This is a genomic window from Achromobacter ruhlandii (assembly GCF_902859695.1).
Classification (GTDB): Bacteria; Pseudomonadota; Gammaproteobacteria; order Burkholderiales; family Burkholderiaceae_B; genus Achromobacter; species Achromobacter ruhlandii.
In genome coordinates, this window is sequence record NZ_CADIJL010000013.1 from 1 (window position 1) to 56,155 (window position 56,155).

Annotated in this window: 54 protein-coding genes (1 of these 54 cut by a window edge); 27 read left to right on the plus strand and 27 right to left on the minus strand. The window is 69.4% G+C overall.

Going from position 1 to position 56,155, the window contains the following annotated elements; translation table 11 throughout:
- Positions 1-3,323 (plus strand): autotransporter family protein (locus HV742_RS16960; protein WP_217482407.1); only part of this gene is annotated, 3,323 nt, incomplete at its 5' end.
- Positions 3,324-3,442: 119 nt separating this feature from the next.
- Here the strand turns inward: HV742_RS16960 and HV742_RS16965 are convergent.
- The 3 genes from HV742_RS16965 to HV742_RS16975 all read right to left on the minus strand — a co-directional run bounded on the left by HV742_RS16965 (position 3,443) and on the right by HV742_RS16975 (position 6,108).
- Positions 3,443-4,936: an SEL1-like repeat protein gene (locus tag HV742_RS16965; RefSeq protein WP_175145935.1), complete on the minus strand. Its 1,494-nt coding sequence runs from the start codon at positions 4,934-4,936 to the stop codon at positions 3,443-3,445.
- 76 nt (positions 4,937-5,012) lie between these two features.
- Complete coding sequence (locus tag HV742_RS16970) at positions 5,013-5,639, minus strand: DUF6985 domain-containing protein (protein ID WP_049073641.1); 627 nt, start codon at positions 5,637-5,639, stop codon at positions 5,013-5,015.
- A 109-nt stretch (positions 5,640-5,748) separates the two neighbouring features.
- The gene (locus tag HV742_RS16975; protein ID WP_175145936.1) at positions 5,749-6,108 is read right to left on the minus strand and encodes a Rap1a/Tai family immunity protein; all 360 of its coding nucleotides are present in this window, start codon (positions 6,106-6,108) and stop codon (positions 5,749-5,751) included.
- A gap of 228 nt (positions 6,109-6,336) precedes the next feature.
- On the opposite strand from HV742_RS16975, the gene HV742_RS16980 reads away from it, so the two are divergent.
- The 5 genes from HV742_RS16980 to HV742_RS17000 all read left to right on the plus strand — a co-directional run bounded on the left by HV742_RS16980 (position 6,337) and on the right by HV742_RS17000 (position 12,008).
- A complete protein-coding gene (locus HV742_RS16980) occupies positions 6,337-7,386 on the plus strand; it encodes a DNA-binding protein (protein ID WP_175145937.1) in 1,050 nt (349 codons plus the stop codon).
- Between the two features lie 74 nt (positions 7,387-7,460).
- Positions 7,461-8,567 (plus strand): AI-2E family transporter YdiK, encoded by a 1,107-nt coding sequence (gene ydiK, locus HV742_RS16985; protein ID WP_049073647.1) that lies wholly within the window; start codon positions 7,461-7,463, stop codon positions 8,565-8,567.
- Between the two features lie 201 nt (positions 8,568-8,768).
- Positions 8,769-9,494, plus strand: coding sequence for an RNA pseudouridine synthase (locus HV742_RS16990; protein ID WP_100504706.1), 726 nt, complete (start codon positions 8,769-8,771; stop codon positions 9,492-9,494).
- Positions 9,495-9,879: 385 nt separating this feature from the next.
- On the plus strand, positions 9,880-10,824 hold the full coding sequence (locus HV742_RS16995; protein WP_175146015.1) for a S66 peptidase family protein: 945 nt from the start codon (positions 9,880-9,882) through the stop codon (positions 10,822-10,824).
- A gap of 35 nt (positions 10,825-10,859) precedes the next feature.
- Positions 10,860-12,008, plus strand: coding sequence for a zinc-binding metallopeptidase family protein (locus HV742_RS17000; protein WP_175145938.1), 1,149 nt, complete (start codon positions 10,860-10,862; stop codon positions 12,006-12,008).
- On the opposite strand, the gene HV742_RS17005 is transcribed toward HV742_RS17000, so the two are convergent.
- From HV742_RS17005 to HV742_RS17060, 12 genes are all read right to left on the minus strand, one after another.
- Positions 12,005-12,871, minus strand: coding sequence for an SAM-dependent methyltransferase (locus HV742_RS17005; RefSeq protein WP_175145939.1), 867 nt, complete (start codon positions 12,869-12,871; stop codon positions 12,005-12,007). The two genes, HV742_RS17000 and HV742_RS17005, sit on opposite strands and share 4 nt — an antisense overlap.
- Before the next feature lie 42 nt (positions 12,872-12,913).
- Positions 12,914-14,215, minus strand: a complete 1,302-nt coding sequence (locus HV742_RS17010) for an APC family permease (protein WP_049077801.1) — start codon at positions 14,213-14,215, stop codon at positions 12,914-12,916.
- A 438-nt stretch (positions 14,216-14,653) separates the two neighbouring features.
- Positions 14,654-15,304, minus strand: a complete 651-nt coding sequence (locus HV742_RS17015; RefSeq protein WP_059270556.1) for a helix-turn-helix domain-containing protein — start codon at positions 15,302-15,304, stop codon at positions 14,654-14,656.
- Between the two features lie 77 nt (positions 15,305-15,381).
- Positions 15,382-16,836, minus strand: coding sequence for an N-acyl-D-amino-acid deacylase family protein (locus HV742_RS17020; RefSeq protein ID WP_049073656.1), 1,455 nt, complete (start codon positions 16,834-16,836; stop codon positions 15,382-15,384).
- Positions 16,837-16,848: 12 nt separating this feature from the next.
- Complete coding sequence (locus HV742_RS17025; protein WP_175145940.1) at positions 16,849-17,841, minus strand: ABC transporter ATP-binding protein; 993 nt, start codon at positions 17,839-17,841, stop codon at positions 16,849-16,851.
- Positions 17,838-18,851, minus strand: coding sequence for an ABC transporter ATP-binding protein (locus tag HV742_RS17030; RefSeq protein ID WP_068950875.1), 1,014 nt, complete (start codon positions 18,849-18,851; stop codon positions 17,838-17,840). The genes HV742_RS17025 and HV742_RS17030 overlap by 4 nt, the downstream gene beginning before the upstream one ends.
- 8 nt (positions 18,852-18,859) lie before the next feature.
- Positions 18,860-19,735 (minus strand): ABC transporter permease, encoded by an 876-nt coding sequence (locus HV742_RS17035; protein WP_049073663.1) that lies wholly within the window; start codon positions 19,733-19,735, stop codon positions 18,860-18,862.
- A gap of 13 nt (positions 19,736-19,748) precedes the next feature.
- On the minus strand, positions 19,749-20,684 hold the full coding sequence (locus HV742_RS17040; RefSeq protein ID WP_049073665.1) for an ABC transporter permease: 936 nt from the start codon (positions 20,682-20,684) through the stop codon (positions 19,749-19,751).
- A gap of 106 nt (positions 20,685-20,790) precedes the next feature.
- Positions 20,791-22,368: an ABC transporter substrate-binding protein gene (locus tag HV742_RS17045; RefSeq protein WP_175145941.1), complete on the minus strand. Its 1,578-nt coding sequence runs from the start codon at positions 22,366-22,368 to the stop codon at positions 20,791-20,793.
- 49 nt (positions 22,369-22,417) lie between these two features.
- A complete protein-coding gene (locus HV742_RS17050; RefSeq protein WP_049073668.1) occupies positions 22,418-23,863 on the minus strand; it encodes a M81 family metallopeptidase in 1,446 nt (481 codons plus the stop codon).
- Between the two features lie 50 nt (positions 23,864-23,913).
- The gene (locus tag HV742_RS17055; protein WP_175145942.1) at positions 23,914-24,321 is read right to left on the minus strand and encodes a RidA family protein; all 408 of its coding nucleotides are present in this window, start codon (positions 24,319-24,321) and stop codon (positions 23,914-23,916) included.
- Positions 24,322-24,332: 11 nt separating this feature from the next.
- Positions 24,333-25,478, minus strand: coding sequence for an NAD(P)/FAD-dependent oxidoreductase (locus tag HV742_RS17060; RefSeq protein ID WP_175145943.1), 1,146 nt, complete (start codon positions 25,476-25,478; stop codon positions 24,333-24,335).
- Positions 25,479-25,597: 119 nt separating this feature from the next.
- Between HV742_RS17060 and HV742_RS17065 the strand changes: the two genes are divergently transcribed.
- Positions 25,598-25,945, plus strand: coding sequence for a hypothetical protein (locus tag HV742_RS17065; RefSeq protein WP_175145944.1), 348 nt, complete (start codon positions 25,598-25,600; stop codon positions 25,943-25,945).
- Positions 25,946-26,058: 113 nt separating this feature from the next.
- On the opposite strand, the gene HV742_RS17070 is transcribed toward HV742_RS17065, so the two are convergent.
- Entirely contained in the window at positions 26,059-26,793 is a 735-nt protein-coding gene (locus HV742_RS17070) for a GntR family transcriptional regulator (protein WP_054418106.1), read from the minus strand.
- A gap of 218 nt (positions 26,794-27,011) precedes the next feature.
- Here HV742_RS17070 and HV742_RS17075 point away from each other — a divergent pair, with 218 nt between their 5' ends.
- From HV742_RS17075 to HV742_RS17120, 10 genes are all read left to right on the plus strand, one after another.
- Positions 27,012-27,863, plus strand: a complete 852-nt coding sequence (locus tag HV742_RS17075) for a fumarylacetoacetate hydrolase family protein (RefSeq protein ID WP_175145945.1) — start codon at positions 27,012-27,014, stop codon at positions 27,861-27,863.
- 16 nt (positions 27,864-27,879) lie between these two features.
- On the plus strand, positions 27,880-28,878 hold the full coding sequence (locus tag HV742_RS17080) for an ornithine cyclodeaminase family protein (protein WP_175145946.1): 999 nt from the start codon (positions 27,880-27,882) through the stop codon (positions 28,876-28,878).
- Positions 28,879-28,945: 67 nt separating this feature from the next.
- Positions 28,946-30,046, plus strand: a complete 1,101-nt coding sequence (locus HV742_RS17085) for a cupin domain-containing protein (RefSeq protein ID WP_054418112.1) — start codon at positions 28,946-28,948, stop codon at positions 30,044-30,046.
- Positions 30,047-30,074: 28 nt separating this feature from the next.
- Complete coding sequence (locus HV742_RS17090) at positions 30,075-30,566, plus strand: aromatic-ring-hydroxylating dioxygenase subunit beta (RefSeq protein WP_063568897.1); 492 nt, start codon at positions 30,075-30,077, stop codon at positions 30,564-30,566.
- Positions 30,567-30,588: 22 nt separating this feature from the next.
- Positions 30,589-31,857 (plus strand): aromatic ring-hydroxylating dioxygenase subunit alpha, encoded by a 1,269-nt coding sequence (locus tag HV742_RS17095; protein ID WP_049073685.1) that lies wholly within the window; start codon positions 30,589-30,591, stop codon positions 31,855-31,857.
- Between the two features lie 2 nt (positions 31,858-31,859).
- Entirely contained in the window at positions 31,860-32,180 is a 321-nt protein-coding gene (locus HV742_RS17100; protein WP_063568899.1) for a non-heme iron oxygenase ferredoxin subunit, read from the plus strand.
- A complete protein-coding gene (locus HV742_RS17105) occupies positions 32,177-33,403 on the plus strand; it encodes an NAD(P)/FAD-dependent oxidoreductase (RefSeq protein WP_175145947.1) in 1,227 nt (408 codons plus the stop codon). The genes HV742_RS17100 and HV742_RS17105 overlap by 4 nt, the downstream gene beginning before the upstream one ends.
- Before the next feature lie 18 nt (positions 33,404-33,421).
- Positions 33,422-33,829: a nuclear transport factor 2 family protein gene (locus tag HV742_RS17110; protein ID WP_254601153.1), complete on the plus strand. Its 408-nt coding sequence runs from the start codon at positions 33,422-33,424 to the stop codon at positions 33,827-33,829.
- 49 nt (positions 33,830-33,878) lie between these two features.
- The gene (gene hpaH, locus HV742_RS17115) at positions 33,879-34,679 is read left to right on the plus strand and encodes a 2-oxo-hept-4-ene-1,7-dioate hydratase (RefSeq protein ID WP_175146016.1); all 801 of its coding nucleotides are present in this window, start codon (positions 33,879-33,881) and stop codon (positions 34,677-34,679) included.
- Positions 34,680-34,780: 101 nt separating this feature from the next.
- On the plus strand, positions 34,781-35,761 hold the full coding sequence (locus HV742_RS17120) for a Bug family tripartite tricarboxylate transporter substrate binding protein (RefSeq protein WP_175145949.1): 981 nt from the start codon (positions 34,781-34,783) through the stop codon (positions 35,759-35,761).
- A 90-nt stretch (positions 35,762-35,851) separates the two neighbouring features.
- Here HV742_RS17120 and HV742_RS17125 read toward each other — a convergent pair whose 3' ends face one another.
- The 3 genes from HV742_RS17125 to HV742_RS17135 all read right to left on the minus strand — a co-directional run bounded on the left by HV742_RS17125 (position 35,852) and on the right by HV742_RS17135 (position 38,220).
- The gene (locus tag HV742_RS17125) at positions 35,852-36,325 is read right to left on the minus strand and encodes a DUF2269 family protein (RefSeq protein ID WP_175145950.1); all 474 of its coding nucleotides are present in this window, start codon (positions 36,323-36,325) and stop codon (positions 35,852-35,854) included.
- Positions 36,322-37,578: an SDR family oxidoreductase gene (locus tag HV742_RS17130; RefSeq protein ID WP_175145951.1), complete on the minus strand. Its 1,257-nt coding sequence runs from the start codon at positions 37,576-37,578 to the stop codon at positions 36,322-36,324. Before HV742_RS17130 ends, HV742_RS17125 begins: the two co-directional genes overlap by 4 nt.
- A gap of 111 nt (positions 37,579-37,689) precedes the next feature.
- Positions 37,690-38,220, minus strand: a complete 531-nt coding sequence (locus HV742_RS17135) for a GbsR/MarR family transcriptional regulator (protein WP_049073696.1) — start codon at positions 38,218-38,220, stop codon at positions 37,690-37,692.
- Positions 38,221-38,298: 78 nt separating this feature from the next.
- Here HV742_RS17135 and HV742_RS17140 point away from each other — a divergent pair, with 78 nt between their 5' ends.
- A complete protein-coding gene (locus HV742_RS17140) occupies positions 38,299-38,766 on the plus strand; it encodes a DUF6389 family protein (protein WP_175145952.1) in 468 nt (155 codons plus the stop codon).
- A gap of 126 nt (positions 38,767-38,892) precedes the next feature.
- Here HV742_RS17140 and HV742_RS17145 read toward each other — a convergent pair whose 3' ends face one another.
- The 7 genes from HV742_RS17145 to HV742_RS17175 all read right to left on the minus strand — a co-directional run bounded on the left by HV742_RS17145 (position 38,893) and on the right by HV742_RS17175 (position 47,598).
- The gene (locus tag HV742_RS17145) at positions 38,893-39,519 is read right to left on the minus strand and encodes a glutathione S-transferase family protein (RefSeq protein WP_049073700.1); all 627 of its coding nucleotides are present in this window, start codon (positions 39,517-39,519) and stop codon (positions 38,893-38,895) included.
- Between the two features lie 144 nt (positions 39,520-39,663).
- Positions 39,664-40,635, minus strand: coding sequence for a LysR family transcriptional regulator (locus tag HV742_RS17150; RefSeq protein ID WP_049073701.1), 972 nt, complete (start codon positions 40,633-40,635; stop codon positions 39,664-39,666).
- Positions 40,636-40,699: 64 nt separating this feature from the next.
- Positions 40,700-41,719, minus strand: a complete 1,020-nt coding sequence (locus HV742_RS17155; protein ID WP_063580628.1) for a histone deacetylase family protein — start codon at positions 41,717-41,719, stop codon at positions 40,700-40,702.
- Entirely contained in the window at positions 41,716-43,041 is a 1,326-nt protein-coding gene (locus HV742_RS17160) for an MFS transporter (protein ID WP_049073705.1), read from the minus strand. The genes HV742_RS17155 and HV742_RS17160 overlap by 4 nt, the downstream gene beginning before the upstream one ends.
- Positions 43,042-43,280: 239 nt before the next feature.
- Positions 43,281-44,246, minus strand: coding sequence for a hypothetical protein (locus HV742_RS17165; protein WP_175145953.1), 966 nt, complete (start codon positions 44,244-44,246; stop codon positions 43,281-43,283).
- A 168-nt stretch (positions 44,247-44,414) separates the two neighbouring features.
- Positions 44,415-46,124, minus strand: a complete 1,710-nt coding sequence (mqo, locus tag HV742_RS17170) for a malate dehydrogenase (quinone) (protein WP_049073710.1) — start codon at positions 46,122-46,124, stop codon at positions 44,415-44,417.
- A 397-nt stretch (positions 46,125-46,521) separates the two neighbouring features.
- Positions 46,522-47,598, minus strand: a complete 1,077-nt coding sequence (locus tag HV742_RS17175) for an MBL fold metallo-hydrolase (RefSeq protein WP_175146017.1) — start codon at positions 47,596-47,598, stop codon at positions 46,522-46,524.
- A 149-nt stretch (positions 47,599-47,747) separates the two neighbouring features.
- Between HV742_RS17175 and HV742_RS17180 the strand changes: the two genes are divergently transcribed.
- Positions 47,748-48,365 carry a TetR/AcrR family transcriptional regulator gene (locus tag HV742_RS17180; RefSeq protein ID WP_175145954.1) on the plus strand — a complete coding sequence of 206 codons (618 nt, stop codon included), beginning with the start codon at positions 47,748-47,750 and terminating at the stop codon, positions 48,363-48,365.
- Between the two features lies 1 nt (position 48,366).
- Here HV742_RS17180 and HV742_RS17185 read toward each other — a convergent pair whose 3' ends face one another.
- Positions 48,367-48,990, minus strand: a complete 624-nt coding sequence (locus HV742_RS17185) for a LysE family translocator (protein WP_054418144.1) — start codon at positions 48,988-48,990, stop codon at positions 48,367-48,369.
- 193 nt (positions 48,991-49,183) lie between these two features.
- On the opposite strand from HV742_RS17185, the gene HV742_RS17190 reads away from it, so the two are divergent.
- From HV742_RS17190 to HV742_RS17225, 8 genes are all read left to right on the plus strand, one after another.
- Positions 49,184-49,813 carry a glutathione S-transferase family protein gene (locus tag HV742_RS17190; RefSeq protein WP_049073715.1) on the plus strand — a complete coding sequence of 210 codons (630 nt, stop codon included), beginning with the start codon at positions 49,184-49,186 and terminating at the stop codon, positions 49,811-49,813.
- Positions 49,814-49,954: 141 nt separating this feature from the next.
- The gene (locus HV742_RS17195) at positions 49,955-51,181 is read left to right on the plus strand and encodes a hypothetical protein (RefSeq protein ID WP_175145955.1); all 1,227 of its coding nucleotides are present in this window, start codon (positions 49,955-49,957) and stop codon (positions 51,179-51,181) included.
- Between the two features lie 70 nt (positions 51,182-51,251).
- Positions 51,252-51,557, plus strand: coding sequence for a hypothetical protein (locus HV742_RS17200; protein WP_175145956.1), 306 nt, complete (start codon positions 51,252-51,254; stop codon positions 51,555-51,557).
- A 225-nt stretch (positions 51,558-51,782) separates the two neighbouring features.
- On the plus strand, positions 51,783-52,925 hold the full coding sequence (locus HV742_RS17205) for a hypothetical protein (RefSeq protein ID WP_175145957.1): 1,143 nt from the start codon (positions 51,783-51,785) through the stop codon (positions 52,923-52,925).
- 115 nt (positions 52,926-53,040) lie between these two features.
- Positions 53,041-53,466, plus strand: a complete 426-nt coding sequence (locus tag HV742_RS17210) for an Hsp20/alpha crystallin family protein (RefSeq protein WP_063583046.1) — start codon at positions 53,041-53,043, stop codon at positions 53,464-53,466.
- Between the two features lie 86 nt (positions 53,467-53,552).
- Positions 53,553-54,200, plus strand: a complete 648-nt coding sequence (locus tag HV742_RS17215; protein WP_049073724.1) for a BON domain-containing protein — start codon at positions 53,553-53,555, stop codon at positions 54,198-54,200.
- Positions 54,201-54,399: 199 nt separating this feature from the next.
- On the plus strand, positions 54,400-55,449 hold the full coding sequence (locus HV742_RS17220) for a CHAD domain-containing protein (protein ID WP_175145958.1): 1,050 nt from the start codon (positions 54,400-54,402) through the stop codon (positions 55,447-55,449).
- Positions 55,450-55,597: 148 nt separating this feature from the next.
- Positions 55,598-56,155, plus strand: the 5' portion of a protein-coding gene (locus HV742_RS17225) for a lipid-binding SYLF domain-containing protein (RefSeq protein WP_100508629.1). The gene runs 69 nt beyond the window's last position; 558 of the gene's 627 nt are visible here — the first part of the coding sequence; it begins with the start codon at positions 55,598-55,600; the stop codon falls past the right edge of the window.

Sequence of the window (56,155 nt, forward strand, 5' to 3'; positions counted from 1 at the left end):
AGGGCGGCGTCCTGCCGACCACGCCCGTCGATGGCGGCGGTGGCGGCGCCGGCGCGACGCCGTCGACTGCTGCCGGCGCGGGCGCCAATGGCGGCAACTCCGGCTCCGCCGCCGGCGGAATAGGGGGCTTCTTGTACGGTAACGACCTGACTTCGGGCGGGAGCGGCGGCGGCGGCGCCGCGTCCGTGGGCGGCCCGGGTGGTCGGGGAGGGAACAGCCGTACGCCGAACCTTGGTGGCAATCTGAATGGCAGTGCCAGCACGGTATTGTCCAGCAGTGTGTCTGGCGAGGCAGGCGAGGCAGGCGAGGAGCAAGGCTTCAACGCTGGCGGCGGCGGCGGCGGTGGCGGGCAGGGCGGGCTCGTCCTGACCGCGCCTGGCGCGACGCTGGACACAGCGGGCAATCAGGTGCGCGGGGGCAACGGCGCCGCCGGAACCCTCGCGGGCGGTGGCGGCGGCGGCGGTGGCGCCGGCCTCGTGCTGCTTTCGGGCGGCGCCATCCAAAACAACGGCGGCGACATCCTGGGCGGAGCGGGCGGCAATACTAACGTCGGGGTCGGCGCGAGCGGCGGCTCGGGCGGCGCGGGACTATTCCTGGTGGACGACGGAACCCTGTCCAACAATGCCGGCACCGTGCAGGGCGGCGCCGGCGGCACCGCCAACAACGGCGCGGGCAACCGCGGCGGCAACGGCGGCGCCGGCGTGCTCGCCAATCGCGGAACGATCATGAATTCCGCGACCATAAGGGGCGCATCGGCCGGCGCAGGCGCCAATGGCGGCATGGGCGGCGATGGCATCGTCGCCAACGGCACCACCATCGACAACGCGGCGGGCGGGCTCATCTCGGGCGGCGCGGGCGGCAACTCGTTCGGCGCCTCGGCCGCGGGCGGCGAGGGCGGGGCGGGGGTGCGTTTCATCAACACCGGCGGGTCGCTGGTGAACGCCGGCATGATCCAGGGCGGCAGCGCCGGATCGTCCTCCAGCTTTCTAGCCGCGAGCGGCGGCGCGGCGGTCGTGGCGCAAGGCGGCGTCCAGATCATCAACAGCGGCACGCTGGTCGGCGGCTCAGGCAGCTTCAGCGCGCGGGCCAATGCCGTGCAGCTCAGTGGCGGCGGCAACCGCCTGACGCTGACGGCCGGGTCCGCCATCGTCGGCAACGTCGTCACGACCAGCGGCGCCGGCGCCAACGGCGACGTGTTGGCGCTGGGCGGCGATACGACCGATGCCAGCACAACCTTCAATGTCGGCCAGCTCGGCGCGGTGGGCAGCGGCGCGCAGTATCAAGGCTTCGCCAGCCTGGAGAAGTCCGGCGCCAGCCTCTGGACGCTGACAGGCGCCGCCACCGGCCTCATGTCATGGACGCTGCTTGGCGGCACGCTGGCCATCGCGTCGGATGACGCGCTTGGCGACCCGGCCGGTTCCCTGGCCCTGGACGGCGGCACATTGCGCAACACCGCGCCGATCGTTGCCGCGCGCCCGCTGCAGGTGCGCGCCGGCGGCGGGACGCTGGAAACGCTGCAACCATTGACGCTGCAGGGCGCGCTGGGCGGCAACGGCGCGCTCGTCAAGACGGGCGCGGCCACGTTGACATTGAATGGCGTCAGTACCTACGCTGGCGCGCTTGATCTGCGGGCAGGCAAGCTGGTGGTGGGCGATGCGACCCATGCGGCGGCGGTCCTGCCGGCGGCCGTCACCGTGGCCAACGGCGCCAGCCTTGGCGGACAGGGGACGATTGGCGGCGTCATCGTCGCGTCCGGCGGCGTCATCGCGCCGGGCAACTCCATCGGCACCCTCAACGTGTCGGGCAATCTCACGCTTGCGCCCGGTTCGGTGTATCAGGTCGAGGTCGATCCCGGCTCGACGGCCAGCGACCGCATCGTCGTCGGCGGCACCGCCACGCTGGGCGGATCGGTCGTCCACATCGGGCCGGATGGAAATTTCAGCACGGCGCGCGACTACGTCATCGTGACCGCGGCCGGCGGCGTGACCGGCCGCTTCGGCAGTGTCGCCAGCAACTACGCCTTCCTCGATCCGCAATTGAGCTACGACGCCAATGCCGTCACGCTGCGGATGCCGCTCAAGCAGGTGCCTGGCGACCCCGGCTCGGGCAACGGCGAGAACGGCGGCAATGGTGGTAACGGAAACAACGGCGGCGGCACGCGCCCGATCCGCTTCGCCGACGCCGCGTTCACCCGCAACCAGCGCGCGGCGGCCAACGCCGTGCAAACCCTGCCGCAAGACAACCCGGTCTACGCCCGCGTGCTCAATCTGCCCTCGGGCGCGCCGCCGGCCGCCTTCGACGCCTTGTCGGGCGAAATGCATGCCAGCGCCACCGCCGTGCTGCGGGGCGTCGCCGACACCGTGGCCAGCCTTCCCGTGGATCATCTGCGCGCCAATCTGTATGCCGGCCAGACACCCGGCGCGTCCACCGCGCAGCGCGACAGCGCCGGCGCCACGAGGGACGGCGCTGCCTTGCCGCGCTCGGCGGCCCAACCGCTCTGGGCCCAGGCATTCGGCAATTGGCGCAGCCTGCGTGACGACGGCAACGCCGCCCGGGTACGCAATTCCGACGGCGGCCTGTTCGTTGGTGGCGACAGTGCGTTGCGCGGCGGCTGGCGCCTTGGCGGCGCCCTCGGCTATACCGGCAGCCATGCCTCGCTGCGCGACCGCGCCTCGACCGCCGACATCGACAGCTACAGCGCCACGATCTACGGCGGCAAGGCCTTCCAGGCGGGCGCGGGCCAGATCGAATGGACCGCGGGCCTGGCCTACACCTGGCACGCCATCGATACGCGCCGCGACACCGGCGCGGCCGGACTGAACCAGACCTTGAAGGCCAGCTATCACGCCGGCACCGCGCAGGTTTTCACCGAGCTGGGCTACCGGCTCGCCCTGAACGACCGCGTCGCGCTGCAGCCGTTCGCCGGCGTCGATTTCAGCGACCTGCGCACGCGCGGTTTCTCGGAATCCGGCGGTTCGGCGGCGCTGGACGGCGACAGCAAGCGCAACGCCGTCACCACGACCACGCTGGGCCTGCGTGGCGAGGCGCGCTTCGAATCCGCCGGCAGGCCTGGGCGCGTGCACGCCATGGCGGGCTGGCGCCACGCTTTCGGCGATCTCGATCCCAGCACTACCTTGACGTTCAACGGCAGCGCGCCTTTCACGGTGGCCGGCACGCCCCTGGCGCGCGACGCGGCCGTCATCGGCCTGGGGATCGACATGCGGGTGACGGCCTCGACCACCGTCGGGGTGGCCTATGACGGCCAGTTTGGCGACGGCAACCGCCAGAACGCAGGCAGCCTGAGTGTCGCCTGGCGCTTCTGACCGCCGCCGCAGGACGGCCGCCGATCATCGGCGTCGCGGTCGCGCGACGCCGACGGCTGGCGTTGATGCGTTGCCTGATGGACGGGGCGCCCGTTCCTTCGATTTTTCCGCCCCCGCGCTCAACGTTCCGCGATGCGCAGGATCGTCTCTTCATTGACGCCGCTGGCGCGCAGCTCACCCGCGAGCTGGCGCGCCTGGTCGCGCTGGACCGGCGTCATGTGCGCCAGGAGCGTGTCGCGGTATTCAGCGGTTGACGCGTCCGGCGAAGGAACGGCGTCGACCAATGCGAAAGCGACCGGCAGCTTGCGGGCGGTGCCACGTCCTTCGGCGTACATCACCCCAAGGCTGAACAGCGCCTCGCGATGCCCCTGCGCGGCGGCCTGGCGCATCAGGCGCATCGCCTGCGCTTCGTCCCGGGCCGTGCCGTCGCCGTTGGCATACATCACCGCCAGGTTGAACTGCGCCGACGCGTGGCCCTGGTCGGCCGCCTTGGCGTACCACTGCCGGGCCAGCGCGAGATCCTGCGGCACGCCGCGCCCGGCGTCGTATTGCTGTCCGAGATGCAGCTGCGCGGAGGCCAGGCCTTGCTCGGCGGCCTGGCGGAACCAATGCAGGGCCTGCGCCTGATCGCGCGCCACGCCGCGCCCCTGGAAATAGAGCAGGCCCAATGCGTCCTGCGCCGGCGGGTACCCCTGATCGGCGGCCTTGCGCAGCCATCGCGCGGCCTCGGCCGCGTCTTCCGGCACGCCTCGTCCGGCGAGATAGGCCCCGCCCAGCCGATCCTGCGCCGAGGCATTGCCCTGGTCGGCGGCCTTGCGCCACCACTGCGCGGCAAGCGCATCGTCGCGGGGCACGCCGCTGGCGGTGGCGTACATCGCCCCGAGATTGTTCTGCGCCTTCGCCAATCCCTGGTCGGCGGCCCGGCGAAACCACTGGACCGCCTCGCCGACATCCCGTCCCTTGGCTGCGCGCCCGTCCGCATACAGCGTGCCCAGATTGTTCTGCGCCTCGGCATGGCCCTGCGCGGCGGCCAGGGCGAACCAGTGCTCGGCCTGGGCGTCGTCGCGCGCGCCGGCGCGGTCATCGAAATAGTAGTCGCCCAGCAGGAACCGGGCTTCGGCCAGGCCCTGGTCGGCCGCCTTGCGCCACCATTGCAGCGCCTGCGCGTCGTTGCGGACCACACCCTGGCCGCGATGGTAGAGCTGGCCAAGCATGGCCTGCGCCTGGGCGTCGCCCTGCGCGGCGGCCTGGCCGCACCATTGCGCGGCCAGCGCGTAATCCTGCGGCACGCCGCGACCATTGGCATACATCACCGCCAGATTGAACTGGGCCCCGGCCACCGCCTGCTCGGCGGCTCGTCGCAGCCACTTCACCGCGAGCGCATCGTCCTGCTTGACGCCTTGCCCGTGCGCATACATCAGCCCCAGCCCATACTGGGCCTTGGCATGGCCGGCTTCGGCCAGCGCGCGCCAATGTTCGAGCGCGCCGGCGTAATTGCCGGCCTGGTATTGCGCGTATCCCTGCGCGAATGGGTCTTCGCGCGGGTCCTGTGCGCCGGCCAGGGCAGGCGGAAGGGTCAGTGCCAGTACTAGCAGTGCAACGTGAATTCGCATTGGCAATCCGTGATGGTGGCGCCGTGTGCGGGACGGGCGCCGGGAGCCCAAGAGAGAGAAGCGCCTGGCCGGGACCTCATTGCCCTGTCTGACGGGCGGCGGCATGGCGCGCGGCGATCCACGACAACCCGCCCACATCGGCGCCGCCCGTTTCGACGACTTCGGTGCCGGCCATCATCATTCCATAACCATGTTCGGCGTCCCAGGCACAGCCGAAATCCAGTCCGATGTAGGCCGCGCCAGCGACGGGGTGGAACGTGACGGTATTGAGCCGCAGCAACTTGTGCATGCTTCCTTCGTCCCATTGCCGCGGCAGCAGGAAGGCGTCATCGGGCAGTGCGATGCCTTCCTGTTCGGCCCGCAGGCGCGGCAAGTCGGCCAGCAGGGTGTCCCGCACGGTGCGATAGAACGCCGCGTCGTGAGCCAGCAGCCAAAGGGCCGCCTCGATCATCGGCGTTGCCGGCGCGTCGCAGGAACCATCGTCGTTCTCGAAGCACGCCAGCACCTCGCCCGGCGCCGCCAACCGGTCGTCGCGCGCATAGCCTTTCGACGGGGGCAGAGCGCTGGCGTCGCGAAAACGCGCTGTTTCCGGCAAGGGCAATGCCGTCATCCACACGCACCAGCCCTGGCGCGGCCCGTACAGCAACGGCAGCCCGGCTACGGCATGCGGCGCATAGTCCGCGGGAAGCTGCTCGGTATTCATCGCAACACTCCTTTGGCCGCCAGGGCGACCGGCATGGATTCAGGCACCGTGGTGTGCGGAATGCGCGCCCCGGATCGATTCAACGGCGGGCGAGCGGTGAGGGGAGCCGCTAGCGGCAGGCAAACGACCGGCGCAGCGCCTCGCTCACCAGCGGCGCGGCATTCTCGGCGAGACGGCTGGCGGGCAACTCGGACAGGTAGGTGTAGACGCGGTCCTTCAGTTCATGGGGCAGGACGCCGCTGCGGGTACACCAGAGCGTGCCCTGGGTCTGGTCGGCGACCCCCAGGATGTAGGCCTGCGCATACGAGGCCGAGAACTGTCGGCCGAGCGAGGCATCGCGCACTTCAGAAGGCATCCGCCCGGCAAGCGCCGTGGCCAGTTCGGCGCCAGTGAAGTGCCACGTCCTGGGTTCCTGGGCCTGTGCGATGGCGGACGCTGACAGCATGATGACCAACACGAGGCGCTTCATTGGCGGTTTTCCCCTTCATACGAACCGGTGACCGTGGTCGGGCGTGGTGGCCCATGACTGCCGTCGATGTTAGCACCTGCCTGTTTCGAGCCAGGAAAGACGAGCTTCGTCTTGAAAGATATGAAATCCTACATATGATGTATGATATAAAACGTTTACCGCAATTTAATCACGATAAGATTCCATTATCGTGAGTAATTCAACACTATCGAACCGGGAAATCCAGCCATGGCCGCGGGAATCAACGAACAGGATGTATGGCGCGCCGCCGATGCCTTGCTGCTGGAGGGCGCCCGGCCCACCATCGAGCGGGTGCGCCAGAAGATCGGACGCGGCTCGCCCAATACCGTCAGCCCGCACCTGGAAACCTGGTTCCGCGCCCTTGGCGCCCGCATCCAGGATCCCGGCGCGTTCGCCGCGCCCGCGGCGGTACCCGAGCCCATCGCCCAGGCCGCCGCCCATTTCTGGGAAACCGCCCTGGCCGCCGCCCGGGCCGACCAGGCCGACGCCCTCCGCGAACGCTGGGACGAACTGCGCCAGGAGGGCGATCGCCTGGCCGCGCAGGCCGAGCAGCTGCGGCAGCGCGAGGCCGTGCTTGCCAGCCGCGAACGCGACCTGGAAGAAGGCCTTAAGGTCGTGACCGGGCAATTGGCCGCCACCGAGTCCCGGCTGCGGGCGGCCGAAGGCCAGTTGCGCCAGCGCGACGACGCCTTGGCCTTGGGCCAGCAGCAACTGGCCGATGCCCGCGCCGCCTTGCTGGCCCAGGTGGCCGATGCCGAGCGCGGCCGCCAGGAGCAGGCCGAGGCCCTGGCCGCGGCGCACGCGCGCCATGCCGCCCACGAACGCCGCTGGCTCAACGAGCTGGACGCCGAACGCGGCAGCGCCAAGCGCCTGCAGGCGCGCCTGGACGAATTGCAGGCTGCCCAGCAACAGCAGGCCGAACAGTCGCGCCAGGCCCTGGCGCAGGCCGCCGAGCGCCTGCGCGCCGCCGAAACCGAGGCCGCCGCGCAGGCGCGCGCGATGCAGGCCGAGGCCCAGGCGGAGCAGGGGCGGCGCCAGGCCGAACTGGCCACGGCGCAAGAAGCGCTGCAGGCTTCCCGCCGCCGCGAGCAGGATCTGGCCCAGCGCCTGGCGGCCGCCGAAACGCGGCAGGCCGAATTGCTGGCGCAGCAGCAAGCCCGCGATGCACAGTTACTGGAACTGACCCGCCACCTGATCGCGGCGCGCGTCGACCCGCGCGCCGCCGCGGGCGAGGACACGCCCGGCAACGGCGCCTGAGGCGCGGCGGCGCGCCACGGCCGGCGAAGTTCGGATAAATTCGTACACGGCCAATCCGCCGCCTGGAGCCTCGCTTGAATCCGATCCCACGCCCGCCCGCGGACCTCGCCCGCAATCTGCTCGTCATCGTCATCCTGTCGGCGCTGATGATCGGCAGCCTGTACGTCCTCAAACCATTCCTGTTCGGCCTGATCTGGGCCACCACCATCGTGGTGGCGACCTGGCCCGTGATGCGGGCGGTGCAGCGTCGCTGCGGCGGCCGCCGCTGGCTGGCCACGGGGGCCATGCTGATTGTGCTGCTGGTGGTGATCGTGCTGCCGCTGTATCAGGCGATCTCGACGCTGGCGCTGCATGGCGGCGCCATCATGGCCGCCATCAAGGGCCTGCCGGACTATGCCCTGATGGCGCCGCCGGGCTGGGTGCGCGGCATTCCGCTGGGCGGCGAGCGCATCGCGCGGGAATGGCAGGCGCTGGCCGATGCCGGGGCCGGCGGCCTCTTGGCGCGGCTCGAGCCGTACGTCACCATGGCCGCCAAATGGCTGCTGAGCAATGCCGCCATTGTCGGGGTGTTCGTGATGCACATGCTGATCACGATCGTGATCGCCGGCATCCTCTACAGTCAGGGCGACGTGGCCGCCGATTTCGTGCAGCGCTTTGCCAATCGGCTGGCCGGGCACCGCGGCGTGGCGGCGATCCGCCTGGCGGGCCTGTCGATCCGCGCGGTGGCGCTGGGCATCGTGGTCACGGCGGTGGTGCAGTCGGCGCTGGGCGGCCTGGGCCTGTGGATCGCCGGCGTGCCGGCGGCCGGGGTCATCACCGCCCTGATGCTGATGCTGTGCCTGGCGCAGCTGGGGCCGTTCCTGCCGCTGCTCGGCGGGGTGATCTGGCTGTTCCAGAACGACATGAAGGTGACGGCGATCCTGCTGCTGGTGTGGGCGGTGCTGGTCACCATGCTGGATAACCTGCTGCGGCCGATGCTGATCAAGCGCGGCGTGAACCTGTCCATGCTGCTGATCCTGGCCGGGGTGCTGGGGGGCATGCTCGCCTTCGGCATCGTCGGCCTGTTCATCGGCCCGGTGATCCTGGCGGTGACGTCCACGCTGCTCAAGGCCTGGGTCGACGAAGTCCCGCCGCCCGCAATCGACGCGCCGGCCGCCGCCACGCAATCCACCGATCCGTGAACCGCCCACGCGATCGGTCGCGGGCCGCCGCAAGGCCGTCGGAAACGGCGTAACATCTCGCTCCAGGCCCCATGCCTGCGCCCCGGGCGCCGCGCGGGGCCGGTCTTTTTTCGCCTTTCACGCCGTATCCGAGATGACGATGTTCCCGCCGATTGCCCAGCCCCGCCATTTCCCCGTCCTGCGCGCGCCGGCGGTGCGGCCATGAGCGATAGCGTGCGCCTGGCCAAGCGGTTGGCCGCCGAACAATCCTGCTCCCGCGGCGACGCCGAACGCTACATCGAGGGGGGCTGGGTCGCCGTGGATGGCAAGGTCGTCGAAGAACCGGGCTTTCGCGTCGGGCCCGACCAGGCCGTGACCCTGCTGCCAGGCGCGCGCCTGGAGGAAATGCGGCCCGTGACCGTGCTGGTGCACAAGCCGGCGGGCCTGTCGGCCTCAGATCCGGCGCACTCGGCCCTGGCGCTGGTGGTGCCCGAGAACCTGATGCCGGGCGACCGTTCCGGCCAGCGCTACCTCAAGCGCATGTTCAACGGTCTGAAGCTGGCCACGCCGCTGGAGCGCGCGGCCAGCGGACTGGTGGTCTACACGCAGGAATACGCGGTCACGCGCAAGCTGGTGCAAGAGGGCCCGCACGTCGAACAGGAATACATCGCGCAGGTGCGCGGCACGCTGGATGCTGCCGGCCTGGCGCGGCTGCAACGCGGCCTGGCCTACGAAGGCCGGCCGGCCACGCCCATGAAGGTCAGCTGGCAGAACGAAACCCACCTGCGCTTTGCGCTCAAGACGCCCGCGCTGGGTTTCATCGAATACGCCTGCGATGCGGCTGGCCTGCAATTGCTGGCGTTGCGCCGCATCCGCATCGGCCGGCTGCCCATGGCCGGCCTGGCGGCGGGGCAGTGGCGCTACCGGCTCGACTACGAGCGCTTCTGAAGACTTAAAGTGAATTCTGGAATAACTTAAAGTGAATTCGGGGATGACAGGGCGCACTTAAAGTGAATTCTAGGAAAGGAAGTGAATTCTAGGAAAGGATAAGGGAACGCTGAGCGCTCCAAACCCTCGGAATCCTTTCTAAAGTGAATTCTCATTAATTAGCTATAAGTGTTTGATAAATAGCAATAACCAGAAATAGGGAATGGCAATGCCGCCTCGCAAGTCTGTTGCACCGATCGATCCCACGCGGCGCGGCCTGCTGCGAGCGGCGGGCGCATTGGGGCTGTCCAGCCTGGCGCTGGCGGGCTGCGCGGGCCGGGTGGCCGCGCCTCGCGATAGCCAGGAGGCCCCTGGCGGCAATGCCGCCGTGGCGCCGCGCCGCGACATGGCCGTTCCCGCCTTGCGCCCGGGCGGCCGCGTCGCCATCGTCGCGCCGGCCTCGGCCGCCGATGGCGCCGCCTTCGACGCGGCCGAATGGCTGCAGGCGCGCGGCTACGACCCACGCATCATGCCCGCCGCATTGACGCGCGCCGATGCGCCATTCGACTACCTGGCCGGCGACGACAGCGCGCGCCTGAACGATCTGCACGCAGCCTTCAGCGATCCCGCGATCGACGCGGTCTGGTGCCTGCAGGGTGGTTTCGGCTCCTGGCGGCTGGCCGACCGGCTCGATTTCAACCTGCTGCGCCAGCATCCCAAGCCGTTCATCGGCTACAGCGACATCACCGCGCTGCACCTGGCGATCCAGCGCCACGCGGGCTTCGTCACGTTCCACGGACCGATGCTGGCGCAGGACCTGCTGGCCGGCAAACAGGAGCCCACCGCCAGCCATGTGCTGGCCATGGTGGGCGGCCAGATCGGGCAGGGCGCGTGGATCGACGCGCCGCCCGACTCCAACCCGGTGGTGTTGGCCCCGGGCAGCGCCAGCGGCCGGCTGGTGGGCGGCAACCTGGCGCTGATCGCCGCCATGATCGGTTCGCGCCACGAAATCGCCACGCGCGACGCGATCCTGTTCATCGAGGACGTCAACGAGGCGCTGCCGCGCATCGACCGCCTGCTGTGGCAACTGCGCGCGGCGGGCAAATTCGACCGCATCAGGGGCGTGCTGGCGGGAAATTTCACCCGGCTGGGCCTGCCGATGGGCGATGCGCTGGGACAGAGCCAGCTGTTTGCGCTGCTGCAGGAGCAGTTCGGCGGACGCGGCATCCCCGTGCTGGCGGCCTGGCCCAGCGGCCACGGCGATCCCAACCTGACGCTGCCGCTGGGCGCGACGGTGACGCTGGACACGCAGCGGCGCGGCCTGCGGCTGGAGCAGGCGGTGGCGGTCTAGGCCCCGCGCGCCGCCGCCATCCGGGAACCCGACCCATGAACGATTTCTTCCAGGCCCTGGGCCGCCAGCTCAAATCCCCGCAGCGCGCGCGCGCCGCCCAACGCCATGCGCGCGCCAAGGCGTTCCAGTGCGTCTGCGGCCAGCGCATCTTCTTCAACAACACCGAATGCCTGAACTGCCGCCGCCAACTGGGCTTCGATCCCAGGCGTGGCCACGTCCTGGCGCTGGATCCGGGCAAGGCCGCGGACACCTGGCTCGAAGCCGGCCGCGCGCGCGGCCGGACGTTCAAGCGCTGCGCCAACTTCGCCAGCCCGGCGGCCTGCAACTGGCTGCTGCCGGCCGCGGCCGCCAACTCGCTGTGCCTGGCCTGCGGCCTGAACCGCACCATTCCGGACCTGTCGGTGGCCGAGAACGGCAGGCTGTGGTTCAAGGTCGAAGCCGCCAAGCGCCAGATGATCGCCCAGTTGCTGACCCTCGGCCTGCCGATTCGGCGTTCGCAGGCGCCCGGCGACGGCGGCCTGGCGTTCGACCTGCTGGCGCCGGCGGCCGACGGCACGCCGCCGCTGACCGGGCACAACCACGGCCTGATCACTCTGAACATCCGCGAGGCCGACGATGCCTATCGGGTGCAGGTGCGCGAAGCGATGCATGAACCCTATCGCACGCTGCTGGGGCATTTCCGCCACGAGATCGGCCATTTCTACTGGGACCAGCTGGTGGCGGGCGGCCCCTGGCTGGCGCCGTTCCGCGCCGTGTTCGGCGATGAGCGCGCCGACTACGCGCAGGCGCTGCGGCGCAACTACGAAGCGGGGCCGCCGGCCGACTGGGCGCAGCGCTTCATCAGCACCTATGCCTCCTGCCATTCCTGGGAGGACTGGGCCGAGACCTGGGCCCACTACCTGCACATGATGGACACGCTCGACACCGCCATCAGCTTCGGCGTCAGCCGCGTGGCCGTGGAACAGGCCTATGAGCCCTTCACCCGCGCGTCGCTGTACGACCCGGACGATCCCGAAGGGCAGGGCTTTCTCGACCTGGTCAACGCCTGGGTGGCGCTGACGGGCGTGCTCAACGAGCTGTCGCGCAGCATGGGCCAGCAGGATTTCTACCCATTCGTGTTGCCGGGCGCGGTGGTCGGCAAGCTGCAATTCGTGCACCGGGTCATCCGGGACGCGGCGCGCTAGAGTCGCCGCGCCGACCATTCCCCCTTGCCGGCGGCGCTGCCGCGGATGGTGGCGCCATTGACTTCGCCGGTGTAGCGCACGCCGTCGACCGTGAACGAAATGGTGCGGCCGTCCATGCGCGCCTGCGAGATCTCGCTGCCGCCCAGCTTGCCGGTCAGCATCTGGTAGTGCTGCTCCAGCCGCAGGGTGCGGCCGTCCAGGTCCCACCGCCCGCCGACCTTGGCCGGCACGATCCACAACAGGGCGTTGCAATAGGTCTGGCAGGCCTCGGTCACGGTCTCGGAGGCGTCCGGCTCCCAGTCGCCCATGCGGAAAGTGTTGGAGACGATGCGGGTGCCAGGCGCCAGTTCCAGGAGCCGGGGCCGCAGTTTTTCGTTGATGGTCGACAGCAGGAACATGGTGATCACGTCCGCCTGCGACAGGTCGGTCTCGAACAGGTCCGCCACCTCGAACGTGGCGCGGCTGGCCACGCCCGCCTTGGCCGCGTTGCCGCGCGACAGGGCCACCAGGTCGGGGTTGTATTCGATGCCCTTGGCTTGCAGGCCGCGCTGGGCGGCGGTGATGACGGTGCGGCCGTCGCCCGAACCCAGGTCCATCAGCCGGTCACGCGGCGTGACCTTGGCCATGTCGAGCATCTTGTCGACCAGGGCCTGTGGGGTCGGCACCCAGATGACGTCCTTGCCATCCTGGCCGACATCGGGCACGTATGCGTCGGTCTTGGCGCCGGTCTTGGCGGCGGCCTCGGGAGTGGCGCCGGCGGCGCGCGCCTCGGCCAGCAGCGACAGGGACAGGGCCAGCGCCAGCGCCGATCCCAGGGCGGCCCGGCGGCGGGCGAACGAAACGGACGATAGGACACGTTGCATGAGGAAGACTCCTTGAGGCGGACGAAAAAGAGGGCGCGGCGTTCAGCCCGGCGGCGTGGCCGGCGACGCCCCGGCCGGCTTGAGCAGGCGCAGCATCGGCACGCCGACCGCCAGCACCGCCAGGCCGATCAGGGCGCCGGCCCCGGCATACACCGCGCTCGAATACACCAGGCCGGCGCAGGCCAGCGCCAACAGCGCCGGGGTCAGGGGATACAGCGGCACCCGGAACGGCCGCGGCCGCGCCGGATCAAGGCGGCGCAGGCGCCATACCGAGGCCGCCACCAGCAGCATGAACAGCCAGAACACCGGCGCGGTGTAGGCCACCATGGCCTGCACGCTGTTATGGCTGAAGGCGCCCACCGCCAGCAGCGCCAGCGTGATCGCGCCTTGCGCCAGCAGGGCGCTGACCGGGGTCTCGTTGCGCGCGCTCCAGCCAGCCAGCGCCCGCAGCCGCGGCAGGTCGCGACCCAGCGCGTAGTAGACGCGCGCGCCGGTGATGATGGTGCCGTTGATGGTGCTCAGCGCCGTGGCGCAGATCACCAGGCTGAGCAGCGCGGCGGCATAGGGACCGGCGGCCAGTTGCATCACCGCCGCGCCCAGGGCCGGCGTGTCGCGCAGGCCCTGCAGCCCGAACAGTTCCAGCAGCGCCAGGTTGGTCAGCAGGTAGGCGCCGGTGACCACCGCCGTGCCGATCAGCAGCACCCGCGCCATGTTGCGGCCGGGATGGCGCAGTTCGCCGCTCAGGTAGGCGGCTTCGTTCCAGCCGCCGTAGGTCAGTAGCACGAACACCATGCCCATGCCCATCAGGCCGGCGGCGTTGCCATCCAGCGGCGCGGGCGCCGGCGCCAGCGGGGTCGAGGTGAACAGGGCGGCGGTCAGCACCGCCGCCAGCGCCGCCAGGGTCAGGATCGTGAACAGCCATTGCAGGCGCTTGGAGTGGCGGGTGCCGGCCACGTTCAGGGCGGTCAGGCCGGCCACCGACAACGCCGCGTGCGCGGTGGCGCCGTACTCGCCCAGCGGCAGCAACTGCTGCGCATAATCGCCATAGATGAAGGCCACCACCGCGATCGCGCCGGTCTGGATCACAGTGCAGCGGGCCCAGGCGAACAGCAGCCCCACGCGTGGCCCCCAGGCGCGCGACAGGTACAGATATTCCCCGCCGGCGCCAGGGTAGGCCGCGCCCAGCTCGGCGTAGCACAGCGCGCCCACCAGCATCACCAGCCCGCCGGCGCACCAGTACGCCAGATACATGGCCTCCGACGCGGCATGCTGCGCCACCAGCGGCGGAAAGCCGAAGATACCGATGCCGATCACCACTCCCACCAGCACCACCGTGGCATCCATCACCGACAGGCCCGGCGGGCCCAGGGCGCCGGTGCCCACGCCGCCCGGCGCGCCGGCGCTGCTGGGGCTGGCACGCAGGGGACGGCGGGGCAGAGACGACATGGAATTCTCCCGATAGGTCGGCGCCGCACGGACGTACGGCGCCCAGCCGCGATGGCGCCCGGCGCGAGGGCGTCGAGAAGCCCCGGCGCGCCGGGGCCGCGTCAACCCGCGCGGCTGGTTTCCAGGCCCGCGGCTCGCCGGATCCGCAGCGGATAGCGATGCCCGGTGCCGGGCGTCGCTATCTGACAATAAGCTGAATAATGAGTGACCCGGCGCGGGGAGGGAAAGTTTCTACGGGATTTCCCGTAGCCGGGAATCGCGGCGCGCGGCCAGGGGCGGGCCGCGCCGGATCGGCGGCAGTACAACGTGCGCGAGGCGGGGCGGCGGGCGCCGTCCTCAGGGCTTGCGCGGCGCCGGCTTGAGGCGCGACGGCACTTCGTCCAGGTCGCTGCAGACCGCCAGCACTTCGGCCGGCTTCTTGCTCAGCGACAGGTAGACATGGCCGATGCCGCTGTCGAAATAGGCCGATTCCAGGCGGTTCAGCACCACGCTGTCGCCGTTCTCGAACTGGATGCGCACCTTGCCCGACAGCACCAGCGCGAATTCCTGGCCCGGATGGCGGATGTAGTCCTCGAACTCGACCACCTTGCGCGAATCGATCAGCGCCAGCATGGGCATCATCTTCTTGCCCGGATACTCGCCCATCAGCAAGCGGTAGTGGTAGTTGTCGGTGGCGTAGTCGCGCGCGTCGCTGAGCTTGTTCTTGACGTAGGTGGGCGCCACCTCGGCCTGGGCCGCGTCGCCCAGCATGAACATGCGCGTCATGTCGATGCCCAGCGCGCGCGCCAGCGCGGCGAATTTCTCGTAGCTCAGTGCGATCTGGCCCAGCTCGGCCTTGGACAGCGTCGATACCGCGATGCCGCTGGCCTGCGATAGCGCCTGCAGCGTCATCTTGCGCGCCTTGCGCTCGGCGCGCAGGCGGGCGCCCATGACTTCCTTGCCCACGATGTCGGGTGGGGCGGTGCTGCGAGCGGGTGGAGGGGCCATGTAGCGGTCTGCGTCCAGGGTTGGCGAAGTAGGGCGGAACCCGCCCGTTCACGCCGGATTGTAAGGGTTGGCGCGGCTCAGGCGGCCGTGCGCGCCAGCACCCGGCCGGCGTGCCGGCCGGTGAAGGCCTGTTCGCGCCAGACCGGCGCGCCGTTGACGTACACGGAATGGATGCCGGCGGCGCGCTCGGTGGGACGTTCGAAGGTGGCGGTATCGGCCACCGTGGCCGGGTCGAACACCACCAGGTCGGCGAAGTAGCCCGCCTGCACCTGCCCGCGTCCGGCCAGGCCGAACCGCGCGGCGGTCAGGCCCGTCATCTTCCACACCGCCGTCTCCAGCGGGAACAGGCCCAGGTCGCGCGCATAGTGGCCCAGCACCCGCGGGAAGGTGCCCCACAGCCGCGGGTGCGGACGCTCGTCGTGCGGCAGGCCGTCCGAGCCGATCATGGTGGGGCCGAACGCCAGGATGCGCTGCACGTCGGGCTCGTCCATCATGAAGTAGATGGCCCCGGCCGGCTGCAGTTCGGGCACCACGTCGTACTTGGACTTGCCGCGCTCGGCCGCGACCTCGTCCAGGTCGCGCCCGCTCAGTTCGGGGAAGGGCTTGCACCAGGTGATGATGGTGCGCCCGGCCAGCAGCACGCGGTCCTGCTTGAGCATGGTGGAGCCGGCCACGTAGGGATAGGCATCCAGCGACACGTCCTGGCGCGCCATGGCCGCCTCGATCAGCGGCAGCGTCTCGCGCGAGCGGCCGAAATTGGGCTGGCCCATGACCTTGTGGTGCGAGATCACCACCGGCACGTCCAGCTCGCGGCCGATGCGGAAGGTTTCCTCCAGCGCCGCCACGATGTGTTCGCCTTCGTCGCGCATGTGGGTGGCGTAGATGCCGCCGTGCGTGCTCAGGGGGCGGCAGACCTCGATGATCTCTTCGGTGGTGGCGCGCGCCGCGGGCGGGTAGAAGGCGCCGGTCGAAATGCCGATGGCGCCGCTGGCCATGGCTTCCTCGGCCAGCGCGCGCATGGCGGCGATTTCGTCGTCGGTGGCTTCGCGCTGCAGGTCGGGCATGACCGCGGCGCGCAGCGTCGAATGGCCCACCATGCAGGCGGCGTTGACCGCCGCCGGCGTGGCGCGCAGGGCGTCCAGGTAGTCGGCGAAGCGCTTGAAATGGTATGACCCGCCTTCGTCCAGCAGGTCCAGCGGCGCCGGCGGGTTGGCGTGCGCCAGCGGCGCCAGGCTGATGCCGCAGTTGCCCGTGACCACGGTGGTCACGCCCTGCGAGATCTTGGGCGTCATGTCGCGGCGCCGCAGCAGGTAGTTGTCGTCGTGGGTATGCGAGTCGATGAATCCGGGCGCCACCACCAGGCCGGACACATCGATACGGTCGCGGGCGGCGGCGCCGGACAGGTCGCCGATGGCGGCGATGCGATCGCCGCGCACGCCGACGTCGGCGCGCCGGCCGGGGGCGTTGCTGCCGTCGATGACGAGGCCGCCGGCGAGCAGCAGGTCGAAAGGCTGGGAATCGGTTTGAGACATGGCAAGCTCCGGCTACGAGGCGAAATGACAGGCGACCGTCTGGCCGTCGCCGATGGGACGCGCAATGGGGGTTTCCTGGGCGCAGCGCGCCTGGGCCAGCGGACAACGGGTGCGGAAGGCGCAACCGGACGGCGGCGCCAGCGGGCTGGGAATCTCGCCCTTGAGCACCGCCACGGGCGCGCGCTCGCCACGCCGGGCCGAGGGCACCGCGGCCAGCAGGGCGCGGGTGTAGGGGTGGGCCGGCCGGTTGAACACCGCATCGCGCGAGCCGGCTTCGACGATCCGGCCCAGGTACATCACCGCCACCTGGTGGCTGATGTGCCGCACCACGCTCAGGTCGTGCGAGATGAACACATAGGTCAGGCCGAGATCGCGCTGCAGGTCCATCAGCAGGTTGATGACCTGCGCCTGCACCGACACGTCCAGCGCCGAGACCGGTTCGTCGCAGACGATCAGGCCCGGTTCCGGCGCCAGGGCGCGGGCGATGACGATGCGCTGGCGCTGGCCGCCGGAGAACTCGTGCGGGTAGCGGTCGGCGGCGTCCGGACGCAGGCTGACGCGGGCCAGCAACTGCGCCACCCGTTCGCGGATGGCCTCGCGGCCGTAGCCGAAGTTGCGCAGCGGCTCGCCGATGATGTCGCGCACCCGCATGCGCGGGTTCATCGACGAAAACGGGTCCTGGAAGATGAACTGCATGCGCCGCCGCATGGCGCGCAGCTGGCCGCTGTTCATCGCGGCCAGGTCGGCGCCTTCGAGCAGGATGCGGCCCGCGGTGGGATCGGTCAGGCGGATCAGGCACTTGCCGGTGGTCGACTTGCCGCAGCCGGACTCGCCCACCAGGCTCAGGGTCTGGCCGCGCGCCACCGACAGCGACACGCCGTCCACGGCGCGCAGCACCTTGCCGCCCTCCAGCGGGAAGTGCTTCTTCAGATCGGTCACTTGCAGCATGGGGGTAGCGGACGCCGTGGCGACGGCGGCGGGAAAGGGGGCGTCGTGCAGGTTCATCGCGGGTCTTGCTCCATCATGGCGGCCGGCGCGGCCTGGCGCGCCCAGCACCAGACGCGGTGGCGGTCGCCGCTGGCGACCTCGGGCGGCGTCTCGTCGGCGCAGCGCGGCAGGGCCTGGGGACAGCGCGCGGCAAAGGCGCAGCCGCGCGATTCGGGCGTCACCACCGGCACGATGCCGGGCAGCTCGGCCAGGCGGGCGCTGTGGTCCTGGCCGTCGACGAAGTCGGGCAGCGAACGGATCAGCGCCTGGGTATAGGGATGGGCGGCGCGGTCCAGCACGTCGTCGACGCTGCCTTCCTCGACCTTGCGGCCGGCGTACATGACGATGACGCGCTGGCACATCTGCGCCACCACGCCCAGGTCGTGGGTGATCAGCACGATGGCCGTGCCCAGCCGCGCCTGGATGTCGCGCAGCAGGTGCAGGATCTGCGCCTGGATGGTGACGTCCAGCGCGGTGGTCGGCTCGTCGGCGATCAGCACCTTGGGCTGGCAGGCCAGCGCCATGGCGATCATCGCGCGCTGGCGCATGCCGCCGGACAGTTGATAGGGGTATTCGCGCACGCGCCGCGCCGGATCGGAGATCTGCACCAGCTCCAGCAGCGCCTCGGCCTGCTTCATCGCCTCGCGCCGCGACAGGCCCTGATGCAGCATCAGCGGCTCGCTGATCTGGCGGCCGATCGTGAAGACCGGATTGAGCGAGGTCATCGGCTCCTGGAAGATCATTGACAGCTGGTTGCCGCGCACCGCCCGCATCGCTTTCTCGGGCAGGGCCAGCAGGTCGCGGCCGTCGAATTCGACGCTGCCGCGCGCCACGCGCCCGGGCGTGCGCAGCAGCCGCATGATGGACAGCGACGTGACGCTCTTGCCGCAGCCGGATTCGCCCACCAGGCCGAGGGTCTCGCCCGGCATCAGGTCGAACGACAGGCCGTCCACGGCCAGCACCGTGGTCTCGTCGCCGTCGAAACAGGTGGTCAGGTCATTCACTTGCAGGACAGGTTGGGATGGCATGCGCGCTCCTACAGCTTTTTCGCCAGGCGCGGATCGAGCATGTCGCGCAGCCCGTCGCCTACCAGATTAACGGCCAGCACGGCCACGCCCAGGAACAGGCCCGGATACAGGATGATGTGGAACGCCACCGCGACGAAGTTGCGGCCCTCGGCCATGATGTTGCCCCAGCTCGGGATCTGCGGCGGGATGCCCACGCCCAGGAAGCTCAGCACCGCCTCGGTCAGGATGGCCGAGGCCGCGATGAAGGTGGCCTGCACCATCAGCGGCGCGAACAGGTTGGGCAGGATGTGGCGCAGCAGGATGGCCGGCACGCGCGTGCCGGCGGCCACCGCCGCCTCGATATAGGGCTGCTCGCGGATGGTCAGCACCAGGGCGCGCACCAGCCGCACCACGCGCGGCACCTCCGGCACCACGATGGCCACGATCACGGTGCCCAGGCCGCCCTTGAGCGTGGCCATCAGCGCGATCGCCAGCAGCACGCCCGGAATCGCCATCAGGCCGTCCATGATGCGCATGATCACGGCATCCAGGCGGCGAAAGTAGCCGGCCAGCATGCCCAGCAGGACGCCGCCCGCGGTCGACACCAGCGCGACCACGACGCCGACCAGCAGCGAGACGCGCGCGCCCCACAGGGTGCGGGCATAGACATCGCGGCCCAGCGCGTCGGTGCCGAAAAAGTGTTCGGCCGACGGCGGCTTCATGCGCGCCATCGGGTTGATGTCCAGTGGATCGACCGCGGTCAGCCAGGGCGCCGCCAGCGCGATCAGCGCGAGCGCCAGCAGGATGGCGCAGCCGACGTACAGCATCGGGTGGCGGCGCAGCGAGCGGGCGGCGCGGCGCCAGCGCGGGCGCGCCGCGGCCAGGGGCAGGGTGGTGGTGGTCATGGATCGCCCCTCTTCAATAGCGGATGCGCGGGTCGAACAGGCGGTAGCTCAGGTCGACCAGCAGGTTGATCAGCACGTAGATGCCCGAGGCGACCAGCAGCACGCCCTGGATCACGGGGTAGTCGTGGCGCAGCACGGCGTCGATGGTCAGGCGGCCCAGGCCGGGAATGGCGAACACGGTTTCCGTGACCACCACGCCGCCGATCAGCAGCGCCACGCCGACGCCGATGGTGGTGACGATGGGGTTCGCCGCGTTCTTGAGCGCGTGCCAGACGATCGGGCCGGCCGCCAGACCCTTGGCGCGCGCGGTGCGGATGTAGTCTTCCGACAGCGCCTCCAGCATGGTGGCGCGGGTCATGCGGGTCAGCAGGGCCATGTACACCAGCCCCAGCGATAGACAGGGCAGCACCAGGTGCCGCAGGTAGGGCGCCAGGCCGTCGGCCAGCGGCTTGTAGCCTTGCACCGGCAGCCAGCCCAGCTTGATGGAAAAGCCGTACACCAGGCTGTAGCCGATCAGGAACACCGGCACCGAGAAGGCACAGACCGCGCCGATCATCACCAGCCGGTCCAGCAAGCGGCCGGCGTTCCAGGCCGCCAGCACGCCCAGCGGCACGGCGACCAGCACCGCGAACAGCATGGTGAAGATGGCGATCGACAGGGTCGGCCCCATGCGCTGGCCGATCAGTTGCGCCACCGGCATCTGGGTGGCGATCGAGGTGCCCAGGTCGCCGGTGGCCAGATGCCCGACCCAGATGCCGAACTGCGTCAGCAGCGGCTTGTCCAGGCCCAGGTTCTGGCGAATCTTCTCGACGTCCTCGGTGGTGGCGTTGTCGCCCGCGATCACCGCCGCCGGGTCGCCCGGCGACAGGTGGATCAACATGAACACCACGACCGCGACCACGGCCATGACGGGAATGACGGCCGCGATGCGGCGCAGGATGTATTTCACGCTGGGTTTCCCCCTAGCCTGGCGCGGCGCGCACGGGGCGCTGGGCGGCGGCCTGATTGTGCAGAGGCGGGGCGCGCGTGGCGATCACGCGCGGTCCCGCGCCGCGTTATGGTTTTTCCACGTTCCACATCACGGGGATGCCGGTCTTCATCAGCTCCGTGTGCGACAGCCCGCGGATCGCCGACACCGGCTTGAATTCGCCCCACATGACGTACGGCACCGTCTGGTAGGCGCGGGCCTGCAACTGCGCCGCGATGTCCTTGCGCCTGGCGGCGTCGGGTTCCTGGATCCACTGGGTGCGCAGCGCGTCCAGCTCCTTGTCGCAGGGCCAGCCCGGCAGGCTGTTGCCGCAGGCGGCCGACAGCCAGGGGTTGGTCAGCGGCGTGCTGGCGTCGTAGTAGCCGCCCCAGGTCACGAACAGGCTCCAGCCGCCTTGCTCGGGCGGATCCTTCTTCAGGCGGCGCGCCGCCAGCGAGGCCCAGTCCATGGATTGCAGGTCGACCTTGAGGCCGGCCTTCTTCATGTTCTGCGTCAGCACCATGACGGCGGGCGCGCTGATGTGGTCGGTGGGGTAGAGCACCACGATCTTCTCGCCCTGGTAGCCGGCCTCCTGCAGCAGTTGCTTGGCGCGCGCCAGGTCGGGCTTGGCGTAGGGCGCCGCGCCGGCGTCGGTGGCCAGCGGCGAGCCGCAGATGTACAGCGTGGCGCAGTAGTCGACGCGGTACTTCTCCGGATAGCCGATGGCCGCCAGCATTTCCTTCTGGCTGAACAGGTAGTACAGCGCCTGGCGCGCCTGCGGCTTGTCGAACGGCGGATGCAGCGCGTTGACGATGGCCATGCCCTGGGTGGCGACCGAGGTGTTCAGCTTGATGTCCGGGTTGCTTTCCAGCACCGGCAGGAAGTCCGGCGTGGTCTGCTCGATCATGTCGACCTCGCCGTTCATCAGCGCGGCCGTGGCGGTATTGCCGTCGGGAATGTAGATCCATTCGACCCGGTCGACCTTGGCGACCTTGCCGCCGGCCAGGCCGTCGGCCGGTTCGTTGCGCGGCACGTAGGCCGGGTTCTTGACGTACACCACCTTGTTGCCCGGCACCCACTCATCGCGCTTGAACAGGAACGGGCCGGAGCCGACCATTTCCGTGACGGGGGTGTTGGCGTCGGTCTGCGCCAGGCGCTTGGGCATGATGAACGGCGGCATGCCCGACGGCTTGGCGAGCGCGTCCAGCACCAGGCCGAACGGCTGTTTGAGCGTCAGCGAGAAGCTGTCGGGGCCGGTAGCGGCCAGTTCGGCGCCGGCGGCCATCAGCGCCTGGCCCATCGTGTCCTTCTTGGCCCAGCGCTGCAGCGAGGCGATGCAGTCCTCGGCGGTCACCGGGGTGCCGTCGTTGAACTTCAGCCCCGGGCGCAGCTTGAAGGTCCAGGCCTTGCCGTCGGGCGAGGCGGTCCAGCTTTCCACCATCTGCGGCTTGGGCTGGCCCTGGCTGTCCTGCGCGAACAGCGTGTCGAACACCATGTAGCCGTGGTTGCGGGTGATATAGGCGGTGTTGAACAGCGGGTCCAGCGTCTTCAGGTCCGCGTGCGGCACCATCCGCAGCGTCTTGGCCTGGGCCTGGGCCGGCTGGCCCGCGGCCAGCCCGCAGGCCAGCAGGGCGGCGGCGCCCAGCAGGCTGAATCTTTTCATCATGGTCATCCCCTTGTGTTGTCCGGTTGCCTGCGTGGGCAATGGTTGGATATCAGCCCTTGAAGGGCCATTTCGGCAACTTGCGTTTGGTGAACGGCAGCGCGTTGTAGTCCTGCGTGATGGCGCCGGGCGTCTCGACGTAGATGACGTGGCGGCCGAGCTTGGAGTACGAGGCGTAGAAGTGCTGCGACGATTTCGGGATGACCAGCTTCATCGCGCCCAGATCGACGCCGAACTGCGTGAACAGGTCGGTGTCCATGGCCTGGGTGCGGTTGGTGGTCATGACGATGGTCACGCCCTGGCTGCGCACCACGGCCACGTCGCCGAGCAACGCGGGCGTGCCGGCCAGCCCGGTCATGATGGCGTCGCGCTTGAGCGCGACGATCTCACAGGCCAGGTCCAGCGGCTGGCCCGACACCGGCGCCACCTTGCCGCCGATGCGCAGCTTGATCTGCGCGCCCTGGCCGGCCTCGAAACAGAGCTGCACGGCCACCGGGTCCCAGAACGGGCCGGTCGCCACGTCCTGGATGCCGCGCGCCAGCACGCGTTCCAGGATGAAGGTGGCATCGCTGGGCGCGCCGCCGCCGGCGTTGTCGGCCGAGTCGGCCAGCACCACGGGGAAATCGGCCAGCGCCAGCGCCTGGTCCAGCGCCTCGTCGGCGCCTGGGTAGGGCGGCGCCAGCTGGTCGCGAAAAGCGATGATCTCCTCGCCCAGCGCGCGCGCCAGCCGCTCGGCCTGGCCGGCGTCGCCATCGGTGTAGACCAGCACCTTGGAGCCCATGTCGGGCGTATCGCCCCACGGGAATCCGTGCGCGATCGACACCGACAGCACGCCTTCCTTGCCTTCCATCGCCAGCAGGCGGTCGACGAAACCGCGCATCGGCTCGCGGCTGGTGTGCATGATGGAGATCATTTCGCAGTCGAAGACCGCGCGCGTCGGCTTGATGCGGCCCTCGGCGCGCGCCACGCACAGGTCGACCAGGTCGTAGGCGCGGTCCAGGATGTCGGTGTGCGGGTATTCCTTGAAGCACACCAGGAAATCGGCGCTGTTCACCATGGCGTCGGTCAGGTGGCAGTGCGGATCCAGCTCGGCGCCGATCACCGTGTCCGGGCCGACGATCTCGCGCGCCCGCCGCAGCAGGTCGCCTTCGCAATCGTCATAGCCATCGGCCACCATGGCGCCGTGCAGGCCGAACAGCGCGATGTCGACCTTGCCGGCGCGGCGCAGGTCCTCCAGCAGTTCGTCGCGCAGGGTCTCGTAGGCGTGGCGGGTGGTCAGGCCGGCCGGCGTCGCGCCCGCCGTCATGCCTTCGATCAGCGTCCAGTCCTTGCCCTGGGCGCGCTGGCGCGCGGCCCACAGGGGGCCGGAGAACATCTGCATGCGGTCCGGGTGCTGGCCGGCCGGGTAGTAGCCGCGCGACCGATAGGCCGACAGGCCGGTCGGAATGGGGGAGAAGGTATTGGTCTCGGTCGCCAGGGACCCGGAAAAAATCTTCATGCGATCGCTCCGTGCTTTAGGGTTGTCCGTTCTTGCCGCCGTGTCGAACTTCAGTCCTGCCCGCTTGGGTCCTGCCCGCTTGGGTCCTGCCCGATATACGCCTGCACTTCGATTTCCACGTCGACGTTCAGCGCCAGCGCCGACGCCACCGTCGAGCGCACCGGCAGCGCCGCGCCGAAGAATTCCTTGTAGACCTCGTTGAAACCGGCGAAATGGCTCATGTCCGACAGCCACACGGTGGCCTTGACCACCTGGTCCAGCCGCGCGCCGCCGGCCGCCAGGCTTTCGACAATGCGCTCGCAGGCCGCGCGGGTCTGGGTCTGGATATCGCCGCGCACCACCTCGCCGGCGGCGCTCATCGGCACCTGCCCCGACAGGAACAGGAAGCCGCCGGCCTTCACGGCCCGCGAGAAGGGGAAGGGCAGGCTGCTGGGCAGGCGCTGGATGGCTTGGCGCATGGAACGGGCTCCTATCGGGAAGGGGAGAAACGGGCCGGCGACAGGCGCGCGGGGTCGACCCCCTGCGCGGTCAGGCTGTCGTTCAACGGCAGGTCGAGCAGCAGGTCGGCGGCCAGGCGCGAGACGCCGGCGGCGGACTGGATGCCGTAGCCGCCCTGGGCCGCCAGCCAGAAGAAGGCGGGCGTGGCCGGATCCCATCCGATCACGAAATCGCCGTCGGCCACGAACGAGCGCAGCCCGGCCCAGGTGTGGCGCGGGCGGCGGATGGTCAGGGAAGTGGCCGCTTCGATGCGGTAGATGCCGGTGGCCACGTCCAGTTCCTCGGGCACCACGTCGTGCGCCGGCACCGGATCGGCATTGGCGGGCGAGCCCAGCAACTGGCCGGCGTCGGGCTTGAAATAGAAGCTCTCGTCGACCCCGACCACGGCCGGCCAGTGCGCGAAGTCGACGTCGTCCGGCCCGGTGAAAGTAAAGGCGGTGCGGCGGCAGGGCTGCAGGCCCACCGGCCGCACGCCGCACAGCGTGGCGGCCTGGTCGGCCCAGGCGCCGGCCGCGTTCACCAGCACCCGCGCCCGCAGCGGCTCGCCGCCGGCCAGCGTCAGGGTCCAGGCGCCGTCCTCGTACGTGGCGGCAACCAGTTCGGCGTGGTTGCGCAGCTCCGCGCCCTGGCGCGTCATGCCGCGCAGGAAGCCCTGGTGCAAGGCATGCACGTCGATATCGCGAGCGTCCGGCTCCTCGATGGCGCCGCACAACTGGTCAGGCCGCAGGCAGGGCACGCGCGCCAGCGCCTGTTCGGCGTCGATCAGCGTGACGTTGGGCGACTGGCTGCGGAATTCGTCGTAGACCTCGCGCAGCAGGTCCTGCTGGTCGGGCGCGGCGATGTACAGCACGCCGCGCGGGCTCAGCAGGGGATGCTCGCAGAAACCCTGCGGCGGATGTTCGTAGAAGTCGCGGCTGGCGCGGGTCAGCGCCTTGATCTGGGCGGTGCCGTAGGTCTCCATGAACATGGCGGCCGAACGGCCGGTGGAGTGGTAGCCGGGCTGCGCCTCGCGCTCCAGCACCACCACGGAGGCGGCCGCGCTCAGGCGGTAGGCCACGGAGGCGCCGGCGATGCCGGCGCCGATGACGGCGTAATCGTAGGTTGTGTCTGGGGCCATTTTGTCGGAAGCGAGAATTCTCTTATTTGATAATTCTCGAATACGATAGTTGTTCGGGATGAGGCGGGTAATAGGGGTTGTCCCGAGGACGGATCGCCGGGCCGCGTAAAATCGCGGGCATGCTTCCCACTCAAGTCATCGTTGCGCTGCTCGTGCTGCAGCTTGCCCTGGTCGTTCCGCTGGTCGCCGTCGTGATCCAGCTGCTGCGTTGGTGTCACTGGTATTTCCGGGCCGATCCGCAGACCCGCGGCGAACGCCCGCATTTCACCGGCCCGGCGCTGGCGCTGCTGTTCAGCGCGCTGGCCGCCAGCGACTTCATCGGCTATGAGCCGTTCCCGACGTTGTCGCGCCTGAATCCCGTGCCGCTTGAAGCGCGCGCCTATTTCACGGTGGCGATGCTGGCGCTGGCGGTGTGGTGCTGGGCCTATGCCGGCGCCATCCGCGAGCGCGTGCGCCGGCTGTTCTGATCGCAGCCTTGCCTGGCGGCCGCATCGGGCTGCCGTTTGGATGCGCGGCCCCGGCCCATGTCACGCACGTGGGCAGGCCCTAGGCCTCGCGTTTTCGAATCGGTGGCCCGGTCCTAGGCCGCCGCGCTGTCGGCCGGCTGCGCCAGTCCCGCCACGCCCCCCCGCAGGGATTCCAGCAGCACGCGCTTGTTCTCGCGGCTGCGGTAGGCGTGCTCGCGCATCAGGTTCTCGGCGCGCGCGGCCTCGCGCCGCGTGATCGCCCGCAGCAGGTCCTCGTGATCCGATTGCGCCCGCAGCACGAAGGGCGTCTCCAGCAGGGAAGGGGTGGACGGCAGCGTCAGCGCGGCCGGGCCGGCCAGCGGCGTCTTGTTGTTGTGTTCCAGCGCCGACAGCAGGGCGCGGTTGCCGGCCGCTTCGCACAGGATCTCGTGGAAGCGGCGGTTGATCTGCCCCCAGGCGCGCGCGTCCACCGTGGCCTTGGGGTCGCGCCGCGCCGGCGCCAGCAGGGCGCGGCCTTCCTCCACCGCCTGCGACAGCTGTTCCAGCACTTCGGCGCTGGCGCCGCGCTCGGCCAGCAGCCGCGCCGCCATGCCTTCCAGCACCCCACGCACTTCGACCGCGTCGCCGATCTCGTCGACGGTAAAGGCCCGCACGCGAAAGCCGCGCGAAGGCAGGCGTTCCAGCAGGCCTTCCTTTTCCAGTTCGGTCAGCGCGATGCGCAGCGGCGTGCGCGACACGCCCAGGCGCGCCGAGAACTGCAGTTCCACCACGCGTTCGCCGGGTTGCAGGGCGCCGGAAAGCACCATGTCCCGGAGTTCGGAAATCACTTTGTCGATCTGAGCGGCCATAGCGGATCGTCGGCTGAAACGTATCTGAAGGGGCCTCCAGTGTACCTACAAAATTGCATGCAATCGCGGATCAAAAAAACAACTCGACCTTGCGATTTATCAAAATTGCATGCAATAATTCGGAAAAACAGCGGTCACGGCACTTAAAAGCCACCGAATGCATGCAATGCGTCACTCAATTGCATGCCAGGAGGACCGCCCACAGAACAGGAGACAAGATGAAGCTGATCAGCTTCGAGCATGCGGGCCAGCCGGCCTGGGGGGTGCTGCGCGACGCCGAGGTCGTGCCGTTGACGCGGTACTGGCCCGACCTGGCCACTGCGCTGGCGGCGGGCATCGAGGCCATCGCGCAAGCGGCGGCCGGCCAGGACGGCCCCGGCATTGCGCTGGCCGGCCTGCAATGGCTGCCGCCGGTGCCCGCGCCGCGCAAGATCCTCTGCGTCGGCCTGAACTACGGCCGCCACGTGGCCGAGGCCGGCCGCGAGCTGCCGCGCCATCCCTCGCTGTTCGCTCGTTATCCCGACAGTTTCGTCGGTCACGGGGCGCCGGTCTGGAAGCCGCGCGCCTCCGACCGCTTCGACTACGAGGGCGAACTGGCGGTGGTGATCGGCCGGGCAGGGCGCCACATCGCGGCGGGCGACGCCCTGGCCCACGTGGCCGGCTACACCTGCATGGCCGAAAACTCGGTGCGCGACTTCCAGAAGCACAACGCCCAGGTCACGCCCGGCAAGAACTTCGAGCGCAGCGGCGCGATCGGCCCCTGGCTGGTCACCGCCGACGAGATCGGCGACCCGGCGGGCCTGCGCATCCAGACGCGCCTGAACGGCGAGACCGTGCAGCAGGGCGAGCTGGCCGACCTGATCTTCCCGATTCCCGAACTGATCGCCTACATCAGCGCCTTCACGCCGCTGGCGCCCGGCGACGTGATCGCCACCGGCACGCCGGAAGGCGTCGGTTCCAGCCGCCAGCCACCGCGCTTCCTGGCGGCCGGCGACACGCTGGAGATCGAGGTGCCGGGCGTCGGCACGCTGCGCAACACGGTGGCGGACGAACCCGTCCACCCCCACTGACACGAAGGACACAGGCATGACCGAGGCATTGCGGTATCTCACCGAAAAAGACGTGGTGGCGGCGCTGACCATCCCGCGCGCCATCGACGCGCTGCAGCGCATGCTGGTGGCGCAGGCGAAGGAGGGCGCGCGCAACGTGCCCAAGGCGCTGGCCACCTGGGGCGACGGCAGCTCGATGCATGCATTGGGCTCGGTGCGGCCCGGCCCCGGCGGCTACGCCGGTTTCAAGACCTGGGTCCACACCAAGGCGGGCGGCGGGTCGCTGTTCAGCCTGTTCGACGCCGACACCGGCCTGCTGCGGGCGGTGATCGAGGCGCGCGCGCTGGGCATGCTGCGCACCGCCGCCATCAGCGGCGTGGCGACCCGCGCCCTGGCGCCCGAGGGCGCGACGCGGGCCGCGCTGATCGGCACCGGGCCGCAGGCCGTGACGCAACTGGCCGCATTGGCCGCAGTGCGCAAGCTGCGGTGCGTGCGGGTTTACAGCCCGACGCCGGCAAAGCGCCGCGCCTTCGTCGATGCCGTGTCCGGCAAGTACGCCTTCACGATCGAGGAATCGCCCACGCTGGAACACGCGCTGGCCGGCGCCGAGATCGTCACGCTGATCACGCGCGCGGTCGAACCGTTCGTCGACGCGGCCCAACTGGCCGACTGCCGTCACCTGAACGCGGTGGGCGCGATCCTGCCGGCCAAGGCCGAATTCAGCCAGGACGTGTTCGAGCGCGCCGACCGCGTGGTGGTGGACGACCTGGAAAACGCCCGGCGCGGCTCGCGCGAACTGCGCGAACGCTATGGCGCGGACGGCGCGGCGTGGGACGGCGTGGCGGTGCTGGGCGACCTGCTGGCGCGCGGCGAGACCCGTGCGCCGGATGCGCGGCTGACGCTGTTCAAGGGCATGGGCATGGGCCTGTCGGACCTGGCGATGGCGCAGGTGGCGTACGAGCACGCCCGCGATCACGGGCTGGGCGTCGCCCTGCCGCCGCAGACCCGCGAGAACCTGCTGCTGGCGCAGCCCTGATTTCGATTACCCCCTTCAAAGCACCATGACGCCGGCGCGCACCGCCCGCCGGCCACAGGAGACAGACATGTTCATCGACGTCAGCGGGGCCGCGCCCCGCGAGCAGAACAAATGGCCATCGATCGTGATCCCCAAGGAGGAGATCGACCTGGAGATCGCCCGCCTGATCGACGCGCCGCGCCCCGCCAACGGCCGCCGCGCCTCGCTCATCGCCCATCCGCTGGCGACCGCGCCGGGCCTGGGGCTGGCCCCCGGCACGGACGTCACCATCAACGTCGTCAACCCCGGCGAACGCACCTTCAACCTGCGCAAGAACTCCAACATGCTGGAGATCTGTATCAGCGGCGAGGGCGTGGCCACGGTGGCCGGGCGCGACATCCGGGTGGCGCGCTGGGACGTGTGGAACACGCCGGCGATGCAGGTGCATTCGTACCGCAATGACGGCCAGACGCCCTGGGTGCGGCTGTCGTACTCCAACGCGCCGCTGCTGGAAAAGCTCGAGATCCACTACGTCGAGGAGTTCGAGGGCGACGTACCGCCGGCCGACGCCAACACCCGCCCGGCGCCGGCCCGCTCGCCCGAGGCGGTGCGCGCCCGCGACCTGGCGCTGCGCGAGCAGATCACGCCGGAAGGCGCCTGGCTGATGGGCTACGAGTGGCTGATCGACATCGACGTGCTGGAATCGAAGGCGTTGCACTGGCCCTGGGCGGCGGTCTCGCGCCACCTGCCCAGCGTCGAGGACATGGCGCGCGGCTATAACGGCCGCCGCCTGTTCGTGCTGTACAACCCGGCCACCGAACGCCGCATCGGCACCACCCACAGCTTCTTCGCCACGATTTCATCGTCGCCGCCGGACAACCACCACGTGCCGCACCGCCACAGCTCCTCGGCCATCAACTACTACCTGCGCGGCAACGGCTACAGCAAGGTCAACGGCGTGCGGCTGGACTGGAAGGCCGGCGACCTGATCCTGTCGGCGCCCGGCTGGGCCATGCATTCGCACCACTCGGGCACCGAGACCACCTCGGCCCTGACGGTGCAGGACCACCCCCTGCAGATCGCCATGGAATCGCTGATCTGGCAGGAGCGCATGCAGGAACCGATCCTGGCGCTCGGCAGCCAGGGCGGTTTCGAAAGCAACCTGGCGCAACTGGCCGCCGCGTCCTGAGCGCGCCGCTCGCATTCCGGAAATTCCCATGACCCAGATCCAATTGCCCGACGACACCTCGCTGCGCGCCCGCCTGCGCGACTTCTACGACGACTACGCCTACTGCCTGGACGAAGACCGGCTGGAGGAATGGCCGGACTTCTTCACCGAGGACTGCCACTACCGCGTGCTGTCGCGCGAGAACCACGACGCCGGCCTGCCGCTCGGCCTGATCTATTGCATGAACAAGAACATGCTACGCGACCGCGTCACCGCGCTGCGCCAAACCACCATGTTCGAGCCGCGTTCGCTGCGCCACTTCATCAGCGGCGTGCGCGTCATCGAGGCGCAGGGCGAGCGCATCGTGGCCCAGGCCAACTTCGCGGTGATGGAGTCGCTGTCCGACCGCGAGCCCACGCTGAACATGGTGGGCCGCTACCTGGACGAACTGCGCCTGACGCCGCAAGGCCCATTGCTGACCCGCCGCGACTGCGTCTACGACAACTACCGCGTGCGCACCTCGCTCATCGTTCCCCTCTGATCCCGCTGCCAGGAAACCCGCCATGACCTGTTCCGATTCCGCCGTGCTGGAAACTCCCGCCGCGGCCCCCATCCATATCGAGCGCCGCTGGCCCAAGGAGGGCTACACGCGCATTCCCAACTGGGTCTACACCGACCCCGCCATCTTCCAGAAGGAAATGGACGTGTTCTTCGGCGGCCGCACCTGGAACTACGTCGGCCTGGAGTGCGAGGTGCCCGAAACCGGCTGCTACAAGCGCAACTGGATCGGCAACCGCCCGGTCATCATGGTGCGCACCGAAAGCGGCGAGATCAACGTGCTGGAGAACCGCTGCGCCCACCGCGGCGCCCAGATCTGCTGGCAGAACACCGGCAAGGTGAGCGACTTCACCTGCCCGTACCACCAGTGGAACTACGACCTGGACGGCAACCTGCAGGGCGTCCCGTTCCGCCGCGGCGCCATGGGCAAGGGCGGCATGCCGCGCGACTTCGACCCCAGGCAGAACGGCATCCGCAAGCTGCGCAGCGTCAACCGCGGCGGCTCGATCTGGGCGACGTTCGCCGACGATGCGCCCAGTTTCGAGGACTACTGCGGCCCCGAGGTGCTGGCCGAGATCGACCACATGCTGCCGGGCAAGAAGCTCAAGCTGCTGGGCTACAGCCGCCAGCTGATTCCCAGCAACTGGAAGATGTACCTGGAGAACCTGAAAGACCCGTACCACGCCACCTTGCTGCACACCTTCTACATCACCTTCGGCCTGTGGCGCGCGGATTCCAAGTCCGAGTGCATTCCCACCGGCGGCGGCGCCCACAGCGTGATGGTGTCGCACAACGAGGGCAAGAAGAAGACCGAGGCCACCAGCGAGATGAGCCGCTTCCGCGACGACCTGGAGCTGCTCGACCTGGAAACCGTCACCCCGCGCGCCGAATTCAACCGCGGCCGGGTCGGCGGCGCCTGGGTCTTTCCCGCCGCGCAATTCGGCATCCAGGCCAATTCGCTCAAGACCCGCCACGTGATCCCGCGCAGCCCGACCGAGCATGAACTCGTCTTCACCTACTACGGCTACGAGGACGATGACGAGGAAATGACCCGCCTGCGCCTGAAGCACGCCAATCTGCTGGGCCCGGCCGGCTTCGTCTCGATGGACGACAGCGAGATGCTGAACCAGGTGCAGATCGGCGTCACCGGCTACCCCGAGGCGCGCGGCATCGTCGAGATGGGCGGCCGCGACACCGAGCCGGCCGACTACATGGTGACCGAAGTGCTGATCCGCTCGTTCTACGACTACTACCGCAACGCGATGGGGCTGTGACCATGACGACCTGGACCCCGGTCGCCCAGGTGGGCGACATCTCTCCCGACACTGGCACGCTGCGCGTCGCGCTGGAGGGCGAGGCCGTCTGCCTCTACGACCTGCAGGGCGATATCTGCGCCACCCAGGACCGCTGTCCGCACGGCAACGCCAGCCTGGCCGACGGCTATATGGAAGACGGCACCATCGAATGCCCCTTGCACCAGGGCGTGTTCGACATCCGTAGCGGCAAGCCCCAATGCCCGCCCGTCACCACCGACCTGCGCCGCTACGCGGTGCGGGTCGAGGCCGGCACCATCTATCTGAGCGCGGAGGCCCCGTGAAAGCGGGCGCCATCGTCATCGTCGGCGCGGGGCAGGCGGGCGGCTGGGCGGCGGCCACGCTGCGCGGCCGCGGCTACGCCGGCCGCATCGTGCTGCTGGGCGATGAACCGCACGCGCCCTACGAGCGGCCCCCCTTGAGCAAGGCGGTGCTGGGCGGCCAGGCGGCGCCTGAAAGCACCGAGCTGTTTTCCCTGGAACGGCTGGCCGAACTGGATATCACGTTCCGGCCCGGCGTCGCGGCGACACGGCTATGGCCCGAACGCCATCAGGTGGAAACCTCCACCGGCGCCGTGCTCGACTACGACAAGCTGATCCTGTGCACAGGCGGCCGTCCCATCGTGCCGGCCTTGCCCGGCGCCGACGGCCCCGCCGTCCATGTGCTGCGCACCCGCGACGATGCCTTGCGCCTGCGGGCCCGCCTGGGCCCGGGCCGCCGCATCGTCATTGCCGGCGGCGGCTGGATCGGCCTGGAAGTGGCCGCCACCGCGCGCCAGGCGGGCTGCGCCACCACGGTGCTGGAGCAGGCCCCGCGCCTGTGCGCCCGCAGCGTGCCGCCCGGCGTCTCGGCCCATTTGGCGGCGCTGCATGCCGGGCAGGGGGTGGCGCTGCGCCTGAACGCCAGCCTGCGCGCGGTGCATGCGCGCCCCGAAGGCGGCGGCGTCGTCGAACTGGCGGACGGCAGCCGACTGGACGCGGACGCCGTGGTGCTGGGCGTGGGCATGCAGGCCAACGACGCCCTGGCGCGCGAGGCCGGCATCGCCTGCGAGCGCGGCGTGCTGGTCGACGAATACTGCCGCACTTCGGCGCCCGATGTGCTGGCCGCGGGCGACGTGGCGGTGGCCGCGCCCGCCGGCGGCGGCCCCATCCGCCTGGAATCCTGGCAGAACGCCCAGGACCAGGGCGCGGCGGCGGCGCTGTCGGCGCTGGATGCCGGCCAACCCTACCAGCCCAGCGGCGCGGTGTGGTCGGAACAGTACGATGCCATGGTGCAGATCGCCGGCTTTCCGGCGCGGGCCGCCCGCGAAGTGCTGCGGCCCCAGGCGGACGCCCGGGCGCTGCTGTCGGTGGCGCTGGACGATGGCGGCCGCGTCATCGGCGCCGTGGCGGTGAACGCGGCGCGCGAACTGCGCCAGCTGCGCCAGTGGATCGCGCAAGGCACCCAGGTAGACCCCGCGCAACTGGCGCGCGCCGACGCGCCGCTGTCCAGCGCCCGGATCGGCTGACCCACGATGGAGAACCGAATGCAGACCGAACACGTCAAGGCCGCCTGCGAGGCGGTCGTCCTGGCCTTTTTCCACGCGCTGGATACCCGGCGCCACGAGGCTGCCGCCTTGCTGATGGCGCCAGATGGCACCTGGCTGCGCCAGGGCCAGCTGCTGACCGGGCCGGGCGAGGTGCTGGCGGCCCTGGAGGCGCGCGCGCCGCAGCGCGCCACCTGCCACGTCATCACCAACCTGCGCCTGCTGGAACACAGCGGATCGCAGGCCATGGTCGGCTATTTCCTTACCGCCTACGACAGCGATCCGCAAGTGCAGGGCGGGGCGCCGCGCCTGGTCGCCATCCGCGACTGCCAGGACCGGCTGGTCACCAGCGGCCAGGACTGGCTGCTGGCGGAAAAGCGCAGCCGGCGCCATCTGCCGCCCGAATGACATTCCCCAAACCCTGCCGGAAAATCCCATGACACCCCAAGGAACCTCCATGGACGCCGCGACCATCAAGGCGCTGGCCCAGCGACTGGACCAGGCCGAACGCAGCCGTACCCAGGTGCGCCAGCTGTCGCTGGAACATCCCGACATCACCATCGCCGACGCCTACGCCATCCAGCGCGAATGGGTGGCGGCCAAGATCGCCGGCGGTCGCCGGCTGGTCGGCCACAAGATCGGCCTGACCTCGCGCGCCATGCAGCTGTCCTCGCAGATCGACGAGCCCGACTACGGCGCCTTGCTGGACGACATGCTGTTCGACGACGGCGCCGAGATCCCCCACGACCGCTTCATCGTGCCCCGGGTCGAGGTCGAGCTGGCCTTCATCCTGGACCGGCGGCTCAAGGGCCCCGGCGTGACGCTGTTCGATGTGCTGGACGCGGTCCGCTATGTGATCCCCGCGCTGGAGATCATCGACGCGCGCTCGCACCAGATCGACCCCGACAGCAAGCGGCCGCGCAAGGTCTTCGACACCATCGCCGACAACGCCGCCAACGCCGGCGTGGTGATGGGCGGGCGGCCGGTGCGGGTCGATGCCGTCGACCTGCGCTGGGTCGGCGCCATGATGTCGCGCAACGCGGTGATCGAGGAAACCGGCCTGGCGGCGGGCGTGCTCAACCATCCCGCCAACGGCGTGGTGTGGCTGGCCAACAAGCTGGCCGGCTACGACGTCGCGCTGGAACCCGGCCAGATCATCCTGAGCGGCTCGTTCACCAGGCCGGTGTTCGCCCAGCAAGGCGACACCTTCCACGTGGACTACGGCGTGCTCGGCGCGGTCAGTTGCCGCTTCGTGTGACGCCGCCGGGAGCCTGTCGCACCATTCCATTTTTCGTTCCACGCGCGTCCGATACATCAAAACCAGCGGCCGCGCGCCCCGCACCCCCAAGGAGACAAACCATGATCCCCCTCAAAATCTCGTTCGGCATCGCCGCCGCCGGTATGGCGCTGGCGGCCGGCCCCGCGCCGGCGCAGGCCGCCGACTGGCCCACCCATGCCATCACCCTGGTGGTGCCTTTCGCCGCCGGCGGCGGCGGCGATACCCTGGCACGGCTGGTGGCCGAGCCGCTGTCGCGCGAACTCGGGCAGTCCATCATCATCGAGAACCGGCCCGGCGCTGGCGGCAACATCGGCACCGCCATCGTGGCGCGCGCCAATCCCGACGGCTACACGCTGTCGTATGGCACCAACGGCACCCAGGCCACCAACCACTGGCTGTACAAGTCGCCGGGCTACGCGCCGGGCGACTTCGAGCCGGTCTCGCGCTTTACCGTGATCGCGGCGGCGCTGGTGGTCAACGCCAGTGACGAGCGCTTCAAGTCGCTGGCGCAGCTGCTGGCCTACGCCAAGTCGCATCCGGGCGAACTGACCTGTGGCTCGGCCGGCAACGGTACCTCGTCGCACCTGGCCTGTGAGCTGCTGAACCAGATGGCGGGGGTCAAGATCATGCACATCCCGTACAAGGGCGGCAGCGCCGCCATGACCGACCTGCTGGGCGGGCGCATCTCGCTGCTGATCGACGTCATGCCGAACGTATCCGGCCAGATCGCTGCGGGCAAGTTGCGCGCGCTGGGCGTGACCACGCCGCAGCGTGTTGCGTCGAATCCGGACATCCCGACCTTGAGCGAGGCCGGCGTCAAAGGCTACGAGTTCTTCGCCTGGGACGGCCTGTACGCGCCCAAGGGCACACCCGTCGCCATCCTCGACAAGCTCAACGCCGCCGTGAATCGGGCGCTGCAACGGCCCGAGGTGAAACAGGCGCTGGAATCGCGCGGCGCGATCCCGTCGCCGACCTCGCGCCAGTCGCTGGCCGAATTCGGCGCCGAGGAATACACGCGGCTCGGCAAGGTCGTGAAGACGGCCGGCGCCGCCATCGACTGAAACCGCCGCGCGGGATCCGCGCCGCCCGGGCGCGGGTCTCGCCACGGCGGGCAGGGCAGGCCAGACCCTTGGGGCGGGAAAGCCGGACGCCTACAGCGCCGGCTTGACCACCATCAGGAAATACACCCCCACCATCGCCAGGAACGCCGGGTACCCCAGCCATTCCCAATAACGCGCGAAGCGCCAGTAGCGCGCCGGCAGCGCCAGGGCGCCGGCCGTGTGGGCGTCGCCGGCCATCTTCGCCATTTCGTACTGCAGCCACACCACTGGCAGCCAGCAGGCGCCGGCCAGCAGGTACAGCCCGATCGACACGGCGATCCACGGCGTGGTCCAGTTCCAGCCGGCGGTGTGCGCCAGCCACAATCCGGTCAGCGGCTGCGCCACCACGGCGGGCGTGGTGAACCACAGGTCGGCCCGCACCACCAGCTTCGAGACCGCCGCGATGGCCGGCACCGAGCCGGTGCGGTTGGCGAAGAACAGGTAGAACGCGGTGCCGAAACCGGTTCCCACCAGCAGGACGGACGACAGGATATGCAGGGTTTTGATCGTGAGATAGGCGTTCATGATTGGGTTTCCTCGCTGAACAGGATGAATAGGAGCGCGACGACGGCGACGTTCTTCAGGAGCGGGCCGAACGGATGCCACAGGAATTCCGGCAAAGCCAACGCGATCACCGCGGAATAGCCCAGCACCAGGGCAAGCTGCGCTGCCCACAGCCGCCGGCCGGGTCGCCAGAGCGTGGCGACGCCGAACACGGCGTCCAGCGCGGCGGCCAGGTACAGCGCCGCCACGGCCACCGGGCCGTGCAGGCCGACCCGAGCCAGCAGCGCCAGGCTGTCGCCGGTCGGGTAGATGAAGGCGCTGCACAGCGCGGTCCACAGCCAGATCAGCGCCAGCGCAGCGCGCAGCAGGGCGGGGCGCCAGGCCGCCAGGGCCTGCTGGCGCAGGGCGGGGGCCTGGTCCGGGGTAATGAAGGCGTCGATGGCAGCCGGCGGACGCCCCAGCACGCGGGTGGTGAGCGCCGCGTCGCCGCTATTGCCGGCGCGCAGCATGCGCCAGGTGTCGCGCGTCAGGATCGAGCCGGGCAGGCGGTCGCACAGTGCCGCGCCCGCGGCGACCAGCGCGCCCGGCACGGCCAGCGTCCAGGCCGGCGCAAAGCCCATGGATGCGCGATAGACCCCCAGCATGCGCTTGAAGGTAACCTCGGCACCGCCCACCAGATCGAGCACCGCCGGCGCATCGACCGTCCCGCCGACCAGGCGGACCACGATCTCGGCCAGCTCATCGACGTGGATCGGCCGCAGCGGCTGGCGTCCGCCGGCGGGCAGGGCGTGCAGCGGCAGCGACGCCAGCGCGCGGAAAAACCGCGCCGACGCGCCCTGGGCGCCATACACCAGCGCCGGCCGCAAAATATGATGCGCCACCGGCAGCGCCTGCAGATGCTCATCGGCCGCGCGCTTGCTGCGGAAATAGGCGGTGGCGCCTTGCTGCGCGCCGAGCGCGGATAGTTGCAACACGCGCCTGACGCCGGCTTGCGCCGCCGCCTCGAACAGGGCCGCCGGGGCAAGGTGATGCAGCCGGTCGAAATCGCCGCGGTCGGCTTCGCGCAGGATGCCGACCGCGTTGATCACGACATGGATGCCGCGCAGACGGTCGACCCAGGCAGCCGGCGTGGTATCGACGCGGTAATCCACGGCGATCTCATCGGGATGCCGCGCCTGCCGCACCCCCTTGAGCACCCGGTGTCCGTCGCGCGCCAGCGCCTGGCACAACGCGCGGCCGATGAAGCCATTGGCACCGCATACCAGGATGTTCATGTGATCCGCCTCCAGCCGCATCGGCCGATTGATTCTTCAATTTCTGTTATTTCTGTATAGACAGAAATAACAGACCAAAAAAAAGGCGGGACACGCGGCCCGCCCACGCCATCACGCCTTGGTGCGGCGCATTGTCTTGCTGATCTTGGCGCCCATGCCGAGCGTCTTCATCAGCGTCTCGGGTTTCATGCGCAGCATTTCATCGGACCAGGTGGTGAGGATTTCCAGGAACGACAGCGTCTCGCGCACGCGCTGCGCGGTGAGCGGGGTTTCGTCGGCCATCTCGGGACTGGCCAGGGTGTCGCGCAGCATCGACAGGGTGGGATCGATCTCGCGCTGGCGGCGGCCCTCGACGATCAGCTTGAACAATTCCCAGATGTCGGTGGAGGTTTCGAAATGGTCGCGGCGGTCGTCCATGACGTGCACCACCTTGGCCAGGCGCCAGGCCTGCAGTTCCTTGAGGCTGTTGCTGACGTTCGAGCGCGCCACGCCCAGCGTCTCGGCGATTTCCTCGGCGGGCACGGGCCGGCCCAGCAGGTAGAGCAGGGCATGGATCTGCGCCACGGTGCGGTTCACGCCCCAGCGCGAGCCCATTTCGCCCCAATGGAGGATGAAGCGTTCGGCGATCGGAGTCAGTTTCATGGGGCCACTGTAGATATTTCTGTTATTTCTGTCAAGACAGAAATAACAGAAATCACCGCGATCCGCTAAGCTCCCGGCATGAACCAACACGACTACCAAACCGCCCTGCGGCGTGAACTCGACGCCCACACTGACGCCGCGCTGCGCGTGCTGGCCGGCCTGTTCCCGCGCCTGCCGGAAAAGGCGCGCGAGATCCAGTTCGGCATCTTCCCCGACCAGGACGGCGAGGGCACGTTCTCCGTGGTCATCGGCCTGGATGGGCCCGACCTGTACGTGCTGAACAAGGCCATCGAGGGGCACCGCCACCTGTTTGACGTGGTGCACGGCGAAACCGGCCTGACGCCGCCGGTGCCGGCGTTCGGGCGCGATCCCGGCTTCTGCGTGCAGGACGTCATCGCCGACACCGCGGCCGACTGGATCGAGGCCTTGTGGGAGCGGGGCGGCCGGGCGGTTTCACCGCTGCCGGCCTGCATCTATGCGGACGAGGACTACGGCACGACCACGCCGCGCAGCCTGTCGGCGGACGCGGCGCCGGCCCCGCGCTGAGCCGGCCCGCGCGCCGCGAGTCTTGTCGGGACGCTTCTTGTTCAGACGCCCTTGTTCGGAAGCGGCTTGTTCGGAAGCGGCTTGTTCGAACTCGGCTTGTTCGAACCCGGCTTGTTCGGGCGCGCCTTATTCGGCCTTGGCCTGCGCCAGGGCGCGCTGCACCGCCGGCCGCGCCGCGACCCGCGCCAGGTAGGCGGTCAGCGCCGGGAAGCGCGCCAAGTCCACGCCGTCGCCCTCCAGCCAGCTGCCGATGGTGTAGAGATAGGCGTCGGCCACGCTGAAGCGGTCGCCCAGCGCCCAGGGACCGGCGATCTGCGATTCCAGGTACGCGGCCACGGCCGTCATGGTTTCCGGCACCTTGGCGCGCATGGCTTCGTGCGCCGCCGGGTCGTCGGCCCAGCGCGCGCCGCGCCGCTTGTGCGCGTGCGCCACATGGGCGGTGGACGCCAGGTAGCTGTTCAGCTCCTGCAGGCGGGCGAACGCAAACGGATCGTCCAGCGGCGCCAGCCCCGCCGCCGGGAAGCGCTGCGCCACGTAGGCAAGCAGGGCCGGCGTTTCGGTCAGCACGCCATGCTCGGTGGCCAGCGCCGGCACCCGCCCCTTGGGATTGACGCGCAGGAATTCCGGGCTTTGCTGCTGCCCCGCGCCGAAATCCAGCTTGACGACGTCGAACTCGGCGCCGGCTTCCTGCAAGGCGATGTGGGTGGCCAGGGCACAGGTGCCCGGCGCGGTGTAGAAGGTCCAACGAGACATGGCGTCCTCTTGAGCGGTGGTGACGGGTGGCAAAGCGCAACGGGTCATTATCGCCATAACCGCCTGCGCCGCCTATGGGGAGCGCCGCGCGCGCATGGCGACACCGCACAGGTCGCGCAGCGCCCGGCCCGCGTCAACGCCCGCTCAGCGGGCGCGGGCCGCCAGCGGCGTGCGCGCCAGGAAGCGCTCGAACGCCTCCAGGTAGGCCGTCTCGGCCGCGCTCAGCTTGCGCTGCCGGTGCCAGGTCAGGAACACGTCGATCTCGGCCACGCTCTCGTTGGGCGGCAGGCGCCGCAATTCGCCGTTGACCACGTCCGGCACGATCAGGTGTTCGGGCAGGAAGCTCAGGCCGATCCCGGCCACCACCATGCGCCGCACCTCCTCGATATGCGGCGAGGTGCCGACGATGCGGCCGGTGAAGCCCTGCTGGTCGCGGAAGATGGTCAGCGGCGACAGCGTGTCGCCGATCTGGTCGCTGGCGAAACAGACGAAGTTCTGGTCCATCAGGTCTTCGATGCCCACCCGCGGTCGTGAAAACAGCGGATGGCGCCGGCCGCAGACCACCGCGTAATGGTGGCGCAGGAACAGCCGGCGCTCCAGCGCCTCGACCGGCTTGCGGCACAGGCACAGGCCCAGCGCCGGCACGCGCTTGGACAGGGCGTCGAGGATGTCGGCGCTGGGCAGCACCTCGATGTGGAATTCGATGCGCGGATGGCGCTGGTGGAAATCGGCCAGGAAATCGTCGTAGGCCGCGCTCTGGATGCGGCTCATGACCAGCAGCCGCAAGGTGCCGGCGACCTCATGCCGGTCCTGCGGGGCGGCGGTCTCGATGCGCGCCATGGCGCCGTACATGTCGCGGGCGATGGCGTAGATCTCCTCGCCCAGCCCCGTCAGGCGGAATTCGCCATTGCGCCGGTGCAGCAGCATGCCCCCGACCGCGTCCTCCAGCCGCTTCAAGGCCTGGCTCACGGCCGGCTGGCTCAGGTGCAGCGCCTGCGCCGCGCGGCCCACGCCGCGCGCCTGCACCACGAACATGAAGGTGCGCAGCAGGTTCCAGTCCATGCGCTCGGGCGCGAGCGACAGGGTGTGGGCGGGGCGGGCAGGGGCAGGGCACATGGCGGCGTGGCGGATTCCGGCAAAAGGACAGGGCCGGTTTCCGTCCGCCACGCCGGTCCCATGTTCAGGTTCCGGCCAGCCCCGCGAAGAAGCGCGCGGCGTTCGACTCCAGGCCCTCGATATAGTAGCCGCCTTCCTGCACGATCAAGGTCGGCAGCTTCAGGCCGGCGACCTCGCGGCCGAGCCGCTCGAAGCCGTCTTCCGTGACCGCCACCATGGCCTGCGGGTCCTTCTCGAAGATGTCGAAGCCCAGCGACAGCACCAGCGCATCGGGCTGGAATTGCTCGATCGCGGCGCGCGCCTGGCGCAGGCGGTCGAAGAACACCGACTCGGGCGAGCCGTGCGGCATCGGCAGATTGAGGTTGTAGCCGTAGCCTTCGCCCGCGCCGCGCTCGTCCTCGAAACCCGCGACCACCGGATAGAAATTCTCCGGGTCGCCGTGGATCGACACGTACAGCACGTCGCTGCGTTCGTAGAAGATGTCCTGGATGCCCTGGCCATGATGCATATCGGTGTCCAGGATGGCGACGCGCCCATAGGTGTCGCGCAGGCGCTGGGCGGCAATGGCGGCGTTGTTCAGATAACAGAAGCCGCCGGCCGCGTCGCGGCGCGCATGGTGGCCGGGCGGGCGGCACAGGGCGTAGGCGTGGCGGTCGCCGGCGGCGATGCGGTCGGCGCCGGCAATGGCGCACTGCGCCGACCAATAGGCCGATTGCCAGGTGTTCGGCCCCACCGGGCAGCTGCCGTCGGCCAGGTAGCGCGCGGCCTGCGCCAGCACGCCGCGCAGCGCGTTGGGCTCGCGCACGAAGACGTTGGAAACCACCTCGTCGCCCCAGTCGTCGGGCAGCTTCTTCCATTCGGCGTGCGCTTCGCGCAAGAAGCGCAGGTACGCGGGCGTGTGCACCGCTTCGAGCGGGGCGCTGCCGTGGTCGGGCGGCGCCTGCACGTCAAAACCCAGGTTGCGCGCCGCCTGCGCCAGCGCGTCCAGGCGCGACGGCACTTCCTGCGGCGTGCGCATCTTGCCGCGCGAGAAATAGGTCTGCGGATGATGCAGTTTCTGATCGTCGTGGAAGTACGCCTTCATGCTTGTTGAGCCTCGGGTTGCAGTTGGACATGGCGCTGGCGGCAGGCGCCCAGCAATAGCACGGATACCAGCGAAAGCAGCGAAATCACCGAGAACAGCACGGCCAGCGGCCACCACTGGCCCTTGAAGTTCTCGGCCAGCACGGTGCCCAGCATCGGCGTCAGGCCGCCGAAGATGGCGCCCGACAGCTGGTAGGCCATGGAAATCCCGGTGTAGCGGATCGCCGTGGGAAAGCTGTCGCTGACGAAGCCGGCGATCACCGCATAGTAGGCCCCCATGAACAGCACCGCCACGCCGATGCCCAGGGTGATCGCGCCCAGCGAACCCAGGTCCACCAGGTTGAACATGGCGTAGGGCGTGAAGACCGACACCAGCGCCATCGTCGCCAGGAAGCGCAGGTTGCCGACGCGGCTGGCGATATAGGCCGCCAGCGGCGTGATGAAGAACTGCATGATCGACACCACCAGCAGGCAGTCCAGGATCACCGCGCGGTTCAGGCCGACGTACTGGGTGGTGTAGGCGATCATGAAGGTGCTGGTGAAGTAGAACCCGGCGATGCCCAGCACATTGGCGCCCACGGCCAGCGCCAGCAGGCGCGGCGCGCCGGTCAGCACCTGCGCCAGCGGCGCCCGGGCCGGCTTGGCGCGCTTGGCCTGGGCCTGTTTTTCCTCCAGGAAGTCGGGCGACTCGTTGACGCTCAGGCGGATCACGAAGCCCACCACCAGCAGCACCGCCGAGAACAGGAACGGCACGCGCCAGCCCCAGCTGAGGAAGGCGGCATCGTCCAGCCCGGTCACCAGCTTGAACATCAGCATCGACAGGATCAGGCCGGCCGGGCTGCCAAGCTGCGCGAACGAGGCGAAGAAAGTGCGCTTGCTCTTGTCGGGCGAGTGTTCGCCCGCCATCAGCACCGCGCCGCCCCATTCGCCGCCCACCGCCACGCCCTGGACGATGCGCAGCAGCACCAGCAGCACCGGCGCCCAGAAGCCGATCGAGGCATAGGTCGGCAGCAGGCCGATCAGCACCGTCACGGTGCCCATCATCAATAGCGTGATGACCAGCGATTTCTTGCGGCCGATGCGGTCGCCGATGTGGCCGAACAGGGCGCCGCCCAGCGGCCGCGCGAAAAAGCCCACGGCAAAGGTGCCGAAGGCCGCCAGCGTGCCGTAAAAGCCCGTGGCGGACGGAAAGAACAGTTTGCCGAACACCAGCGCGGCGGCGGTGGCGTAGATATAAAAGTCGTACCACTCGATCATCGTGCCGATGAATGCGGCGGTGGACGCGCGCACCGGCTGGTGGCCCGTCTTGGTATTTCCCCTCATGATTTTCTCTCTTGCAGGTTGGTTCAGATTGCTGCGCCAACCGTTATACGCGCGCCCCCGGCATAAGAAAAATTCTGAATTCTTATCCGCGAAATTCAGCGTATTTATGAGTGAAAACCCTAATAATGACCGACGATGCACGCAGAACCCCGGGACAGGAATGGCCCGGACTGCCACGGCGGCGGTTCGGCGGGACCGGGCGCGCGTACCCCGGAGAGCGCGGGACGCGCCAGCGCGCCTTAGCGCGCCGGCTGCCAGTCGGTCCGGCAGTTGGCCGCCGGCCGCAGCTCGTTGGCCGCCGCCAGGCGCAGGGACGGCCTGGCGCCCGCCGCATAGACCAGATTGCGCGCGCGCCACACGGCCAGTTCGGCATACGGCACCTGCGCCGACGACGCGCCGCCGGTGCCCCAGAAGTCCATGCTCGGCGCATCCAGGCAGGCATCGCGCGCGGCCACGCTGGCCAGCTCGCGGCCGGTCTCCAGTTCAACCGCGCGAAAGCGCAATGGCGTCGGCCGCTGGCGCAGCTCGGCCGCGATCACCACCGGCGTGCCGTTGGCGGTCTGGCCCAGGCTGGCCGGCTTGACGGTCTGCACCTCCTGGTCGCGCGGCACCAGCAGGAAGGCCACGCCATTGTCGATATCCAGCAGGCGGCCGCGTCCCAGCCGCACGGCCTGGAATGGTTCGTGGCGGATCAGCGTGGTCTCGTACCAGCCGTTTTCGTAGCGCGTCCAGCCGGGCAAGCCGGCGTCCAGGAACACCTGCCCGCCGATGCTGTCGCCGGCGCCTTCCTTCTGCACCGGGATGTCGGTGATGCGCAGATCGCCGCCGCCGACATCCAGGTACAGCAGGTTGCCGTGGCCGGAGGTGCGGGTGACGAAGGCCAGCACCCCGTGGGCGTTGATGGCCTTGGCCGGACCGCAGAAATAGTCGCGCGCGCGGCGCGGGTCGCCCGCCGGCAGGAAACGCTCGCCCAGCTTGACGCCCTTGCCGCAGAGCGGCTGGCGCTGGTAGGCCAGGGTGTATTGGCTGGCGTTGCGCCGCCTGCCTTCCTGGTAGTCCTGGAAGCCGATATCGGTTTCCTCGACCCGCAAGCCCTTGTCGTTATAGATCGTGCGGGCCTGCGACGGACCGGCCATGGCGGCCAGGGACAGCGACAACAGGACGGCCGCGCAGGGCGTGCGCGGGCGGATCAGGGGATGGCGCATTGTGCTTGTCATTATCGGGTTGCCGATGGGGCACCTTAGCACAATGACGCCGGCGATCCGCCGCGACGGCGTAGCGGAAAAACGCGGCCGCGAGGCGGCTTGCGCGGGTGCCCGCGAGCCGCCTCGCGAGCAAAAAAAGCCCTCCGGCGAGGGAGGGCGGGGCGGGCCTTACAGCGCCTGCATTTCCGTGTTGGCATTGCGGCCTGGCGCCGGCGCGCCCGGCTCCCGGGCGGCGGGCGCCACCGGCGCCACGGCCGGCGCGGCGGGCGCGGCTTCCGGCACCGGCACCTCCACGTACGGCAGGTGCAGCACCTGGCTCGTCATGGCGCGGATCTGGTTGGTCAGCGCCGGACTGTCGTTGAGCTTCTGGCCGTACGACGGAATGATCTCCTTCAGCCGCGCCTTCCAACCCGCCTCCATCTGCTGCGGGAAGGCCTTGGCCAGCAGGTTCAGCATGATGGGCGGCGAGGTCGAGGCGCCGGGCGAAGCGCCCAGCAGCGCGGCAATGGTGTTGTCCTTGTCGGTCACCACTTCGGTGCCGAACTGCAGGATCGCGCCTTTCTCCGGATCGCGCTTGATGACCTGCACGCGTTCACCGGCCGTCACCAGGCGCCAGTCTTCGGGCTTGGCCTGCGGGAAGTACTTGAGCAACTGGGCATGACGATCGGCGTCGGTCAGTTGCGCCTGGTCCACCAGGTACTTGACCAGGTCCAGGTTCTCCAGCCCCACGTCCACCATGCTGGCGACGTTGTTGTGGTTGACCGACGAGAACAGGTCGAAGGCCGAGCCCTGCTTGAGGAACTTGGTCGTGGCCAGCGCGAACGGACCGAACAGCACCACCGGCTTGCCGTCCAGCTTGCGCGCGTCCAGGTGCGGCACCGACATCGGCGGCGAATCGGTATCGGCCATGCCGTAGGCCTTGACCTCATGGCGGCCGGCGATGGCCGGCGCGTCGAAGGCCAGGAACTGGCCGCCCACCGGGAAGCCGGCGTAGTTCTTCGATTCGGGAATGCCGGACAGCTGCAGCACCTTGAGCGAGGCGCCGCCCGCGCCGATGAAGACGAAGCGCGACTTCACCGTGCGCTCCTGGTTGGTCTTCAGGTCCTTGACCGTGACGTTCCAGGTCTTGTCGCCGTTCTGGCGCAGCGCAGTGACCTCATGCCGCAGTTGCAGCGTGAAGTTGGGATTGCGTTGCAGGCCCTGGGTCAGCTGGTTGGTGATGACGCCGAAGTTCACGTCGGTGCCCAGCGGCATGTAGGTGGCGGCGACCTTCTGGCTGGCGTCGCGGCCTTCCATCAGCAGCGGCGCCCACTGGCGGATCCGCGCCGGGTCGGTGGAATACTCCATGCCATAGAACAGCGGGCTCTTGACCAGGGCATCGCGGCGCTTGCGCAGGTATTCGATGCGGTCATCGCCCCAGACGAAGCTCATGTGGCCGGTCGGGTTGATGAAGTCCGACGGCTGGCCCAGGCGGCCGACCTTGACCTGATGGGCCCAGAACTGGCGCGAGATCTCGAACTGCTCGGCGATATTGATGGCCCGCTTGATATCGACGGAACCGTCGGGCATCTCGGGGGTGTAGTTCAGCTCGGCGAAACCCGAGTGGCCGGTGCCCGCATTGTTCCAGCCGTTGGAGCTTTCCAGCGCCACGCCGTCCAGGCGTTCGAACAGTTCGACGCGCCAGTCCGGCTGCAATTCCTGCAGGTAGGTGGCGAGCGTCACGCTCATGATGCCGCCGCCGACGAGCACGGCGTCCAGGGGCTTGTCGTTGTCGGCTGCCGGGACCGAACGTTGATGCAGGGGCCAGTACAGGAACAGGGCGGCCGCGACCACCACCGTCACCACCAGGCTGCCCACGATTTTGAGAAACTTTCTCATGGGTATTAGACCTTACGGTTCAAAGGATTATGTTGTTGTCGTTGTAGGCACTACGGGAAAAGGGGCGCAGGCACCTCCGGACGAAAAATACGCAAACGGCTTCCCGGCCATCCAGGGCGCCAGGGCGGGACGGGGCGGTTGCGGGAACATCATGGAATGGGAACCCGACCGGTCCGGCAGGCGGCCGGAGCGACCCATCTGTCGATGGGTGCGCGGTCAGGTCATGCGCGCAGGCCACACCCTAGCCGAAGCTGGCTGATCAAGCCGCAATACCCGGGTCGCGGGCATTGGCTTGGGCGCAATACGCGTTGCGTTGCGATTGTAAACAGATTGCGGTTGCGAGGCCCTCGGGCGTTCCCACCGATACCCGGACGGCCCTGGGGGCCGTCCTGCCGCTTCACCGGGCCCGGCAAGGCGCCAGGCGGCGGCACGCGCCGGACGCCGGCTGGCGCGCGGCAACCGCCCGCCACCAGGGCGATCCCGGATGCGGGGTGTCCAGGTCCAGCCGCTCACCCATTTCGGGCGTGGCCAATGGGACCCCGCGTTCGGCCGCCAGCGCGGCGATGCGCTCGAACGGCTCCTGCCAGGCATGCATGGCAAGGTCGAAGGTGCCGTTGTGGATCGGCAGCAGCCAGCGGCCGCCCAGATCCAGGTGGGCCTGCAAGGTTTCCTCGGGCTGCATGTGCACGAAGGCCCAGCGCTTATCGTAGGCGCCGGTTTCCATCAGCGTCAGGTCGAACGGCCCGAAGGCGTCGCCGATGGCCTTGAACCCGTCGAAATAGCCGCTGTCGCCGCTGAAGAACACGCGCATGCCGGCGTCGTCGATGACCCACGAGGCCCACAGGGTGCGATCGCTGTCGGCCAGGCCGCGACCGGAGAAATGCTGCGCCGGGGTGGCGGTCAGGCGCAGGCCTTCGACCTCGGTGGACTGCCACCAGTCCAGCTGTTCCACCTTGGCCGGATCGATGCCCCACGCGATCAACTGGTCGCCCACGCCCAGCGGCGCGATGAAGCGGCCGGTGCGCGCCGCCAGGCGGGTCACGGCGGCGCGGTCGAGATGGTCATAGTGGTTGTGCGACAGGATCACGCCGGCGATCGGCGGCAGATCGTCGATGGCGATGGGCGGCGCATGAAAGCGCGCCGGTCCGGCCCATTGCACCGGCGAGGCGCGCTCGGAGAACACCGGATCGGTCAGCCAGTAGCGGCCGCGCAATTTCATCAGGATGGTTGAGTGCCCCAGCCGGAACAGGCTGCGGTCGGGCGCGGCTCCCAGTTCGGCGCGGCTCAGCGGCCGCACCGGGATCGGCTGGTCGGGCACGGTGCCGGCCGGCTTGCCGAACAGGAAGGCCCAGGTCAGCTTGAGCCCCTGCCAGAACCCCAGGGACGGGCGGGGACGGGCATTGCGGAAACGGCCGTCGCCATGATGCGTCGGGCGAGCGCCGGGAGCAACCGGCAAAGCGGGGGAGGCGGGCATCGAAGCGGTCACGGCGAGATTCCTGGCGGCAGAAGGGAGGGGGAATGGCCGCGGAGGCCAAAAGTATACTGAGCAGTGTAATTTCGTTTTTCTTGAAAGTACACCGTCGAGTGTAGAATTTTCGCTATCGCTCCAATCAGGAAATCCTCATGGCAGAAGCACCGCAGCGCCTCACCGACAAAAAGCGCGAAGCCATCCTCCGCGCCGCCGTGGAGGAATTCCGCACGGCGGGCTACGAAGCCACCAGCATGGATCGCATCGCCGCCGCGGCCGGCGTGTCCAAACGCACGGTCTACAACCATTTCCCCAGCAAGGAAGAACTGTTCGGGCTGATGCTGGAACAGCTGTGGAACCGCAGCATCGCCAACGCCACGGTCGTCTACCGTGCCGACCAGCCCCTGGCGACGCAACTGCGCCAATTGCTGCTGCGGAAACTGGAACTGCTGGGCGATCCGAACTTCATCGACCTGGCGCGCGTGGCCATGGCCGAGATCATCCACACACCGGAACGGGCACAGGCCATCGTGTGCCGCATGGGCGCGAAGGAGGGCAGCGAAACCGCCTGGATCCGCGCCGCCATCGCTGATGGCCGCCTGACCGCCGGCGACGCGGAATTCGCCGGCCAGCAATTGCAGGGGCTGATCAAAAGCTTCGCCTTCTGGCCGCAGGTCACGCTGGGGCAGCCGCCGCTGGGCGCGGCCGAGCGCGAGCGGGTGGTGGATTCGGCCGTGGCGATGTTCCTGGGATGCTACGGACGCGGCGAATGAATCACGCGCCGCGCCGATAGAACGCCAGCGAGCCGGCCAGCGCCAGGAGCGCGCCCCCACACGCCCGGTCCAGCCAGCGGGCGCCGCGCCGCTTGAACAGGCGGATGGCCCTGGCGCCGGCGCAGGCATAGGCGAACATGACCAGCAGGTCGATGGCGGCGAACACCGCCGCCAGCGCCGCATACTGGGGAAACTGTGGCGCCTGCGTGGAGATGAACTGCGGCAGGAAGGCCGAGAAAAACAGGTATCCCTTCGGGTTCGTCAGCGCAACCAGGAAGCTGCGCAGGAACACCGCCCGGCCGGACGGCGTGCGCGCGGCGGCTTCGTCCGGCAACGTCAGGGCGCCGGACGAGCGGCACAGGCGCAGGCCCAGGTAGGCCAGGTACGCCACGCCGATCCATTTGACGACCGAGAACCAGAATTCGGAAGCGGCCAGCAGCGCCCCCAGCCCCAGCGCCACCGCGCCGATCAGGACGACATCCGACAGCACAGCGCCCGCCATGCCGGGCAGGGACGCGCGCAGGCCCAGCCTGGCGCCGTTGTTGAGCGCCAGCAGCACCGTCGGGCCGGGCGTCGCGATGCCGATGAACGCCACCACGGCGAAAACGAGTAGGGTGTCTGCCATGTTCGAAGGAACTCCCGGGGGGAAGGGAAGAAGGGGACCCGCCCACGCATTCTCCGCGCGCCCGCGCGCCGCAGCAAGCGGCGCCCGTCGCTGCTGGCCGTTTCCCAATGCAACGTCCTTTGACGCCAGGCCGGCCGCGTGGGTATGGTGTTGCGCAAGTCGTGACCCTATCGACACCCCGGAGGAGCAACCCATGCAGATCTATTGGATCCAGGCGCAGGCGCCACGGCGCGTCCTGGCCCTGGTCAAGCACCTGGGCATCGAGGCCGAACTCATCGAAATGGACCTGATGGCGGGCGCGCTGCGGCGGCCCGACTACGCCGCCATCAATCCCAACATGAAGGCGCCGGCCCTGGTGGACGGCGATTACCGGCTGTGGGAATCATCGGCGATCATGGCCTACCTGTGCGTCAAGGCCGGCTCGGACATGTGGCCAACCGATGCGCGGGAACAGATCGAGGTGCTGCGCTGGCTGTCCTGGAACGATTGCCACTGGGCACAGGCGGTGTCGCCGTACTACTTCGAGCACATCGTCAAACCCACCTTCGGCATCGGGCCGCCGGACGAGAGCCAGCTGGCGGGCAAGGGCAAGGATTTCAACCGGTACGCGGCGGTGCTGGACACGCATCTGCAGCGGCGCGATCACGTCGCGTGCGGCCGGCTGACGATCGCCGACTTCCAACTCGCGTCGATGGCGGCGTACTGGCGAACATCCACCATGCCGATGGCGCCGTTCCCGAACATCGTGCAATGGCTCGATGGCCTGGCGCGCCTGCCGGCCTGGGCCGATCCCTGGCCCGACGGACGCGCCGACCCGGCCTGACCTGGCCGGCCGCGGCACGCCTTCGAGGGTATCGTCCTGGCAAGATCCGGGCCTCTGTTATCGTTGCCGGGTCCGGATCCCCACGCCGCATCCCCAAGACCCCGCCGCCCATGCCAGGGCAGTCCGACGAGGCCTGATCGATTGAAAACCACGAACTATCTGTTTGGCATCATCGTGTCGTTCGCGCTGGCGACGCTGCTGGCCTCGCTTGGCCTGCTCGCCGTCTTCAGCGACAACCTCGGCTGGGGCATGGCGGCGCTGCTGTCGTACGGGGTTTTGTACGGCGGGCCGCTGGCGATCGTATTGGCGCTGACCTGGGTTGTGTACCTGGTGCGCGATCGCGGCAAGGTGCCCGGCCGGGTCCACGCGCTGCTGTTCCTGCCCTCGCTGCTGGCGCTGCTGATCGTGCCGGTGGACGACACCCTGCGCCGGGCGGGCGCCGACCGTTTCCGCGATGCCAACCCGGCCATCACTGAAAACCACGTCAACTTCAGCGGCCGCACGCTCTGGCTGGACTATCGCGCCGCATCTTCGAACGATGGCGGCGGCTCGCCCTACATGGAACCCGCTTCGGCGCAAAACGACCGGTTCTCGCGCTTTCGCCGCTATCCCGGCGCGAACCTGGTGGCGGCTGGCACGTTTCCCTACGCCGGCGCGCACCTGAAGCCAGACAGCGAGCGCTATGCGTATTCCACGCAGGATGGCAATGCCGGCGATTCCCTGCCGCTGCGGCGCCTGCCCGCGCCCGATCTGGACAAGCTGCTGCCGGCATTCGCCTACGGCGAGGCGGCGCTGCTGATCTATCAGTACTTCCATTACGCCGACCACGTCGAGGTCGCGCCGACCATCGAGCGCTTTGCCGGCACGACCGAGGAGGCCATGACAGCCGCGCGCCCCCCGGGACTGACGATAGTCAGCCTCGACAACTACACGACGCAGGCAATCGCCCGCCTGGAAATCAATGGCCAGACACTGGACCTGGGCGGCCAGGCGGCGCGCAGCCAGGCCGGCGAACCCTGCGACCCGGGACGGGGCGGGAGCCCGGCCATGCTGGACCTGGAACAGCCGCTGCGCGTGCGCTGGCAGACGCTGGAAGATCCCTCGCGCTGGCACGAGGCGAGGGTGGGGGTGCCCACTTTCAGCGCCGCGAGCCAGGCGGATCCGGACAAGGGGCTGCCACGGGTGCGGCTGTATTTCCTGCCGGATGGCTCAGTGGCCGCGGAGCGGTTCCGGGAATTCCGGCTGCGTGGCGGCGAGCTGGCCGTGCGCGCCACCGGCGTGCCGCCGCAAGCGCGAACGGTCGTCGCCTGCGGCGCCGGCGCCTATGCCGGCTACAACCCGCAGACGGTGCGGCTGCTGGGGAATTGAGTCGAGAACGCTTGCATGAGGAGCGCCATGACCGGAGCGATGACGCCTCCACAAAAACAAAGGGGATCCCTTGTTTCTGTACTACCGGATAAGTTTTATCGTGAGCCTGCTGACGCTCGCGGCTTGGACAATCGCCGCCGCCGTCTACGAACCGCCGCGCCACGGCGACGGCTATGGCCCCGACCCACTCGGGGTACTGCTTTACCTGGCGCTGTGGCCGGTCGGGCTGCTGCTGGCGCATTCCGGCTTGCTCGCCTGGGCGCTCCGCGCAAGACGGCCCGCGTCGATCCTGCAAGGCCGGCAGGGGCTTGCCATCCATCTCGCGCCGGCAGCGGGCTTTCTGGCATGCGCGCTGTGGAAGTTCCATCCGGGCTGAGCGCCGTAGCGCGACCGGCGACCGACACGAGCGCCGGCTAATATACGGACTCACGCCGCACTGGGTATCCAGCCGGAAGCGTGACCGGCGTCCTGACCTGAACACGGAGCCTGACCTATCGACACGTTTTGGCAATGGGCACACAACCTGCGCAGGCTCGCCGTGCGGCGACCGGCGTGGCGGGCATGCGGCCCGGCATTGCGGCCATTCGGGCTGGCAGCCATCTTGGGATTGACAGCCGCGGGAGCCGCCGCGGCCGGTCTTCCGGATCCGCCCCGGCAGTCCCCGCCGCGCGAGGAACTGTCGGCGGAGCACCAGCGCAGGTTTGCCGAGATCGCGCGCCGCTATGTGGCTGCGCAGGATGAAGGCGAGAAAACCCAGGCCGCGCAGGCATTGGCCGAACAACTCTGGACAGCGCCGTTTCTCTCGCAACGCCGTCAAGGCGGCGTCGGCCTGTCCGACGCGTTGCTACAGGCCATGGCCCGGGACATGGCCGGCAATGTCCCGCAGCCGCGCATGAACGCGGTGGCCAGGATTCTCGCCGTGGCCGACGCGCCTGGACGCGCCGCCATGGCAGGCCCCTTGCTCGCGCATTTGCGGCAGGCGCAGGCGGAGCCGGAGCGTGCTTCAACGCGGACGGCGCTATGGACCGCGACTCGAGGCGCGTCCGAGACCATTTTTCAGGCCATCCGCGACACGCGGGATGAAAGAACGCTGGGAGATCTGGCGCAGATCGCCGCAGGCCTGACCTTGCCGGACGACGTGCGCCTGAAACTCGATGCCACCAGCGCGGCATCAACATCGCCCGCTGTCCGCATCCAGATCGCCCAGACGCTGGGGCCAGGGTCTACAGGCTATCGCGATATCGTGCGCGAGCTGATCTTGGCACTGGAAAGGGCTCCCTCCGATGAAGCGCGTGAACGCCTCATCGTCACGCTCGGCGGCTTTCCCAAGCCCGATGACGCCATCGCACAGGCGATGATCGATGCCGTATCGCGCTCCAACACGTCCTCCAGGGTCACGTGGCGCACGCTCGCGCAGAGCGGCCCGGCCGGGCTGCTGTATCTTGCGGGCTCGATCAAAGGGGAGACCGACGCCACACGGCTCGTGGACAAGGCGACGATGATGGCGGCGGTGGCGGGTGAATCTTGGCCGTTGCCGGCTGAAATTGCATCAGCGGTGATCGAGGCGGCGATCGACGCGCGGCTGCGCAGTGACGATCCGTTGCTGCGGTCATCCGTGCAGGCAATGCTGCTTCGGACGGGCCAGGCCGCCGTCGCACCGCTGCGGCAGGCGCTCGACCACGCCGCGCCTGGCCAGGCGCGCGATGACCTGGCGGCCGCGCTCGTCCGGCTGCAGGGACGGTGATCGCCTCGGTCGAAATAGGGGCGCGATTTCTGCTTGATAAAGGTCAACAAGCGCCGGAGATGACGGCTCAAGATGGCGGGACAGGTGTGTCCACACCGCTATTGAAGGAGCCATCATGTCTCGCCTCACCCCCTACAGCGCCGTCTCCGCCGATCCGTTCGCGGACGTCTTCCAAGCTTTCCTGCGGCCGCTGCGGCAGCGCGCCGACGGCGAATCGCCACGCATGGACCTCGACGTCACCGAGGACGGCGACAAGTATGTCCTGAAGGCCGAATTGCCCGGCGTCGACAAGAAGGACATCTCGGTGCAGATCGACGGCGCCACCGTCATGATTTCCGCCAACAAGGAACAGCGCAGCGAAGTCAAGGAAGAAGGCAAGGTCCTGCGCAGGGAGCGCTACTGGGGCCAGATCGAGCGCTCGGTCACCCTGGCAACCCCGATCGATGCGTCCGCCGCCAAGGCGGCCTGCGAAAACGGCGTGCTGGTGCTGACGCTGCCGAAAATGGCGGGCAGCCAGGGCAAGACGCTGCGGATCGAATAGCGCCACGCCCCAGGATGCCAGGGGCGCGACGCGCCCGGGCGATGTACGCGGACCGGGTGTCCCGGTCCCGGGACCAGGAGAACATCATGAGTGACGAACAACTGCGGGAGCGGGTGCTGCAGGCGCTGGCATTCGAGCCCAGCATCGACGACCTGCACATCGGCGTGGCGGTGGAGAACGGCGTGGTGACGCTCAGCGGCCACGTCGGCAGTTATGCGCAGAAACTGGCCGCCGAGCATACAGTGCAGCATGTGAAAGGCGTGCGCGGCATCGCCCAGGAAATCCAGGTGCGCACCGCGGCGGCCAAACAGCTGGCGGACGACCAGATCGCCGCGCGCGCGCTCAGCATCATTGCCTGGGACGCCACCGTGCCCGATGGCAAGGTGCAGGTCACCGTGCAAAAAGGCTGGGTCACGTTGAGCGGCAATGTGGAGTGGTTCTACCAGCGAGACGCCGCCGAACGCGCGGTGCGCAAGCTCTCCGGCGTGATCGGCATTTCGAACACGATCGAAGTCGTTCCCAGCGTGCGCGCCGGCGACATCAAGCGGCGCATCGAAGACGCCTTGCTGCGCAGCGCCCAGCTGGAAGCCAACCGGGTCCAGGTCAGCGTGCAGGACAACAAGGTGACGCTGAACGGCTGCGTCAACAGCTGGAGCGAGCGGGGCGCGGCCGAACGCGCCGCCTGGTCGGCCCCAGGCGTGGTCGAGGTGGCCGACAGGCTGGTGGTGGGCTGATGCGGGTCGGGCGGCGGGGGGCTGATGCCGCCTGCCATTGCCTGGCCGCGCGCAGGGACGGCAGGCATCGCGCTGCCGCCCACGGTCAGCGGATTTCCAGGCGCGCCCTTCGTTGGCGCCTTGCAAGCTTGATCCGCGTCAATAAGCCCCGGGCGGGCGCGAGTACCGTGGGATTGACCCAATCACCAGGAGCGCGGTCATGACGCGATCAACCAAGCGCACCGCCGCCAACGGCGGCGGCGCGCGGGAACCCGCCGGCGCCACGCCTGCGCCTCGGGCCAGGCCCGAGGGCAATGGCGCCGCCGCGCCATCTCCCTTGCGGGACGGGCTGCACGCCGTCGCCGCGATCTGGTTCGGCGAGATCCACGGGCGCGTGCGGCGCTTGAGGGAAGGCGATGCCGCGGTAGGGCAGGCCGCGCCCGACCTCATCCACGACCTGCGGATCTACGTGCGCCGGTTGTGCGCCTTGTCGGACCTGTTGCCGCGTCCGGCCGACCGGCGGCCGTTGCGGCGCGCGCTGCGCCGGGAGGTCGCCTGGGCCATGCAGCCCCTGTCGCGGGCGCGAGATTGGGATGTGTTCATGGCCGACGTCCTGCCGCGGCTGTGCGAGGCCGAGCCGGACATCGACCGCGAGGTCTCGCTGCGGCGGGCGGGCGCGCGCTCGGACGTGGCGCATGCCGAAATGTACGCCAGTCTGCGCAACGAGCGCTTCGACGGCATGGTGCGCCTGCTGCGCGAGCGCAGCGATGAAATGCACGCGGCCCTGGCCGAGCGCAAGCCCAAGGCGCTGTACCGCGCCATGCGCCGTCGGCTCGAGCGCTGGGACGCGGCGCTGCGCGGCCGCCTGGAGGCCGAGGGGCAGGGCGCCCGGCGCGAGCACCAGACCCGCATCGAGATCAAGCGCCTGCGCTACGCCAGCGAAGCGCTGTTGCAACTGTGTCCCTCGCGCCGGCTGGAACGCTATGCCAAGGGCCTGGCCGACCTGCAGGCGGCGCTGGGCGGCACACAGGATTTGCGCACCGCGGCGCGCCTGGCGCCGGATACCTGCGTCAGCCTGGCCACCGGCAAACTGGCGCGCCAAGGCCTGGATGACGCCTGCCGACACCTGCGGCGCCAAGCCCAGGCCGAGGCGCGCAAGGCCGGCAGGCGCTTCCTGCGAGCGCCGTCGTTCTGGGCGGCGCGCAAACAGGGGCGCGTGGCGCGGCGCCTGGCGGAGGGCGCGCCCGCAAGACTGCCCGCGACCGCGTAGCGCGCAGCCCTCAACCCGCCGCATCGCCACGCCGCCCACTGGTTGACACTTGTCAACAGCGGGTCGGCGCGCCCGTGCGTCAATCTAGGTGAATCCTGGCCAGGCGGCGCCGCCGCGTCCGCCATGCCGCCCACCACGGGAGCGCCTCATGAAAAAGCCCATCCTCCTGTTGCTGCTCTTTCTCCTGCTGGCCCTGCTGCTGACCAGCGCCGCGCGGGCCCAGCCGGCCCCGGGCCCGCTGGCGGTGCCGCCCGCGATGCTGGACCGGATCGACCGCGAAGCCGAGGCCACCCTGGCGCGGCTGTACCGGCTCTCGCCCCCCGCGCAGGCCCTGGTGGCGCGCGCCTTCGGCGTGCTGGTGGTGCCCGGCCTGCGCGCCGACGGCGGCATCCTGGGCGTGGCCTACGGGCGCGGCGTCCTGATCGAAGCCAGCGGCGAGCGCACCTATTACAACGTCATCGCCGGCCCGGCCGGCGCCATTCTCGGCCTCGACGGCAAGGCCGTCGTGCTGTTCTTTTCCGCCCACGACGCGTTGCGCGCGTTCCTGGCCGGCCCCGGTTGGATCGAGGGTGAGAACGGCACCATCCAGATCCTGGACGAAAGCGCCATGGCGGGGCCGCGCGCGCCCACGGTCGCGCAGATCGCCGGCTTCATCCTGTCGACGGATCGCCTGTTGCGCGGCCTGTCCCTGTCAGGCAGTCAGTTC

Excerpts from the sequence above, each read along its gene's own strand:
- HV742_RS17180 (WP_175145954.1), top strand. The coding sequence starts at position 47,748 with ATGGCAGAAGCACCGCAGCGCCTCACCGACAAAAAGCGCGAAGCCATC.
- HV742_RS17005 (WP_175145939.1), bottom strand. The coding sequence starts at position 12,871 with ATGCAACGTGTCCTATCGTCCGTTTCGTTCGCCCGCCGCCGGGCCGCC.
- HV742_RS17160 (WP_049073705.1), bottom strand. The coding sequence starts at position 43,041 with ATGAGGGGAAATACCAAGACGGGCCACCAGCCGGTGCGCGCGTCCACC.
- HV742_RS17020 (WP_049073656.1), bottom strand. The coding sequence starts at position 16,836 with ATGTCTCAAACCGATTCCCAGCCTTTCGACCTGCTGCTCGCCGGCGGC.
- HV742_RS17210 (WP_063583046.1), top strand. The coding sequence starts at position 53,041 with ATGTCTCGCCTCACCCCCTACAGCGCCGTCTCCGCCGATCCGTTCGCG.
- HV742_RS17145 (WP_049073700.1), bottom strand. The coding sequence starts at position 39,519 with ATGTCTCGTTGGACCTTCTACACCGCGCCGGGCACCTGTGCCCTGGCC.
- mqo (WP_049073710.1), bottom strand. The coding sequence starts at position 46,124 with ATGAGAAAGTTTCTCAAAATCGTGGGCAGCCTGGTGGTGACGGTGGTG.
- HV742_RS17000 (WP_175145938.1), top strand. The coding sequence starts at position 10,860 with ATGAACGATTTCTTCCAGGCCCTGGGCCGCCAGCTCAAATCCCCGCAG.
- HV742_RS16970 (WP_049073641.1), bottom strand. The coding sequence starts at position 5,639 with ATGAATACCGAGCAGCTTCCCGCGGACTATGCGCCGCATGCCGTAGCC.
- HV742_RS17080 (WP_175145946.1), top strand. The coding sequence starts at position 27,880 with ATGACCGAGGCATTGCGGTATCTCACCGAAAAAGACGTGGTGGCGGCG.
- HV742_RS17110 (WP_254601153.1), top strand. The coding sequence starts at position 33,422 with ATGCAGACCGAACACGTCAAGGCCGCCTGCGAGGCGGTCGTCCTGGCC.
- HV742_RS17050 (WP_049073668.1), bottom strand. The coding sequence starts at position 23,863 with ATGAAGATTTTTTCCGGGTCCCTGGCGACCGAGACCAATACCTTCTCC.
- HV742_RS17025 (WP_175145940.1), bottom strand. The coding sequence starts at position 17,841 with ATGAACCTGCACGACGCCCCCTTTCCCGCCGCCGTCGCCACGGCGTCC.
- HV742_RS17215 (WP_049073724.1), top strand. The coding sequence starts at position 53,553 with ATGAGTGACGAACAACTGCGGGAGCGGGTGCTGCAGGCGCTGGCATTC.
- HV742_RS17070 (WP_054418106.1), bottom strand. The coding sequence starts at position 26,793 with ATGGCCGCTCAGATCGACAAAGTGATTTCCGAACTCCGGGACATGGTG.
- HV742_RS16965 (WP_175145935.1), bottom strand. The coding sequence starts at position 4,936 with ATGCGAATTCACGTTGCACTGCTAGTACTGGCACTGACCCTTCCGCCT.
- HV742_RS17220 (WP_175145958.1), top strand. The coding sequence starts at position 54,400 with ATGACGCGATCAACCAAGCGCACCGCCGCCAACGGCGGCGGCGCGCGG.
- HV742_RS16990 (WP_100504706.1), top strand. The coding sequence starts at position 8,769 with ATGAGCGATAGCGTGCGCCTGGCCAAGCGGTTGGCCGCCGAACAATCC.
- HV742_RS17015 (WP_059270556.1), bottom strand. The coding sequence starts at position 15,304 with ATGGCCCCTCCACCCGCTCGCAGCACCGCCCCACCCGACATCGTGGGC.
- HV742_RS17100 (WP_063568899.1), top strand. The coding sequence starts at position 31,860 with ATGACGACCTGGACCCCGGTCGCCCAGGTGGGCGACATCTCTCCCGAC.
- HV742_RS17065 (WP_175145944.1), top strand. The coding sequence starts at position 25,598 with ATGCTTCCCACTCAAGTCATCGTTGCGCTGCTCGTGCTGCAGCTTGCC.
- HV742_RS17030 (WP_068950875.1), bottom strand. The coding sequence starts at position 18,851 with ATGCCATCCCAACCTGTCCTGCAAGTGAATGACCTGACCACCTGTTTC.
- HV742_RS17165 (WP_175145953.1), bottom strand. The coding sequence starts at position 44,246 with ATGCGCCATCCCCTGATCCGCCCGCGCACGCCCTGCGCGGCCGTCCTG.
- HV742_RS17130 (WP_175145951.1), bottom strand. The coding sequence starts at position 37,578 with ATGAACATCCTGGTATGCGGTGCCAATGGCTTCATCGGCCGCGCGTTG.
- HV742_RS17035 (WP_049073663.1), bottom strand. The coding sequence starts at position 19,735 with ATGACCACCACCACCCTGCCCCTGGCCGCGGCGCGCCCGCGCTGGCGC.
- HV742_RS17095 (WP_049073685.1), top strand. The coding sequence starts at position 30,589 with ATGACCTGTTCCGATTCCGCCGTGCTGGAAACTCCCGCCGCGGCCCCC.
- HV742_RS16975 (WP_175145936.1), bottom strand. The coding sequence starts at position 6,108 with ATGAAGCGCCTCGTGTTGGTCATCATGCTGTCAGCGTCCGCCATCGCA.
- HV742_RS17125 (WP_175145950.1), bottom strand. The coding sequence starts at position 36,325 with ATGAACGCCTATCTCACGATCAAAACCCTGCATATCCTGTCGTCCGTC.
- HV742_RS17155 (WP_063580628.1), bottom strand. The coding sequence starts at position 41,719 with ATGAAGGCGTACTTCCACGACGATCAGAAACTGCATCATCCGCAGACC.
- HV742_RS16980 (WP_175145937.1), top strand. The coding sequence starts at position 6,337 with ATGGCCGCGGGAATCAACGAACAGGATGTATGGCGCGCCGCCGATGCC.
- HV742_RS17075 (WP_175145945.1), top strand. The coding sequence starts at position 27,012 with ATGAAGCTGATCAGCTTCGAGCATGCGGGCCAGCCGGCCTGGGGGGTG.
- HV742_RS17090 (WP_063568897.1), top strand. The coding sequence starts at position 30,075 with ATGACCCAGATCCAATTGCCCGACGACACCTCGCTGCGCGCCCGCCTG.
- HV742_RS17010 (WP_049077801.1), bottom strand. The coding sequence starts at position 14,215 with ATGGATGCCACGGTGGTGCTGGTGGGAGTGGTGATCGGCATCGGTATC.
- HV742_RS17190 (WP_049073715.1), top strand. The coding sequence starts at position 49,184 with ATGCAGATCTATTGGATCCAGGCGCAGGCGCCACGGCGCGTCCTGGCC.
- HV742_RS17060 (WP_175145943.1), bottom strand. The coding sequence starts at position 25,478 with ATGGCCCCAGACACAACCTACGATTACGCCGTCATCGGCGCCGGCATC.
- HV742_RS17120 (WP_175145949.1), top strand. The coding sequence starts at position 34,781 with ATGATCCCCCTCAAAATCTCGTTCGGCATCGCCGCCGCCGGTATGGCG.
- HV742_RS17055 (WP_175145942.1), bottom strand. The coding sequence starts at position 24,321 with ATGCGCCAAGCCATCCAGCGCCTGCCCAGCAGCCTGCCCTTCCCCTTC.
- HV742_RS17140 (WP_175145952.1), top strand. The coding sequence starts at position 38,299 with ATGAACCAACACGACTACCAAACCGCCCTGCGGCGTGAACTCGACGCC.
- HV742_RS17150 (WP_049073701.1), bottom strand. The coding sequence starts at position 40,635 with ATGTGCCCTGCCCCTGCCCGCCCCGCCCACACCCTGTCGCTCGCGCCC.
- HV742_RS16995 (WP_175146015.1), top strand. The coding sequence starts at position 9,880 with ATGGCCGTTCCCGCCTTGCGCCCGGGCGGCCGCGTCGCCATCGTCGCG.
- HV742_RS17045 (WP_175145941.1), bottom strand. The coding sequence starts at position 22,368 with ATGATGAAAAGATTCAGCCTGCTGGGCGCCGCCGCCCTGCTGGCCTGC.
- hpaH (WP_175146016.1), top strand. The coding sequence starts at position 33,879 with ATGGACGCCGCGACCATCAAGGCGCTGGCCCAGCGACTGGACCAGGCC.
- HV742_RS17085 (WP_054418112.1), top strand. The coding sequence starts at position 28,946 with ATGTTCATCGACGTCAGCGGGGCCGCGCCCCGCGAGCAGAACAAATGG.
- HV742_RS17135 (WP_049073696.1), bottom strand. The coding sequence starts at position 38,220 with ATGAAACTGACTCCGATCGCCGAACGCTTCATCCTCCATTGGGGCGAA.
- HV742_RS17185 (WP_054418144.1), bottom strand. The coding sequence starts at position 48,990 with ATGGCAGACACCCTACTCGTTTTCGCCGTGGTGGCGTTCATCGGCATC.
- HV742_RS17175 (WP_175146017.1), bottom strand. The coding sequence starts at position 47,598 with ATGCCCGCCTCCCCCGCTTTGCCGGTTGCTCCCGGCGCTCGCCCGACG.